Below are 55780 nucleotides of genomic sequence, written 5' to 3'. Positions count from 1 at the left end.
CCGGGATACGGGGAGGGACGGCGGCCGCGCCGGTCCCGGCTCCCGCCGCCGCGCCCCGCAAGCAGCCGATACGGCATTCCGTACGGGGCCAGGTGCTCGCCGCCCTCCGCGAAGCCCTGATATCCGGCGAACTGCGCCCCGGCGAGGTCTATTCGGCCCCCGCGCTCGCCGTCCGCTACGGCGTCTCCGCCACGCCCGTCCGGGAGGCCATGCAGACGCTCGCCGGGGAGGGCGCCGTCGAAGTCGCCCCGAACCGCGGCTTCCGTGTCGCCGAACGCACCCACCGCGACCTCGCCGAACTGGCCGAGGTACGCGCCATGCTGGAGATACCGGCGCTGCTGCGGCTGGCGCGGGCGCTGCCGGCCGAACGGTGGGAGGAACTGCGCCCGCTGGCCGCCGCCGGCGTCGCGGCCGCCGCCCACGGCGACCGCGCCGGTTACGCGGAGGCCGACCACGCCTTCCACCACGCGCTGCTCGCCCTCACCGGCAACCGCCAGCTCCTCCAGGTCGCCGACGACCTGCACCGCCGTACGCAGTGGCCGGCGCCCGGCGGCACCCCGCCCCGCACGGCCGACCTGCTCGCCGCCGCCTCCGAGCACACGGCGCTGCTGGACGCCCTGATGGCCCGGGAGTACGCGATCGTCGAGCGGATCGCCCGCGAACACCTGGCCTCGGCCCGCCGCCCGCACTGAGCGGCGGCGGACCTCAGGGGACCAGCCGCTCCAGCGGCAGCGCCGCCACGTCCGCCGCGGGCCGGGAGAGGTAGAGGTCCGCGTGGTAGAAGCCGTCCGACTCCTTGCCGGTGGTGTCCAGGTCCCGGTCCTGGAGCGCGCCGAAGGCGGCCCGGCGCTCCGCGAGGTCGGCGAACCGGCGCTGGCGGAAGGTGCGAGCGGGCAGCCGCTCGGTGACCAGGCCCGCGTCCGCGAGCAGCGCGGCGACCGGCGCGTACGACACGGTCCGCAGGACGAACGCGGCGACCCAGGGCGCGGTGGGCGTACAGGCGAGCAGCCGCCCGAAGGTGGTGGCGGTGATGTAGCCCACGCCGCCCGTCACGGTGATCAGGTCGGTGCCGGCCATCGCGTCGCGCAGCCGCGCGGAGGGGTCCGCGGCCTCCAGGTTCTCGGCGAACCCGGCGTCCAGCAGGCCCACGCGCTCGGCGTAGCCGACCGCGTGCCGGGCCGCGTCGATGCCGAGGATCCGTACCGCTTCCGGACGGCGCAGCTCGTCGAAGAACGTCCGGTCCTCGGCGGCCAGCCGGCCCGGCGGCAGGCCGCCGGTCTCCTGGGCGTCGGTGTACCGGTCGTACAGGTCGGCGAGGCTCAGCTTGTGGTTCAGCAGCGCGGCGTTGACGCCGTAGGAACAGCACAGGTCGACGACCTGGAGCGGCGGGCGGCCGGGGCGGCGCCGTTGCAGGGACTCGGCCAGGACGCGGAAGACGCCCTGGCCGTGGTGCGGGATCTGATAGTCGAGCGGGCGCAGCGTACGGAAGTACGTACGCGGGTCGGGACGGTCGTAGATGGCCTCGAAATCCGCCTTTCCCCAGTCCGGGCCGGCCGATGGGTGCGGTGCTCCTGCTGCCAAGGTGTGGCCTCCTGAAAGGCGCTGCCGAAGGTTGGGAGTCAACCGGACCAGCATCCAGTGCCAAGTCGCGCCCGGACAGTGCGACTTGAGGCCAAATTCGGGGTCGGTGGGGCGCGCGGAGTGACATATGCCCCGGCCGCGCGGCATGCCGTGCCCTACGATGGCGCGTCCTGGCGCGCGCCCTACGACGGCGCGGGCGCCACCGGTACGTCGGCGAGATGCTCGGCGAGCCAGGTCGGTACGCCGCCCATGAGCCGGAAGAGACGGGCGGCCTCGGCGCGCAGCCCGGCCGCCTCCTCCGGCGGGGCCGCGTCGGCGAGGGCGACCAGCGCCGGCGCCGTACCGACCAGGAAGCCCAGCTCCTCGCGGATGCGCAGCGACTCGGCGAAGCCGTGCCGGGCCTCGGCCAGTTCGCCGTCGCGCAGGGCGAGACCGGCGAGGTGGCGCCAGGTGAAGGACAGCAGCAGGGTGTCGCCGTGCGCGGTGGCGCCCGCGTGGGCGCGACGGTAGGCGGCGCGGGCGGAGTCCGGGCTGTCGGCGACGTGTTCGGCCATCAGACCGCGCCGGAAGTCCAGCATCGGGCGGCCGGGCGCCGCCGGCGCCAGCAGTGCCGCGGCGCGGCCGAGCGCGGAGCGGGCCTCGTCGGCGCGGTCGCGCACGCCGAGGACGGTGGCCGCGTACGCCAGCTGGCCGCGCTCGCAGGCCGCGGCGCCGCGCTCGTCGTTGTCACCCGCCAGTGCCTCGGCGGCGCGCAGCGCGTCCTCGGCCGCGGCCCAGCCGGTGGCGGTGAACATGCACCGTTCCACGAGGAGCGCGGCGCGGCGGATCGCGTACGGAGGGAAGCCCGCCGCGTGGGGTTCCAGCAGTGCCGCCGCGTCGTCCCAGCAGCCACGGGACCGCAGCCGCCACACGGCGCGGTCCAGGGCGTCCGCCCCGGCCGCCGACCTGGCTGCCGGAACCCCTGGCGCCGGTCCCGCGGTTCCCGCCGTTTCCGTGGATCCTGCGGCTCCTGACATGGCGGTGTCCGCCACATTGCCCTCCCCGAGCGCACCGTTGAGCTGGACCTGAGAAGCAGTGGGCGCATCTCAGCACGGATTCCGCCGCCCGGCCAAGGGGGAAGGTGAATGATTTCACAATCTCTTGGACGCGCTACGGGGTTGACGGCGTGCTCGGGGGCGGGCGGGGCGCGGCGCCCCAAGGGCCGGGGCGCTCAAGGCGCGCTGTCCGGCCGGGCTGCCGGGATACGCCCGAACGGGTGACGCCGCTCGCCGCTTCCGCGCCACTGCTGACACGGAGTCAACTGACTCCAGAGGGCGACCAGTTGCTTATCGGCCGCCGGAGTGGCGCATACGAGCCATTCCGTTATGGCCGGATGCGCGCCCTGCCGCCGGCGCCGACGAGCCGACGCAGGGGGCGCCGGAGGGATGACACACAGGCGCAGTTCCGGACGTCCGCGGCCGCGTCCCGTCCCGTCCCGCGTACGTGTACGCGTCAGCTCATCCGCAGCGCCAGGAAGAAGTCCAGCTTGTCCTCCAGGCGCGCCAGATCGCGTCCGGTCAGCTGCTCGATGCGGCCGACCCGGTAGCGGAGGGTGTTGACGTGCAGGTGGAGACGGGTGGCGCAGCGGGTCCAGGAGCCGTCGCAGTCGAGGAACGCCTCCAGGGTGGGGATCAGTTCGGCGCGGTGGCGGCGGTCGTAGTCGCGCAGCGGGTCCAGCAGGCGGGCCGTGAAGGCGCGGCGTACGTCGTCCGGGACGAAGGGCAGCAGCAGGACGTGGGAGGCCAGCTCCTCGTGGCCCGCCGCGCAGACCCGGCCGGGGCGGGCGGCGGCGACCCGGCGGGCGTGCCGGGCCTCCTCCAGGGCGCCGCGCAGGCCCTCCGCCGAGTGGACGGAGGCGCTGACGCCGAGGGTCAGCCGCCCGTCGTCGGCCAGCCCGCGGGTCAGCGGTTCCTGGACGACGGACAGCAGGGCGCCGGCCTGGAGCCCGGCGGCGGACGCGTCCCGGCCGTCCCGCGCGTCGTCGTCCGGTACGGCCGGCAGCGGCACCAGGGCCACCGCCTCGTCGCCGGTGTGCGCGACGGCGATCCGGTCGGACGGGTCGGGCCCGAACGTGCCGGGGTCGACCAGCACCTCTTCCAGGAGCGCCTGGGCGACCGGCCCGCCGGGGACGTCCCCGCCCGCCCACTCGACGCGGGCGACGACGACCTGCCAGTGCGGGGCGGTGCCCAGTCCGGGCAGCAGCACCGGGGCGGCCACCCGCAGCCGCGCGGCGATCTCGGCGGGCGCGGCGCCCGTCTGCACCAGTTCGAGGACCTCCTGGGCGAGGCGTCTGCGCACCGTACGGGCCGCGTCGCGGCGGTCGCGCTCGACGGCGATCAACTGGGTGACGCCGTGCAGCAGGTCCAGCCGCTCCTCGGCCCAGTCGCCCGCGTCCGCCTCGACGGCCAGCAGCCAGTCGGACAGCACGGTCTCGCGCAGGTCCCGGCCGGTGCTCCGGATGGGGAAGAGGGAGTACGTGGTGCCGCCGAGCGGGAGCCGGCAGGGGCCGCGGCGGCCGGTGCGGGACGCGGCCAGGTGCTCACCGGCCAGCCGGGCGCCCACCTCGGCGGGCAGCTCGGGGCCGGATCCGGCCAGCGTGGACCCGGCGATCTGCCGGCCGGTGGGGGACAGTACCCAGGCGCGCAGGTCCAGGTCGGAGCCGAGCAGGTCCAGGACGACCTCGGGGCCGCCGCCGGCCGGCCCGGACGTCATCAGGCGGCGGTGCCGGTCCACCACGGCGGCCAGGTCGCCCGCCCGCTCGCCGGAGACCTGCCGTACGACGTACTCGGTGATCGACGCGAACGAGACGGCCTCGACGACGGAGAACAGCGGCAGGCGGTGCCGGGCGCAGGCCGCGACCAGGTCGTCGGGGACCGAGCCCAGCTCGGCCTCGCCCGCGGCCAGTCCGGCGACCCCGGCCGCGGCCAGGATGCGGACGAACCGCTCGGAGTCGGCCGGCTCGCGGCGCCAGGCCAGTCCGGTGAGCACCAGTTCGCCGCCGGACAGGTAGCGGCTGGGGTCGCGCAGGTCGGTGGTCATCACGCCGCGCACGGTCCGGTCCAGTTCCTCCTCGCCGCCCAGCAGCCGCAGGCCGAGGGTGCCGGTGTCCAGGAGTGCGCGGAGCCGCATGGTCTCTCGCCCGCCGTTCTTTTCTGTCCGGTGTTGCCGGTGGAATGCCGCGAGGTTTCTGGGCCCCGCCTTTCGTTCGAATCTACAAGACATGCGCCGTGGCCAGCCAACCGCTTCATGGTTTCGGTGACTGCACCCGGCGGGTGCCCGGCGCGTTCACTGGGCCCGACCGAGTGAACACGACATGAACAGCCCGGCGGACGCGAGGGCCAAAGGTCCTCGGCCCGGACAGCGGACGACCTGATGTCGCGAGCGGAGCCGGTGCCCGGCCGGCCCGGCGTTCCGCCGCACCGAAGAATTCGTGGAAGAGAGCCTCGTATGGACTTCCTTCGCCCCGCCAGCTGGGAGGAGGCGCTCGCCGCCAAGGCCGAGCACCCCACCGCTGTGCCGATCGCGGGCGGCACCGACGTGATGGTCGAGATCAACTTCGACCACCGCCGTCCGGCGTACCTGCTCGACCTGAACCGCATCGACGACCTGCGGGAGTGGGAGGTGGGCGAGGAGACCGTACGGCTGGGCGCGTCCGTGCCGTACACGCAGATCATGGAGCACCTGCGCACCGAGCTGCCCGGCCTGGCACTCGCCTCGCACACCGTGGCCTCCCCGCAGATCCGCAACCGCGGCGGCGTCGGCGGCAACCTGGGCACCGCCTCCCCGGCCGGCGACGCGCACCCGGCGCTGCTCGCCTCCGGCGGAGAGGTCGAGGCCGAGTCGGTCCGCGGCCGCCGCATGATCCCGATCGACGCGTTCTACCTGGGCGTCAAGCGCAACGCGCTGGAGCCGGACGAGCTGATCCGCGCGGTGCACCTGCCGAAGGCGGACGGCCCGCAGCAGTTCTCCAAGGTCGGCACGCGCAACGCGATGGTCATCGCGGTGTGCGCCTTCGGCCTCGCGCTGCACCCGCGCACCCGGACGGTACGGACCGGTATCGGCTCGGCCGCGCCCACCCCCGTACGCGCCGCGGCCGCCGAGGAGTTCCTGGCGGCGGCGCTGGAGGAGGGCGGCTTCTGGGAGTCGGGGCGGCCCGTGCCGCCGTCCGTGGCGAAGCAGTTCGCCGAGCTGGCGGCGGGCGCCTGCAACCCGATCGACGACGTGCGCGGCAGCGCGAAGTACCGGCGCCACGCGGTGGGGATCATGGCGCGCCGCACCCTCGGCTGGACCTGGGAGTCCTACCGCGGCAACGAGAGGAGCGCCCAGTGCGCGTGAAGTTCACCGTCAACGGCCGCGAGCAGCAGGCCGACGACGTATGGGAGGGCGAGAGCCTGCTGTACGTGCTGCGCGAGCGGATGGGCCTGCCCGGCTCGAAGAACGCCTGTGAGCAGGGCGAATGCGGCTCCTGCACGGTCCGCCTGGACGGCGTGCCGGTGTGTTCCTGCCTGGTCGCGGCCGGTCAGGCCGAGGGCCGCGAGGTCGTCACCGTCGAGGGGCTGGCCGACTTCGCCGAGCAGCGCGCGCAGCGCGGCGGCTGCGCCACCGGCGCCTGCGGCACGGCCGCAGGCACGGCGGCAGCTACGGCGGCGTCCGGCAAGGCGGCCGGTACGAGCCTGGACGCGGCGCGGCGCTGGCAGGCCAAGCCGGCCGGTGCCGACGGCCGAGCGGGGGAGCAGGCCGGACTCGCGCCGATCCAGCAGGCGTTCATCGACGCGGGTGCCGTGCAGTGCGGCTTCTGCACCCCCGGCCTGCTGGTCGCCGCCGACGAGCTGCTGGAGCGCAACGCCCAGCCGTCCGACGCGGACATCCGCGAGGCGCTGTCCGGCAACCTGTGCCGCTGCACGGGCTACGAGAAGATCCTCGACGCGGTCCGGCTCGCCGCCGCCCGCGGCGACGCGCAGACCGCCGGAACGGGGGCCTGACCATGACCGGAGTCACCCGCACACCCACCCACCTCACCCAGGGCGGCACGACTGACGCGGGCATCGGCGCCTCGACGCTCCGCCCGGACGGCACCCTCAAGGTGACCGGCGAGTTCGCGTACTCCTCGGACCTGTGGCACGAGGACATGCTGTGGGGCTTCACCCTGCGCTCCACCGTCGCGCACGCCGAGATCGTCTCCATCGACACCTCCGAGGCGCTCGCCCAGTCCGGCGTGTACGCGGTCCTCACCTACGACGACCTGCCCACGGACGTGAAGAACTACGGGCTGGAGATCCAGGACACGCCCGTCCTGGCGCACGGCAAGGTCCGCCACCACGGCGAGCCGGTCGCGCTGGTCGCCGCCGACCACCCGGAGACCGCCCGCCGCGCCGCCGCCAAGATCAGAATCGAGTACGCCGAGCTGCCGCTGGTCACCGACGAGGCGTCCGCGCTGGCCGAGGACGCGCCGCTGGTCCACGAGCACCGCGACGATCACCACTTCGGCCACGTACCGCACCCGAACATCGTGCACCGCCAGCCCATCGTGCGCGGCGACGCGGAGGCGGCGGCCCGCCGCGCCGACGTGATCGTCACCGGCGAGTACGTCTTCGGCATGCAGGACCAGGCGTTCCTCGGCCCGGAGTCCGGCCTCGCGGTGCCCGGCGAGGACGGCGGTGTCGACCTGTACGTGGCCACCCAGTGGCTGCACTCCGACCTGCGCCAGATAGCCCCGGTCCTCGGCCTGCCCGAGGACAAGGTCCGGATGACGCTCTCCGGCGTCGGCGGCGCCTTCGGCGGCCGCGAGGACCTGTCGATGCAGATCCACGCCTGCCTGCTCGCGCTGCGCACCGGCAAGCCCGTCAAGATCGTCTACAACCGGTTCGAGTCGTTCTTCGGCCACGTCCACCGGCACCCCGCCAAGCTCCGGTACGAGCACGGCGCCACCAAGGACGGCAAGCTCACCCACCTGAAGTGCCGCATCGTGCTGGACGGCGGCGCCTACGCGTCCGCCTCCCCGGCCGTCGTCGGCAACGCCGCGTCCCTGTCCGTCGGCCCGTACGTGGTCGAGGACGTGGACATCGAGGCCATCGCCCTCTACTCGAACAACCCGCCCTGCGGCGCCATGCGCGGCTTCGGCGCCGTCCAGGCGTGCTTCGCCTACGAGGCGCAGATGGACAAGCTGGCGAAGAAGCTGGGTATGGACCCGGTCGAGTTCCGGCAGCTGAACGCCATGGAACAGGGGACCCGGCTGCCGACCGGGCAGGAGGTCGACTCCCCGGCGCCGGTCGCCGAACTGCTCCGCCGCGTCAAGGCGATGCCGCTGCCGCCGGAGCACCAGTGGGTGACCACCGAGGGCGCCGACGTCCGCGCGCTGCCCGGCGGACTGTCCAACACCACGCACGGCGAGGACGTCGTCCGCGGCATCGGTTACGCCGTCGGCATCAAGAACGTCGGCTTCTCCGAGGGCTTCGACGACTACTCCACCGCCCGCGTCCGGATGGAGGTGGTCGGCGGCGAACCGGTCGCGACCGTGCACACCGCGATGGCGGAGGTCGGCCAGGGCGGCGTCACCGTCCACGCGCAGATCGCCCGTACCGAACTGGGTGTCGAGCAGGTCACCATCCACCCGGCGGACACCCAGGTCGGCTCGGCGGGCTCCACCTCCGCCTCCCGGCAGACCTATGTCACCGGCGGTGCGGTGAAGAACACCTGCGAGCACGTCCGCGAGAAGGTGCTGGAGCTGGGCCGCCGCAAGTTCGGCACCCACCACCCGGCGTGGGCCACCGCCGAGCTCGTCCTGGAGGGCGGCAAGGTCGTCACCGACGGCGGGGAGGTGCTCGCCGACCTCGTGGACGTCCTGGAGGGCGCGGCCGTCGACCTGGAGCTGGAGTGGCGGCACCGGCCCACCGAGGCGTTCGACCTGCGCACCGGGCAGGGCAACGGCCACGTCCAGTACTCCTTCGCCGCGCACCGCGCGGTCGTCGAGGTGGACACCGGGCTCGGCCTGGTCAAGGTCATCGAACTGGCCTGCGCCCAGGACGTCGGCAAGGCGCTCAACCCGCTCTCCGTCGTCGGCCAGATCCAGGGCGGTACGACGCAGGGCCTCGGCGTCGCGGTGATGGAGGAGATCATCGTCGACCCGAAGACCGCGAAGGTCCGCAACCCCTCCTTCACGGACTACCTGATCCCCACCATCCTCGACACGCCGACCATCCCGGTCGACGTGCTCGAACTCGCCGACGAGCACGCCCCGTACGGGCTGCGCGGCATCGGCGAGGCCCCTACCCTGTCGTCCACCCCGGCCGTCCTCGCGGCGATCCGGAACGCGACCGGGCTCGAACTGAACAGGACTCCGGTCCGTCCGGAGCATCTCACCGGTACATAGCCGCTCCGGCCGGGCAGCCGTACGCGGTGCCGGTCACCGCCGTACGGCTGCCCGCCGCAGGCGCCTGGGCCGTCCCCCGGGTCGTGCAGCCGATGTTCCATCCCAAATCTCGCGGCGCGGTGCGCGCGTGACGCGAGGGCCCCTATGAACCTTGGGAGTAAGGCACCATGACCCAGCAGTTCCTGGAGCCGAAGACCACGGCGGACGACGCGGGCGCCGGCTCGCGGCAGCCCGCCGGCCGGTCCTGGCTCGACCGGTACTTCCACATATCCGACAGAGGGTCGACGGTCGCGCGCGAGGTGCGCGGTGGCATCACCACCTTCATGGCGATGTGTTACATCCTCCTGCTCAACCCCCTCATCCTGGCCACGCCGGACGTCGAGAAGCACACCCTGGCGAGCGCCGGGGTGGTGACGGCCACCGCGTTCGGCGCGGCGGTCTGCACCCTGCTGATGGGCTTCGTCGGCAAGGTGCCGCTGGCCCTGGCCGCCGGGCTGAACGTGTCCGCGGCGCTGACTTCGCAGGTCGTTCCGTACATGACGTGGCCGCAGGCGATGGGCATGTGTGTGCTGTACGGCGTCGTCATCATGCTCCTGGTGGTCACCGGCCTCCGTGAGATGATCATGAACGCCATTCCGCTGGCCCTCAAGCACGCCATCACCATGGGCATCGGAATGTTCGTCGCCCTGCTAGGCCTGGTGAAGGCCGGCTTCGTCGGCAAGGGCACCGGCGGCCCCGTACAGCTGGGCCTGACCGGCGAACTCTCCGGCTGGCCGGTCCTCTTCTTCGCCGTCACGCTGCTGCTGATCTTCATGCTCCAGGCCCGCGGCGTCCCCGGCGCCATTCTCGTCGGCATCGTCGTCGGCACGGTCCTGTCCGTCCTCGCCACCAGCCTCGGCGGCCTGACCGACAAGGACTGGGGCGGCACCTCGCCCGAGCTGCACGGCAGCGCGGTGGCCGCGCCCGACTTCGGGCTCTTCGGGCACGTCGAGTTCGGCGGCTGGGACCAGATCGGCGCGATCACCGTCGGCATGATCGTCTTCACCCTGGTGCTGGCCGGGTTCTTCGACGCGATGGCCACGATCATCGGCGTCGGTACGGAGGCCGGGCTCGCCGACGACAAGGGCCGGATGCCCGGCCTGTCCAAGGCGCTGTTCGTCGACGGCGCGGGCGGCGCGATCGGCGGTGTCGCGGGTGCGTCCGGACAGACCGTGTTCATCGAGTCGGCCAGCGGCGTCGGCGAAGGCGCCCGCACCGGCCTGTCCTCGGTCGTCACCGGCCTGTTCTTCGCGGCCTGCCTCTTCTTCACCCCGCTCACCCAGCTCGTGCCCGCCCAGGTCGCCGCGGCCGCCCTCGTCGTCATCGGCTCGATGATGATGGGCGCCGCCAAGCACGTGGACTGGAGCGACCGATCGGTGTCGATCCCGGTGTTCCTCACCGTGGCGCTGATGCCCTTCACGTACAACATCACCGCGGGCGTCGGTGCGGGCGTCATCGCCTACACCGCCATCAAGTCCGCCCAGGGAAAGTGGCGGGAGGTCGGCGCCTTCATGTGGGTACTCGCTGTGATCTTCCTCGTCTACTTCTCGCTGCACCCGATCGAGAACTGGCTGGGCGTCAAGTAACACCCGCCCCGCCACCACCCGTAAGGAGACCGACATGCTGGACATCGCCGACGAGCTGCACCGGTGGGCCCGGCAGGGACGACCCTTCGCGGTGGCCACCGTCGTGGCCACCTGCGGCAGCGCGCCCCGCCAGCCCGGCGCCGCCCTGGCCGTCGACCGTGACGGCACGGCGATCGGGTCGGTCTCCGGCGGATGTGTGGAGGGGGCGGTCTACGAACTGTGCCAGGAAGCGCTCCGCACCGGGGAAACCCTTCTCGAACGCTTCGGCTACAGCGACGAGGACGCCTTCGCGGTCGGCCTGACCTGCGGCGGCGTCATCGACATCCTCGTCACTCCGGTACGGCCGCACGACGCGGACGCATCTGACGCATCTGACACATCCGACGCACCGGACGCATCGGATGCACCGGGCGTACCGGACGCTCCTGAGGGCGGCGGCTCGACTCCTACGGAGGACGGCCGCGCGCCCCGTACGGAGCCCGCCACGGGCCGCGCCGCCACCCTCACCGCCGCCCTGTCCGCCGCGGCCTCGGGGGAAGCGGCGGCGGTGGCCAGGGTCGTCGGCGGCCCGGCCCGCCTCCTGGGCGGCGCCCTGCTCGTACGCGCCGACGGCAGCGTGACCGGTACCCTCGGCGGCCCCCCGGGTCTGGACCGCACCGCTGCCCACGAGACCCGCGCCCTGCTGGACGCCGGCCGCACCGCCACCGTCGAGATCGGCGCCGACGGCTCCCGCTGCGGCGAACCCGTCCGCCTCCTCGTCGAGACCTCCGTCCCCGCCCCGCGGATGATCATCTTCGGCGCCGTCGACTTCGCCGCCGCGCTGGTACGGGCCGGGAAGTTCCTCGGCTACCACGTCACCGTCTGCGACGCCCGCCCCGTCTTCGCCACCCGTGCCCGCTTTCCCGACGCGGACGAGATCGTCGTCGACTGGCCGCACCGCTACCTCGACACCCAGGAACCCGACGCCCGCACGGCCCTCTGCGTCCTCACCCACGACGCCAAGTTCGACGTCCCCCTCCTGGAACGCGCGCTGCGCCTCCCCGTCGCCTACGTCGGCGCCATGGGCTCCCGCCGCACCCACCTGGACCGCCTCGCCCGCCTCCGCGACATCGGCCTGACCGAACTCGAACTCAACCGCCTGCGGTCCCCCATCGGCCTCGATCTCGGCGCCCGCACCCCCGAGGAGACCGCCCTGTCCATCGCCGCCGAGATCATCGCCAACCGCCGCGGCGGCACCGGCGTCCCCCTGACCGGCGCCCACACCCCTATTCACCACGACCGTCCCGCGCCGCTGGACCGCATAGGGCCGGCTTCGGTGGCGTGAGGGTACGGAGCGGACGACGACGGCGGCGGCGTTCCCGAGGGCTGAGGAGGACGGCGAGCACGGCGGCCAGGAGGGGGACCAGGAGCGCGGTGCGGTAGGCGGTGAGGAGACCGCCGTCGCCGGGGGCCGTGGCGGCGCCCGCGACGGCCGTGGCGACGGCGGTGGCCGCCGACAGGCCGAGCGCGGCGCCGAACTGCAAAGACGTGTACAGGAGTCCGGCTGCCAGCCCCTGTTCGCGTTCGGCGACGCCGTCCGTGGCGGTCATCGTGAGCGGCCCGTGGACCAGCGCGAAGGCGACACCGATCAGCAGGACGCTCGGGAACATCGCCGCGTACGCGCGGTCCATGCCGAGTGGCAGGAAGGCGGCGTACGCGACGACCGCCAGCAGCAGACCGCCCAGGATCACCCGCGCGGTGCCGAACCGCCGGACGAGCCGGGGCGTCAGCAGCGGCGCGAGGACCACGTCGGCACCCATGGCCAGCATCGCGAAGCTCGTCTGCAATGTGGACCAGCCGCGTAGTTCGCGCAGGTAGAGCACGGCGATGAACTGGAACCCGAAGAAGCCGGCGGTGAACAGCAGCCCGGTGAGGTTGGCGCGCACCAGCGATCGCGTACGGAAGATGCCCGGCCGCACCAGCGGCGCCGGCGACCGGCGCTCGATCAGCACGAACGCGAGCAGGAGGACGAGGGAAGCGGCGAGGGTGGCCAGGGTCTGGACCGGCGGGGCGTGGCCGGCGCGCTCGACGGTCAGGACGAACAGGAGGATGGCGGCGGTGACGGTGACGGCGCCGGGGAGGTCCAGGCGGGGGCGTGCCGCTGCGGTTGTTCCGGCCGTACGCATCTTCTGCGCACCGTGCGTCTCCTCCGTACGCGGAATGAGCGGCAGCCCCGCGGCGAGGATCAGCGCGGCCAGGACGACCGGGGCGAAGAACACCCACCGCCAGTCGGCCGCCGTGAGCAGGCCCCCGACGACCAGGCCGACCGAGAAGCCGCCGCCCCCGGTGCCCGAGTAGACCAGCAGTGCCGTGGTGCGCTGCCGCCCCGCGGGAAAGCCGGTGGTGATGACGGACAGCCCGGCGGGCATCAGGAACGCGGCGCAGGTGCCGGTCACGAACCGGGCGAGGACGAGCGTCCAGCCGTCGCCCGCGAGTCCGCCGAGGCCGGAGAAGACGAGGAAGACCGCGAGCGGCAGCAGGAACATCCGGCGCCGTCCGAACAGGTCGGCCGCCCGCCCGCCGAGCAGCATGAAGCCGCCGTAGCCGAGCACGTACGCGCTCATCACCCACTGCAACTCACCGGTGGACAGGCCGAGTTCGGCCCGGATCGACGGCAGTGCCACGTTCAGCATGGCGACGTCGATGCCTTCCAGGAAGATCGCTCCGCACAGCACCAGCAGCACGCCCCGGCTGCGGCCGCTCATACGGTCGCCGTCCTCGGGCGGCAGGGTGGCGGTGATCGGGTCCATGATGCGGTTCCCCCGTGCCGGTCGGTTACCTCTTGTTACCGACCGCATCTTCCGGCACCGTGAACCACCATGGAAGAAGGCACTTCGAAGTCACCCGGGCACACCGGAGTAACCCGTCCGGCCGAGCCGTGCGGCGACGGCGCGCACGGCACGGTCCCCGGAGCCGAGTGCGACTACGACGCCCGGCAGTGGGACGTACGGGAGGGCTGCGAGGTCCGGCAGATCCTCGACCGGGTCGCCGACAAGTGGTCGTTGCTCGTCATCGCGCTGCTGGACCGCCGTACGCTGCGCTTCACCGAACTGCGCCGCGAGGTCGACGGCATCAGCCAGCGGATGCTGACGGTCACCCTGCGCCAGCTCGAACGTGACGGCCTCGTCCGCCGCACGGTGCACGCGGTCGTCCCGCCCCGGGTCGACTACGAGCTGACGCCGCTGGGCGCGACCCTGCACGACACCATTCAGGCACTGGTCACCTGGACCGAGGAGCACCAGGAGGAGATCGCCGAGGCGCGCGCGGTGTACGACCGCCGCGAACGGGACCAGGGGCAGCGGGAGAGCTGAGGAGGAGCGACACCTCAGCGCGCCGCGTGCAGCTCAAGGTCCACCAGCAGCGCCCGGTGGTCGGTGTCCGGCAGGTCCAGGAAGCGGGCCGCGCGGGGGCACAGGGCGTCGCTGACCAGGACGTGGTCGATCTGGGCGCCCAGTACGGGAGTGGTGCGGGCGGGCCAGGACGGGGTGCGGGGGCTGCCGGCCCGCCGGGCGCTGTCGTGCAGACCGGTGTCCAGGACGGCCCGGAAGGCGGCGTGGTCCTGGGAGGAGTTGAAGTCGCCCGCGACGATGAGGGGTTCGGGGCCGCGGGACGCGGCGAGGTCGCGGAGGCGGCCCAGTTCGGAGCGCCAGGTGTGCAGGGAAGCGGGCAGCGGGGGCATGGGGTGGGCCACCTGGAAGCGCAGGCGGTGGCCGGAGACGGTGACGGCCGCGCGGGGCATGGCGAGTTCGCCCGCCACCGCGCCGTCCGGTCGCAGCGGGAACCGGCTCAGTACGGCGGAGCCCTCGGACGCGCCGTACCCGGCGAGCAGGCGGAAAGGGTAGGCCGCGCGGACGGCGCGGGAGTCCAGGGCCGTGGTGCAGCGCTCCGGATCGCACTCCTGGACCGCTACGAGGTCGGGGCGCTCCCGCCGCAGCGCGGCCAGCAGCCCGTCCGTGGCACGGCCGAATTCGAGGTTCGCGGTGAGGACGCGGAGGCGGGTGAGGGGCGCACCGGGTGACGCGGGGGCGTCGTCGCCGTACGGCCGGACGAACGCGGCCAGGCCGATCAGCACGGCGGCGGCCCAGAACAGGCCCGGCCGCCAGCGCGCCGCGAAGGACAGCGCCAGGGCGAGCCCGGCGGGCACCAGCAGCCAGGGCAGGAAGGCGAGCAGCTGCGGTACGGGCGTCACGCCGTCCGCACCGGCGGCGCGGAAGACGAGGGGAACGGTGGCGAAGACGAGCAGTACGGCCGCCACGGCCAGGACCGCCCGCCGCTGCCGCCGTGGTGCCGTGCCGGTCGCAGCGGCCGTGGCATTTCCCGTCGCCATAGGACGATGATGCCGTACCGGAAGGCGGGTGCGAGGCGCATCACAGCGGCGCTTGGCGAATTCTTGGCCAAAAGGGGGAGGGGGTGGCGGGCCGGGTATGGCATTATTCGGTGGTGCGGGTGCCGGAACGCGCGGTGCCCGGGTTTGTGTCCGCGCGAGCAAGGAGGTGATCGGGATGAGTCCCGAAGGAAGTCCTTGCCGCAGCGTTGCAGTGTGCTGACTGCTGAATTCCCCGTGAGCTGACACCGGCGTCCCGTAAGGGCCCCGGTGTACCGCCGCGCTGTGTGCCACCACCGCTGAGAAGTACCGGGTGCCTGCTGCCGGAAACCGCCGAGCGCGGCGGTGACGGCGGCCGCCGGTGGGTGTCGCCCCCGGCTGCTTCTTCTCCGCGTTCCGTATATCCGTGCCCTTTTCCGTGCGTCGCGCACCACGCGCCGCGCACGGAAATGCGCACGGCTGCACCGTGGTGCTTTTCGGCGTGCGCGCGCTCTTTTCCCTTTCCCGTGATTTCCCATCACCGACAACCGCAATTCCCTGTGCCGGGACCCTGCGCCACCGGGCCGTGCCGTCATGCCTTCATGCCGTCATGCCCCGATGCCGCCGCGCCCCTGTACGGAGGGAGGTTCTGCCATGACCGACCTGCTCACCCCCGAGAAGCTCGCTCCGCCGGGCCGCCGCCCGCGCCGCCGGGAGCGGAAGGCCGCCGAACTGGAGGCCCGCACCCGCGCCGTCGGCGAGCACCTGGCCGCGATCAGCGCGCGCTCCGCGTCCCGGGTCCTCCAGGACCTGCGCACCGGACGCGACGGTCTGCTCCAGGAGAACGCCGAGGCCCGTCTGGAGCACGACGGCCCCAACGTCGTCGCGCACGAGCGTCCGCCGCGCTGGTACGTGCAGCTGGCGAAGGCGTTCTGGAACCCGTTCATCCTCGTGCTCATGGGCCTGGCCGCCGTCATGTCGGTGCAGTGGCTCCAGGCCGCCGACGAGGAGTCCTTCGACCCGAAGATCCCGATCCTCGGCGCGATGGTGCTGATCAGCGCCTTGCTGCGGTTCTGGCAGGAGTACCGCTCGGGCAGCTCGGCCGCCGCGCTGCGCGCCCTGGTCACCACGACCACCGCCGTACAGCGCCGGGCCGCCCGTACGGAGGCGCCGGCCACCGTGGAGATTCCGGTGGCGGACGTCGTACGCGGCGATCTCGTCGTGCTGGCCGCCGGTGACCTCGTACCGGCCGACCTGCGGCTGCTGACCGCCAAGGACCTCATGATCGCCCAGGCCGCGCTCACCGGCGAGTCGCTGCCCGTCGCCAAGGCCGACACCCGGACCGAGGACCACGGTCAGCACGCGACCGCCGATCCGGTGGAGGCGGACAACCTGGCGCTGGCGGGCACCTCCGTCACCTCCGGCACCGCGACCGGCGTGGCCGTCGCCACCGGGCGGGACACCTACTTCGGGTCGATGGCCGGTTCGCTGACCGGCGAGCGCCCGGAGACCAGCTTCGACGCCGGGGTGAAGAAGGTCAGCTTCCTGCTGATCCGTTTCATGCTGGTGATGGTGCCGCTGGTGTTCGCCGTCAACGGCCTCACCAAGGGCGACTGGGCCGAGGCGGTGACCTTCGCGGTGGCCGTCGCGGTGGGCCTGACGCCCGAGATGCTGCCGATGGTGGTCACCACCAACCTGGCGCGCGGCGCGGTCGCCATGGCGAAGCGCAAGGTCGTCGTCAAGCGCCTGAACGCCATCCAGAACCTCGGCGCGATGGACGTGCTGTGCACGGACAAGACCGGCACCCTGACCGAGGACCGCGTCGTCCTGGACCGCTGCCTCGACGTACGCGGCCACGAGGACGGCGAGGTACTGGAGTACGCCTACCTCAACAGCCACTTCCAGACGGGGCTGCGCAACCTCATGGACCAGGCCGTCGTCGAGCGGATGCACGAGGCCGAGGAGGTGGTCGTCGACGCGCGGTTCACGCTGGTCGACGAGGTCCCCTTCGACTTCGCGCGGCGCCGGATGTCGGTGGTGCTGCGGCGCGACGACCTCGAAGGACCGGCCGCCGAACACCTCCTCGTCACCAAGGGCGCGGTGGAGGAGGTCCTCGCGCTGTGCACCCACCTCACCGACGGCGGGCAGCGGGCGGAGCTGACCGACGCACTGCGCAAGCAGGTCGCCCTGACCGCCGAGAACCACAACCGGCAGGGCCTGCGGGTCCTGGCGGTGGCGACCCGTACGCTGCCCGCCACCCGCGAGACGTACGGCGTCGCCGACGAGGAGGGGCTGACCCTGCGCGGCTTCCTGGCCTTCCTCGACCCGCCGAAGCGGGATGCCGCCGAGGCCCTGCGGACGCTGGCCGGCAGCGGTGTCGCCGTCAAGGTCGTCACCGGCGACAACGAGCTGGTCGCGGCGCGGGTGTGCGCCGATGTCGGTATCGACGTGGGCACCGTCGTCACGGGCCCGTACCTCGACCTCCTCGACGAGTCGGAGCTGGCCGCCCTGGCCCGTACGACGACCGTGTTCGCCAAGGTCAACCCCGTACAGAAGGCCCGGATCGTCCGCGCCCTCCAGGGCGCCGGGCACACCGTCGGCTTCCTCGGCGACGGCATCAACGACGCCGCGGCGCTGCGCGAGGCGGACGTCGGTGTCTCGGTCGACACGGCCGTCGACATCGCCAAGGAGTCCGCCGACATCATCCTGCTGGAGAAGGACCTGACCGTCCTCGGACAGGGCGTCCTCCAGGGGCGCCGGACCTTCGGCAACACCGTCAAGTACATCAAGATGACGGCCTCCTCGAACTTCGGGAACGTCTTCTCGGTGCTGGCCGCCTCCGCCTTCCTGCCGTTCCAGCCGATGCTGGCCACCCAGCTGCTCGTGCAGAACCTCTGCTACGACATCTCGCAGCTCGCCACGCCCTGGGACCGGATGGACGAGGAGTACGTGCGCAAGCCGCGGACCTGGGACGCCCGGGGCATCGGACGCTTCATGCTCGTCCTGGGCCCGACCAGCTCGGTCTTCGACATCACCACCTTCCTGCTGATGTGGCACGTCTTCGGGGCGGACAGCGCGGCGCACCAGGCGCTGTTCCAGTCCGGCTGGTTCGTCGAGGGGCTGCTGACGCAGACGCTCGTGGTGCACATGCTGCGCACCCGCAAGATCCCGTTCGTCCGGTCCCGGGCCACCCGGCCGGTGCTGCTGATGACCGCCCTGGTCATGGCGTTCGGCATCGCCCTGCCGTTCTCGCCGCTGGCCCCGGCCCTCGGCCTGACGGCACTGCCGCCGAGCTACTTCCCGTGGCTGGCCGGGACGCTGCTGGCGTACTGCCTGCTGACCCAGGGGGTGAAGACCTGGTACATCCGCCGGTTCAACACCTGGCTGTGAACCGCCGATGCAGAAGGCCGACAGAGAAAGCCGGCAGCGCAAGGGGCCGCCTCCGGGCGGCCCCGCACCGGCGCACGGAGGAGGAGCGCGATCATGGTGAACGAGTGGCAGCTGGCCGGCAACATCGCCGCCGGCCTGGGATTCGGCGCGGTCATCGGCCTGGAACGGCAGTGGCGCGCCCGGATGGCGGGACTGCGCACCAACGCGCTGGTCGCCGCCGGTGCAGCGCTGTTCGTCCTGCTGTCCCAGTACGGCTTCGCGGCCGCGACCAGCACCACCGGCTACGACGGATCACGGGTCGCCGCGCAGATCGTCTCCGGCATCGGCTTCCTCGGCGCCGGCGTCATCATGCGCGACGGACTGAACGTCCGCGGCCTGAACACCGCCGCCACGCTGTGGTGCTCGGCCGCGGTCGGCGCCCTGGCGGGCACCGGGCTGTACGTGGTCGCGGCGCTCGGCACGGCCGGGGTGGTCGGCGCGAACCTGGTGCTGCGGCCGCTCGGCCGGCGGATGGACCGGGAGCCGGGCGGCGGCGCGGAGGTCTCCACGGACTACTACTTCGAGGCGGTGTGCCTCGAAACCGAGGAGGCGCACATCAGGACGCTGGTCGTGCAGGCCGTCACCCGGCCCGGCTTCCGGCTGCGGGCGGTGCACAGTCGTGACGAAGGCACCGCCCGGCCGGACGAGGGGACCCCGCCGAAGGTCACCGTCGCCGCCGAGCTGACCACCGAGCGGCGCGACGACAGCCTCCTCGAAGAGGCGGTCAGCCGGCTGTCGCTGGAGCCCGCGGTGTCCGCCGTGAGCTGGACCGTCCTGAACAACCCGGACGGCGGCGAGGGGGACTACGACGAGCCGTACGGCGCGGACTACGGCGACCGCGGGCGGAACGGGCGCCGCCACCGGGTGCGGGACTTCTTCTCGGGGCCGGGCGGGCCCGGCGGCCCGTCGCGCAAAAACGGGTGACGGCGTGCGGGGCCCGGCGTTACCGTCCCTCAGGTGACCACGGACATCCGGGACGTCCCCGAAGCCCACGTCGACCGGGCACTCGACCTCGCACACCTCGCGTTCCACGTGACGGCCGGCGACGCCACCCGCAAGCGCCGGCGCGAACTGCTGCTGAACGCCGAGCGGGTGGGCGCGTACGACGACGAGGAGATCGTCGGCTTCGCCGCGGCGCACCGCCTGGGCCTCTCCGTGCCGGGCGGCGAACTCCCCGCCGTAGAACTGGACTTCGTCTCGGTCGCGCCCACCCACCGGCGGCGCGGCGTGCTGACCGGCATGATGGGCGAACTCTGGCGCCGCTGCGCCGCCGACAACCGGCCGCTGGCCTGCCTGTGGGCGTCGGAGGAAGCGATTTACGGCCGCTTCGGCTTCGGTCCCGCCACCGAGGCGTACCACGTCGAGATCAACACCACCCGGCCCCTGGACCTGCGCATCACGCCCGACCGGCGTCCGCTGCGGCTGCTCGCCCCGGCGGACGCCGTCGCCGTACTCGCGCCGCTGTACGAGGCGGGCCGGGCGCGGCGCGGCGGGCGGCTCTCCCGCGACGAGGCGTGGTGGCGGCGCGCGCTGCGCCCCGGCGACGAGGACGGGGACGACGCGAAGGACGGACCGGCGCGCGTCGTCGTCCTCGGCGACAAGGACGCACCCGCCGCCGGATACGCCGTCTACCGGGTGGGGGAGAAGGGCACCGTCACCGTCGAGGAACTGGAGGCCGACGACGCGCCGGCCGCCGCCGCCCTCTGGTCCTACCTCGCCTCCATCGACCTGACGCGCAAGGTACAGGCCTGGGCGGTTGCCCCCGACGACCCGCTGCTGCTCTTCGCCGCCGACCGGGACCAGGTGCGCGTCACCGGCCAGTGGCCCGCGATGTGGCTCCGGCTGGTGGACGTGGCACGGGCCCTGACCGCCCGCTCCTGGGCCGCACCCGTCGACCTCGTACTGGAAGTGCGCGACGCCGCCCTGCCCGCCAACGCCGGCCGCTTCCGGCTGACCGCCGATCCGTCCGGCGCCGCCTACGCACCCACCGGCGACCGGGCCGACCTGGCCCTGGACGTACGGGACCTGTCGGCCTGCTATCTCGGCGGTGTCCGGCTGCGCCGGTCGGTCCACGCCGGCCTGGTCGAGGAACGCACGCCCGGCGCGGCCCGGCTGCTGGACGCCGCGCTGGAGACGGAGTACCTGCCGTTCGCCGGTGAAGGCTCCTGAGGATCGGGAACGGCCGGGGACCGCTGGGTGCGGTCCCGGTGGCCGGAAGCGGCGCGCCGTACCGCCCCCGCCGTTTGGGTGCGGTGCGGCCGGGCACCCGGCGCCGTGTTCCGAGTCCCGATCGTGCGAAGGAGCGTTCCATGACCGACATCTGGGGCTACCCGGCCGGCGCCGGCCACACCGCCGGCACGGACCTCGCGGGTTACAAGGTCGAGGCCACGGACGGCAGCATCGGCAAGGTCGACAAGCACTCCGACGAAGTGGGCTCCGCCTGGATCGTGGTCGACACCGGAGTCTGGATCTTCGGCAAGCACGTCCTGCTGCCGGCCGGCGTCATCGCGTCCGTGGACACCACCGAGCGCAAGATCCATGTCTCCCGCACCAAGGAAGAGATCAAGAACTCCCCGGAGTTCGACAAGGAGAAGCACCTCGGCAACCCGGACTACCACCAGCAACTCGGCTCGTACTACGAGCCGCACCACAAGTGACCGGCCCGGCCTGACCTGCCGTCGGCCGAGGACGGGGCCTCCGGGCCCGGTCCTCGGCCGTGCTGTGCCGTAACCCCGCCCTTGCCGTACCGAGGCGCGCTCAAGCGGCGGGCAGATGGGCCTCGGCGAAGGCGACGGCGTCCGCGACGGCCTGGTCGGCGGCGGGCAGGTGACCGGCGAGCAGATGCCACACGTGTCCCATCCGCGGTGCGACGTCCAGCCGGACGGGCACCGCGTCCTCGGCCAGCTTGGCGGCCAGCCGGACGGCGTCGCTGAGCATGACCTCGTGCCCGCCGACCTGGATCAGGACCGGCGGCAGCCCGCGGGTGTCGGCGAAGACGGGGGAGGCCAGCGGACTGTTTCGCGGGGCGCCGCCCAGGAAGGCGTCCGCGGCACGGCGCAGCCCCGCACGGCTGACGGACGGATCGACGCCGTCGAGGGTGCGCAGCGTCGCCCCCGTATGTTCGAGGTTCGCCCAGGGCGAGACGGCGATCGAGGCGGCCGGGCGGGGAAGCCCCTGGTCGCGGGCCGCGACCAGGACACTGACCGCCATGGCGCCGCCGGCCGAGTCGCCGGCGAACACCACGTTCTCGGGCGCGGCACCCTGCGTCAGCAGCCAGCGGTAGGCCGTTACGGCGTCGTCGACGGCGGCGGGGAAGACCGCCTCGGGAGCGAGCCGGTAGTCCGGCACCAGGACGCGGGCGCGCAGCCGCCGGGCGAGACCGCCGGTCAGGCCACGGTAGCCCTGCGGATCGCCGACGAGATAGGCACCGCCGTGCAGGTAGACCAGATGCCTGCCGGGGACGGCGTCCGCGGGGACCGCCGACTCGGCGGCCACCCCGTCGGCGTCCACCGGGATGAACGTCACTCCGTCCGGCGCCGGAAAGCAGTCCTGGAAGAACTGCCGGTAGGCGAGCCGGGCGTCTTCCAGGCCGTCGGGCCCCTGCCCGGCGGCGGCGTCGATGACGCCGCCACTGCGAGCCGCCCATTCCCGGTAGAAGGCGGGGACATCGATCGTGACCATGTCTGGTGCTCCTCTTGCGCGGACGTACCGCGGCCGCGTTCCGGCCGCCCCGCGAGTCTCTGACCTTCACACTGATGTGAAGGTCAAGCGGAGGGGCCGGAAGCGGAGCCGTACGCTCAAGCGCATGAGGATCGGAGAGTTGGCAGAGCGCACCGGTATTTCCCGGCGTCTGCTGCGCTACTACGAGGAACAGCGGCTGCTCACGCCCGGACGGTCCGGCAACGGCTACCGTGCGTACGAGGAAGCGCATGTGGGCCGCGTGCTGCAGATCAAGGGACTGCTCGACGCCGGACTGCCGACCCGGATCATCCGGCAGATCCTGCCCTGCCTGGGCGGCCTCCGGAGCATCCACTTCGACGATCTGACACCGGAGATGACGGACGTTCTGGAACATGAACACGAGCAGCTGAGCCGGCGCATCGACTGTCTGACCCGCAACCGGGAAGCGATCGCCGGCTATCTGGAGACGGTACGGGGCATGCGGGCCCGCCGGGCGGTGGCCGCGCAGGGCCGGGACTGAACGGCCCACCCCGCCCGGCCTGCGGCGACAGTCCCGCCCGGCTCACGGCGGCCCCGCCGGACTCACGGCAGCAGCCCCGCCCGGCTCACGGCAGCAGCCCCGCCCGCCGCGCCGCCACCACCGCCTGGAGCCGCGAGTGCACCCCCAGCTTGCGCATGGCGGACCGCAGGTAGCTCTTGACCGTCTCCGGGCGCAGGCCCAGCCGTTCCGCTGTCGCCGCGTTGGTCGCGCCGGAGGCCACGCACGCCAGGACGTCCACCTCGCGCGGCGCCAGCACCGGGCCGTCCGGCCGGCCGGGCCCGCCCTCCGTTCGGCGGTGGCCGTCCTCCGTACGGCCGCGCCCGGGAGCGGACGCCGCCGCCAGCCGTCCGCACGCCGCCAGCAGCTCGTGCCGCAGTACCGGGTCGGCGACGCGCTGCGCCAGGGCCCGCAGGTCGCCGTGCGCCTCCCGGACCTCCTCCCAGGCCGCCGGGTCGGCGGCCGCGGGCTGCCGGGCGACCGACAGCAGCCGCTGCGCCTCGTCCTGGAGCAGCAGGGCCTGCTCCAGTTCGCGGGCCGCCTCCATCGCGGCGGACAGCGGGCGGTCACCGAGCTGTACGGGATGGCGCAGCGCCCCGTACAGCACCCCGCGCACCCGCCGCCGTACGACGACCGGCACCGCGAGCACGGAACACAGGCCCTCGGCCGCCACGGCGGCGTCGTACTCGTGGCTGATGACGGCGGACGCGTGGTAGTCGGTCACCGCGAAGGGGCGGGTGAGCTCGGCCGCCTTGCCGCCCAGGCCGTTGCCGTGCCGGACGGCCAGGCCGTGCAGCGCGGCGGTTCTGGCGCCGGTCAGCTCGCTGATGCGGTAGCGGCCGGTGCCGTACCGCAGTCCGCCGAACGCCACCGGCAGCCCGCTCGTCCGCCGCAGCCGCGACAGCGCCGCCCGTACGTCGGCGGACCCGCCGCACTCCGATTCGACCCGCACGCCGAAACCTCCGCTTCCCCCCGTTCGGGGGTGGTGAGACCTGCGTCACTGATTACACGATGGCGGTAGGCGGTGCGGCAATGAGGAGGACACATGGCGGACACGGATACGACAGGTGCGACGGGTGGTACGGACGGTATGGGTGGTGTTAAGGGGGTTACGGAAGTGACGGGAGCGGCGACGGCTTCGGACCCGACCGCCGAGTTCCGCGCGGCGCGCGACTTCCTCCTCCGCCACCGCGAGGACTACGCCGCCGCCCGCGCGGGCTTCACCTGGCCCCGCCCCGCGTACTTCAACTGGGCGCTGGACTGGTTCGACCGCATCGCCGACGGCAACGGCCGCACCGCCCTGCACATCGTCGAGGAGGACGGCACCCACACCCGCCGCACCTTCGACGAACTGCGCCGCGTCTCGGACCGGGCCGCCAACTGGCTGGCCGCACAGGGCGTGCGGGCCGGCGACCGGATCGTGGTCATGCTCGGCAACCAGGCCGAGCTGTGGGAGACCGCCCTCGCGGCGATGAAGCTGCGGGCCGTCGTCATCCCCGCCACCCCGCTGCTCGGCCCGCTCGACCTGGCCGACCGCGTCGAGCGGGGCCGGGCCCGGCACGTGCTCGTACGGGCCGCGGACACCGGCAAGTTCGCCGGCGTGCCCGGCGAGTACACCCGGATCGCGGTCGGCGGGGACGCCGCGACGGCCGCCGCGGGCTGGCTCGCCTACGAGGACGCGTACACCGCCCCCGAGACGTACGAGCCCGCCGGCCCCACCCGGGCCGACGACCCCCTGATGCTCTACTTCACCTCCGGCACCACGGCCCGCCCCAAGCTCGTCGAGCACACCCACACCTCCTACCCCGTCGGCCACTTGGCGACGATGTACTGGATCGGCCTGAAACCCGGCGACGTCCACCTGAACATCTCCTCACCCGGTTGGGCCAAGCACGCCTGGTCCAATCTCTTCGCCCCCTGGAACGCCGAGGCCACCGTCTTCATCCACAACTACACCCGCTTCGACGCGGCCCGGCTGACGGCCGAGATGGACCGGGCCGGCGTCACCAGCTTCTGCGCCCCGCCCACCGTCTGGCGGATGCTCATCCAGGCCGACCTGACGGCCCTGAAGAACCCGCCGCGCGAGATCGTCGCGGCCGGCGAACCGCTCAACCCGGAGATCATCGAACGGGTACGGGAGGCGTGGGGCGTCACCATCCGCGACGGCTTCGGGCAGACCGAGACCGCCGTCCAGGTGGCCAACACCCCGGGCCAGCCCCTCAAACCGGGCTCCATGGGCCGCCCCACCCCCGGCTTCGAGGTCGTCCTGCTGGACCCGGTCACCGGCGAGCCCGCCGACGAGGGCGAGATCGCCCTCGACCTGTCGGCCCGGCCGGTGGGCCTGACCACCGGCTACCACGGCGACCCGGAGCGCACCGCAGAGGCGATGGCCGACGGCTACTACCGCACCGGTGACATCGGCTCGCGGGACGCCGACGGCTATGTCACGTACATCGGGCGCCGGGACGACGTCTTCAAAGCATCCGACTACAAGATCTCACCCTTCGAGCTGGAGAGCGCACTGCTGGAGCACGAAGCGGTCGCCGAGGCCGCCGTGGTGCCCGCGCCGGACCCCGTACGGCTGGCCGTACCCAAGGCGTACGTGGTGCTGGCGGCCGGCTGGGAGCCTGGCCCGGAGACCGCGGCGGAGCTCTTCGCGCACTCCCGCGCGGTGCTCGCCCCGTACAAGCGGGTGCGGCGGCTGGAGTTCGCCGACCTGCCCAAGACGGTCTCCGGCAAGATCCGCCGTGTGGAGCTGCGCGAGCGCACCGCCGAAGAGGGCGGCGGCGCCGCCGAGTACCGAGAGGAAGACCACCGATGACCGACATGAGCAGGCCGCCGAGCCACCCGCCGGGACCGCGGGAGAGCGGCGCGGAGCAGCGCCGGGAGGCGTACACACGGGGGGAGACCGGCCGGCCGCTGCTCGACCGGACCATCGGCGCCGACCTGGACCGCGCGATCGGCCGGTTCGGCGACCGCGAGGCGCTGGTGGACGTGGCGGGCGGGCGCCGCTGGACCTACACGGAGCTGGGACGCGCGGTGGACGAGGTCGCGCTCGGCCTGCTCGCCAAGGGCGTCCGCAAGGGCGACCGGGTCGGCATCTGGGCGCCCAACTGCCCCGAGTGGGTGCTGGTGCAGTACGCCACCGCCCGCATCGGCGCCATCATGGTCAACATCAATCCCGCCTACCGTGTGCACGAATTGGCGTATGTGCTCAAGCAGGCCGGGATGAGCGTGCTGGTCTCCGCCGTCGCGCACAGGAGCAGCGACTACCGGCGGATGATCGAGCAGGTACGGGCCGAGAGCCAGGCCCTGCGCGACGTGGTCTACATCGACGACCCGACCTGGGACGGCCTGCTGGCGGCCGGCGCCGGGGTGCCGCGGGAGAAGCTCGCCGCCTGCGCGACGGAGCTGTCGCCGCACGACCCGGTCAACATCCAGTACACCTCCGGCACCACCGGCTTCCCCAAGGGCGCCACCCTCTCCCACCACAACATCCTCAACAACGGCTTCTGGGTGGGCGAGACGGTCGGCTACACCGAGCACGACCGGGTCTGTCTGCCGGTGCCCTTCTACCACTGCTTCGGCATGGTCATGGGCAACCTCGGCGCCACCTCGCACGGCGCCTGCATCGTCATCCCGGCCCCCGCCTTCGACGCGGCGGACACCCTGCGGGCCGTCCAGGAGGAGCGCTGCACCTCCCTGTACGGCGTACCGACGATGTTCATCGCCGAACTGGACCATCCGGACTTCGCCTCGTACGACCTGTCGTCGCTGCGCACCGGCATCATGGCGGGCTCGCCCTGCCCCGAGGAGGTGATGCGGCGGGTCGTCTCCGAGATGCACATGGGCGAGGTCTCCATCTGCTACGGCATGACCGAGACCTCACCGGTCTCCACCCAGACCCGGCGCGACGACGACCTGGCGCACCGCACCGGCACGGTCGGCCGCGTCCTGCCGCACATCGAGGTCAAGGTGGTGGACCCGGTGACCGGCGCGACGGTACGGCGCGGCGAGCCGGGCGAGCTGTGCACCCGCGGCTACAGCGTGATGCTGGGCTACTGGGAGGAGCCGGAGCGCACCGACGAGGCGATCGACGCGGAGCGCTGGATGCACACCGGCGACCTCGCGGTGATGAACGACGACGGCTACCTGCGGATCGTCGGCCGCATCAAGGACATGATCATCCGGGGTGGTGAGAACGTCTACCCGCGCGAGATCGAGGAGTTCCTCTACACCCACCCCAAGATCGCGGACGTCCAGGTGGTCGGTGTCCCGGACGCCAAGTACGGCGAGGAGATCGCCGCCTGCGTCATCCTGCGCGACACCGCGGACGGACTCACCCGCGACGAGCTGGCCCGCTTCTGCCGCTCGCGCCTGGCGCACTACAAGGTGCCACGGTACGTCCACGTCCTCGACGCCTTCCCGATGACGGTCAGCGGCAAGGTCAGGAAGATCGAGCTGCGGCAGCGGCTGGCGGCGCGGCTGACGCAGGAGACGGAGGCCGCGGCCGGTCCGGCCGCCGCTCCGGAACCGTCCGGTCCCGTCGAAGCGGCGCAGACGTGACGGTCCGGCAGCACGGCCAGACGTAACGGCCAGACGTAACGGTCAGACGTAAGGACCAGACGTAACGGCAGGCACGGCCGGGCCGCGCGCCCTGGGATCAGGCGTGGCCCGGCCAGTCCAGCACGAGCTGCTGCGCACGCGGCAGCCGCGCGACGATCAGGTCGTACGAATCCTCGATCATGTCCAGCACCAGCCGGTCGTCCAGCGCCCCCGTCAGCGAGACGGTGTTCCAGTGCCGCTTGTTGAGGTGGTAGCCCGGCACGATCTCGGGGTGCGCGGCCCGCAGCCGCTCCGCCAGATCAGGGTCGCACTTCAGACTCACACTCAGCGGCCCGGCGTCCAGGCTGCTCAACGCGAAGATCTTCCCGCCGACCTTGAACGTGCACACCTCCTGGTGCCCGGGGAACGGAAACTCCTCGACCGCCCCGTTGAAGCCCAGGCAGACGGCCCGCAGCCGCTTCGCATCGAACATCCGGCCATTATCGCGCGCGAGGGCCGCGGCGGTGCCGGCGTACCGCTGACACGGGCCTCACGGCGCGGGCGGCAGCGGTACGGCGGTCAGAACGGCGGAAACCAGCACCACCGCGGCCAGCGCCGCCACCTCCGCACGGGCCGGTCCGGCCGCCGCCCCCGGCAGCGCCGCCTCCCGCCGCAACCGCCTGCGGGCGGCCAGCGCCAGCCCGCTCACGACCAGCACCAGCACCAGCTTGACCAGCAGGACACGCCCGTACGCCGTGCTGAACGTCTCCGCGAGCGGCAGCCGGCGCAGTGTGCTGCACACGCCGGTGACCGCGATCGCGGCGAACAGCAGCGCCGCCGGCCGGGCGTACCGCAGCAGCAACTCCCGCCCCGCTGCCGTCTCCTGCCGCCAGCACCACCGAGTCCGCAGTACGTACAGCAGGCCACCCGCCCAGAGCGCGGTCGACGTCAGATGGACGAGGGTGAGCGCGACGCCGACCTCCGGCGTGTCCGTCTCGGGGTGGGCCCGCAGTGCCTCGCCGAAGACGACGGCGGCGAGCGGAACACCGGCCCACCCCGGGCGGCGGGAAGCCGCGCACAGGGCGGCGAGCAGCAACGCGTTGGCCTCCAGGAGGGCCAGCAGACCGGTCCGGGTGGCGTACGCGTCGACCAGCGCCGGCCCCGACAGCCCCGCCAGCGGCGACCCGCTCCCCGCGACCAGCAGCAACTGCCCCACGGCCGCCGCCACTCCCACCCACGCGGCCCGCTTCGACCAGCCCCGCGGCAACCCGGCCGACGCGCCCCGCACGCCCCGCGCGAGCCGCACCCCGGCCAGCTCGCCGACCTGCACGCACAGCGCCGCCAGCAGCAGCGCCCGCAGCAGCGCGGTGGCCCCGTCCCCGGGTAATCGGATCTCGTACGACTCGTCGACCACGAGCCCCGTACCGAGCAGCGGCACGAGGACGGCGACGCAACCCGCCGCGGCGACGGCACAGACCCGTCGGGCGGGGGAGAGGCGCGCGGTCGTTTTGTCCGCCCTGCCCGTGCTGGAGGCATCGCCGCCGTCGTCGCCGCTCGTCGCGAGGGGCTTGGGGGTGGGCGGTGAGACCGGTTGACGTGGATTCATCCCGCGATGGTCCCCGTGGGGCGAAGTGCCGGGCAACCGGGGCGCACCCGCGGGTCACACAACCAGGCCACCGGCCCCCGGCCGCCCGCGTCAGCCATCCCCTGCTCGCGTCGGTCGACCCCGCCCGCGTCAGCCGTCCCGCCGCATGCAGACCCGCTCCCACCGGTCCAGCCCCAGCTCCGCCTCCCGGCGACGGATCGCGCGCAGGCCCTGCGTGAGGCCGGCCTCGTCCAGGACACGGAAGCCGAGCCGGGCGTAGTACGGGGCGTTCCACGGCACGTCCGCGAAGGTGGTCAGGGTGACCGACGGCAGTCTGCTGTCCCGCCAAGCGCGCTCGATGAGCGCCTGGCCGAGCCCGCGGCGCGCGCTGTCCGGATGGACGGACACCTGCTCGATGTGCGCGCAGCCGTCGACCGGCTCCCACAGCAGGTACGCGAGCGGCGCGCCGCCCGGTGCGGTGCAGACGACCAACGCCCGCCCCGCCTCCTGGTAGCGCGCCAACTCCGGCAGCGACGGCGGCTCGTCGTCAGCGATTGGCTCCATACCCACAGCACGGAACGCCTCCCCGGCCGCCCGCTCGATGTCACGCAGCAGGGGAAGGTCGTCGGGCACGGCCGGGCGGACGACGGGACAGGTCTCCATGACGTTCATGGACGTACCGTCGCAGGTGCCCCGGCGCACGGCAGCCGATTTTCGCTCAGCCGGTGGCCCGTGGAGCGCCCACGGACCGGGCGAAGTCGGCGAGCGTGCGGAAGTCGTCCTCCCGCAGACCGACCCGGGGGTTGACGTGGTGCAGCAGTCCTGGACCTCGGTGGTGCGCGGTCACATATGTCTGGTCCAGCTCGCTCTGTTCGTCGTCCACCCAGGCGAAAGGGCGGCTGTCGGCGTAGTTCACCAGCGGGCCGGTCTTCCAGTGGACGCCGTCCGGACGCTCCTGGAGCAAGACGTCGCCGAAGTCGACGAAGGGCAGTTCCGGAAGGCCGAGCACCGGTGCTATCCACCGATTGGCCTGGTCCATCCATGTGGTGGCCCAGCACAGCTGAAAACCGAGCCGGAGCAGGAATCGCCCGTGCTCCGGGTTGAGCCAGACCCGCAGGGGGCGCCGCCGGGACGCGAGGCCCGGGTCCCCCTCGTGGACGTCGTCGCGGGGCACCCTGAGCGTGGTGTAGCCGTCGGGACGCCGCTGCGGCTTGGCCGCATACGGGTTGAGCGGCCCGTCCACGTCGAGGAACAGCAGTGGTCGGTTCATGTGTCCCCCGGTTCTGCGCACTGTCGACTGCCCCGGTCAGCGTAGCGGCGAAGACCGTCCGGGCATGGGGCCGGAGGCGGTGCCGACCGAGGGCCCGGCGCCGCTGCGGAATTCCCTCAGGCAAGCCAGAGGGAATTCCGCCGATGACGCGCCGGCGGCACATCCACTGTCTCCGCGAGGTCGAGCATGCTGTCCTCGTCGGCGGAATGCACCCGCCGCAGCAGAATTCCGATCCGGGCCCGCAGGCGCTGGCGCGCCCGGCGTTCCTCCACGGCGGACCAGCGGGCCACGGAACGGTCCCGCTGGTGCCGGGGGAAGGAGCGGAAAGCCACCTGGCGGCGGACGGTACGCGGCCGTGGCCTCCTGGATTCGCGCGCCGCTTCGGCCGAGCTGCGGGCGCAGTACCTGAGATCGCGGACGACCACGGAACGCCAAGGGCCACTCGGCGGGCCGGCATCCGCATTCCGGCTGCGAGAAGGGGGAACATGATGCGCGGTGCGTGCCACGGGACTCCGTCGGTAGCGACCGCCAGGTATTTCCTGGCGGGCTACTTGAATCCCGTGGGCCCGGTCGCGCGGTGGTTGCTCACGTACGCGACTTTACCGCCCCCGTCAGCTTTGTCAGCGGCAAATCAGTGTTTGACGAGGCGGTCCGCCGAGCGCGTCACGAAGAACAGCAGGCCGGCCGTGAGCAGTGCCGCCACGACGGCCACGGAGGACACGGACCGGGCGTCGAGGCCGTGGCCGAGGGCCGTGTTCAGTGCGAGGACGAGGCCGGTGACCGACACCAGCGGGCCGGCGGCGTACCACGCGGCGAACACGAACGGTCCCGGGCCGCCCATCGGCGTGGCGCCACCGACGAACAGCAGGTCGGTACGGGCCGGTCCGCGGCACGCGCCGAAGACCGCCGCCGCCGCGAACGGCAGCGCGCACAGCGGCATGAGCAGGAGCGTCCACGCCGCGCCGGCCAGCGCGTACGGCACCGCCGCGAGCAGCCCCAGCAGCGCGCCGAGCACCGCGGGCACGAGCGTGTGATGCAGCATCAGCGTCCGCAGCCGGAACGGCGACCAGGCCGCCCGCCGTACGTTGTCGGTCTCCAGGCGGGCCGGTTCGGCGAGGGCACCGACCGCCGCGTATCCGCACAGCAGCCCCACGGCCAGGCCGAGGACCCGCTTCTCGCCCGCCGTCGCCGCGCCGAGTCCCGCCGCCGCGGCGGCAGCGGCCGTCCAGGCGACGGCGCGGCCCAGCCTTCCGGGCGCGCGCAGCAGGGCCAGCAGATCGCGCCAGACGACGACCAGGTGCCGGTTCCGCGGTGCCCGCAGGCGGAACCGGCGCTTCGGTTCGTCGCCGCCGGCCTCCAGGACAGCCAGTTTCGCGGCCCGCAGTTCCAGGGCGAACACCCCGGACGTGACGGCCGTGGCCGTCGCCGCGCGGCTGCGCAGCTGGGCGTTGGGTATGTGCGCGGCGTCCCGGTGCGCGTACAGGACGACCGCGGCGGTGACGGCCACGAGGAGGACGGTCGCGGCCGGCCACCCGGGCGCCGGTCCGCCCGTCACGGACACGACCGGCTGCGCCGCCCAGCCCCACGGGCCGGACCACAGCTCGGCCAGTTCCAGGGGCGCCCAGCGGTGGCCGGCGCCGGCCAGGGCGGCCTGGCCCGCGCCGAGAGCCAGCAGCAGGGCGGCCGGCGCGGTCGCACGCCGTACATACGGCGCAAGGTGCGGCCTGCGCTCCACCGCCATGCCGAGTGAGACGGCCAGCAGTGGCAGACAGACCGCTGCCGGGAGCAGGGCCAGGAGCCCGCCGCCGAAGGACGTCTGACCGGTGACCTGGAGGACCACGGCGGCGGCCACCGCCACCAGCAGCCCCGCGCCCACGGCCAGTCCGGCGGAGAGCCGGAAGCTGGGGCGCAGCACCGCTCCGCGCCGTACGGGCTGGGCGAGGAGCCAGCCGACGGAAGGCCCGGACACCACGACCGGCCCGCGCCACAGCGCGTCGCGCGCGGCGAGGACGGCCAGCCCGAGGGTGACGGCGACGAAGGCGGCGGGCAGAGCGCGCTGGAGGTCGGCGCCGAGGCTGCCGTGGTCCGCGCCGAGTTTCAGTTCGCGCAGGAAGCGGACGGCATAGCCGCTGCCGTACCCCAGGGCCGCGAGGACGACGCAGTAGACGAGGACGGCCCGGTCGCGGCGGCGCTGCCGGTGGTGGGCGCGGCGCTTGGCACGCAGCCAGTGCAGGGTCTCGGCGGTGCGGTCGTCGTCGGCCTCGTTCCAGACGGCCGGTTCCTCGGGCTGCCTCTCGACCTGTTCCTCGGCCTGCTCCGCCACCGCCCGCGCGTCCGTTTCCGTGGCGTGTCCCGTGTCACGTGCGGTCATGAGCGGACGCCCAGCTTCTCCAGCACCTCGGCCGGGCGGCCTTCTTCGACGACCTCGCCGTCCTCCAGCGCGACCATGCGGTCGGCGACCTCCAGGGCCAGCTCCGCCTGGTGCGTGGCGAGCAGGACGGCCACGCCGTCCGCCTTCTCGGCGACCAGCAGGGCGGCCAGGCGCGCGCGGGCGTCGGGGTCCAGCCGCTGCTCGGGCTCGTCGAGGACGAGCAGGTCGCGCGGCCGTACCAGCGCGGCGGCCAGCAGCAGTGACTGCAACTGGCCGGAGGAGAGCGAACCCGGCAGCGCATGGGCGTGACCGGCCAGCCGGCGGTCGGCGAGCACCTGGTCGATCCATCCCTGGGCGTCGTCCACGGCGTGCGCCACGGTGACGAGTTCCAAGTGCTCGCGGACGGTCAGATCCGGGTAGCAGGCGACGCTGTCGCCGACCACCGCGACCCGCGCCCGTACCTCCGGGTCGTCCTCGCTGACCTTGCGGCCCGCGAAACGGGCCGTGCCGGTGGTCGGCGCGTCCCGGCCGCACGCGATGCGCAGCAGGGTCGACTTGCCGGACCCGTTGTGGCCGAACAGGGCCGTGCAGCTGCCGGCGGCCAGGTCGAGGTCGATCGGGCGCAGTGCCTGCCGGTCGCCGTAGCGACGGCTGACGCCGCGCAGTTGCAGCAGCGCGTTCGCGCTGGTCCTGGCCTTCATGGGGGTGCTTTCCGTCGGCAGGATGGGGCGTACCCGACCTTAGAGCCCGGGTCCGGGCCGCCGCCGGGCGCCCGCCCGGGTGCGCGGCAGGCCCGGCAGCGTCCGGCCGGTGGAGCGGTGGCGTCAGTTGGTGGCGCCATGGCGCCATAACGGCGTTCCGGTGGTGCAGTGACGGTGATGCGACGGGGTGGACCTCCTCCGCCGAAGTGGTGTCGCACTGGCGTCATTGCGGCACTGTCGCGAGCCGTTCTGCGGTCAGTGCGACGCCATGGCGCGCGGATTCAGCGGTAAAGCTGCTGGTCAGTGCCGTGCCGAAAGGGAAAACGCCAATCTGGCTCGCGATGGCGCCATCGATGTGCCATGATGACGCCATGGACCTGACGCCCTACGTCGACACCCTCCGACAGGAGCTGGCAGTCGCCGCGGAAACCGGCGGCGAGGACGCCCGCGCCCTCGCCGAGCGGCTCGCCGCGCCCTTGGAATCCGCCGCCCGCCTGACCCTGCTCGACGCGCTGTCCGCCGCCATGGGCGAGGTCACGCGAGAACTGGCGCCGGGCTCGGTCGACGTACGGCTGCGCGGGGTCGACCCGGAGTTCGTGGTGACGGCGCCGCCCGCCCCCGAACCGTTCCGGGAGGCGCGGGAGCCGGTCACGGCATCCGGCGCGGCGATACCGCCACCGCCGCCCGCGGACACCGACGACGGCACCGTGGCGCGGATCAACTTCCGTCTCCCCGCCCAGCTCAAGGCCCGCGCCGAGGGCGCCGCGACCGTGGAGGGCCTGTCGGTCAACGCCTGGCTGGTACGGGCCGTGTCCACCGCCCTCGACGGCGGGGAGCGCGCCGGCCCGCCGGACCGCGCCCCGGACCCGGGCAGTCAGGGGCTCACCGGCTGGGCCCGCTAGAGCCGCCCACCGAGGCCCCACCCCACATCCACCGGCGGACCACCGACCCGCCGACCCCGCTCAGCACCCGCCTCACCGGCGGGAACAACCACCCACGCCAAGAGGACGGGACCACCATGCCTGAGTTCGAGACCCCCGGACCGATCATCGCCACCCTGGAGCTGTACTGCGGCTCCGCCCGCATCACCGCGGGCAAGCGCACCGACACGGTCGTCGAGGTGCTGCCGCGCAACGGAGCCGATGACGACGACGTACGCGCCGTGCAGCAGACCCAGGTCACCTGCTCGGGCGGCCGCCTCTCGGTCAAGACACCCAAGAAGCGGTCCCTGTTCGGCAAGCCGGGCACGGTCGAGGTGAGCGTCGAACTGCCCGCGGGATCGGAGATCCGCGGCTCCACGGGCCTGGGCCACTTCCACTGCGAAGGCCGCTTCGGGGACGTCACGCTCAAGACCTCGCTCGGCGACCTCCAGATCGGCGAGGTGACCGGCGGCGACCTCAAGACCGACCTCGGCGACATCCGCCTGGACCACTCGGCCGGGGACATCGAGATCACCGGCGCGGGCCGGATCGAGGTCGGCTCCGTCACCGGCACGGCGACCGTCAAGAACGGCAACGGCGCGACCAGGATCGCCGAGGCCGCCGGGGACCTGAAGGCCAATGCGGCCAACGGCGACATCTCCGTCGGCACCGCGCGCGGCAGCGTCGGCGCCAAGTGCGCCAACGGCCGCATCGACATCGACGTCGCCCTGGCCGGGGTCGACGCCTCCTCCGCCAACGGCGGCATCCGCGTCGGCGACGTCGTCCGCGGCCGTATCGACCTGCGCACCTCCGTCGGCGACCTCGTCGTGGGCATCCACGAGGGCACCGCGGCCTGGCTCGACCTGAACACCAAGTACGGCGTGGTACGCAACGAACTCGGCTCCGCCGCCGGCCCCGCGGAATCCGACGAGACCGTCGAGGTGCACGCCCGCACCGCGACCGGCGATGTCGTCGTCCGCCGCGCCTGACCGGGCGCATCCCCGACTCACCGCACCCGAGAGGACAGCGGCATGACCGTCACCCAGATCTCCGCGCCGACCGCCGTGGGCACCACGGCGCCGGCGATCACCGCCACCGGACTGCGCAAGTCCTACGGCGACAAGCTCGTGCTCGACGGCATCGACCTGGACATCGCCGAAGGCACCGTCTTCGCCCTGCTGGGGCCCAACGGCGCCGGCAAGACCACCACCGTGGAGATTCTCTCCACGCTCATCGACGCGGACGCGGGCGACGCCTGGGTCGCGGGCCGCCATCTGACCCGGGCCGCCGACGCGGTGCGCTCCGCGATCGGCGTCACCGGCCAGTTCTCGGCCGTCGACAACCTGCTGACCGCCGAGGAGAACCTCCTCCTCATGGCGGACCTGCACCACCTCGACCGGCGCGAGGGCAAGCGGCGGGCCAGGGACCTGCTGCGCCGCTTCGACCTGTCCGACGTGGCGGGCAAAACCGCCGCCACCTTCTCCGGCGGCATGCGGCGCAAGCTGGACCTGGCGATGACCCTGGTCGGCGAGCCGCGGATCATCTTCCTCGACGAGCCCACCACCGGGCTCGACCCACGCAGCCGCCGCACCATGTGGGAGATCATCCGCGACCTGGTCGCCGACGACGGCGTGACCATCTTCCTCACCACCCAGTACCTCGAAGAGGCCGACCAGCTCGCGGACCGCATCGCCGTGCTGGACCACGGCAAGCTGATCGCCGAGGGCACCGCCGACGAGCTGAAGCGGCGCATCCCCGGCGGCCACATCCGGGTGCGGTTCGCCGACGCCCTGGCCCTGGACACCGCCGCGGGCCTCTTCGGCCTCGCCACGCGCGACGAGGAAGCCCTCACCCTGCAGATCCCCGGCGACAGCTCCGTCACCACCCTGCGAGCCGTCCTGGACACCCTGGAGACCACCGCCGTACGGGCCGAGTCGCTCACCGTGCACACCCCCGACCTGGACGACGTCTTCCTGACCCTCACCGGTCAGCCCCGCCCCGCCGGCACCGCCGCCCCGACCGAGGAGAACGTCTGATGGCCACCCTGTCCTACGCGGTCCGGGACTCCAGGACGATGCTGCGCCGCAACCTCAAGAAGGCGCTGCGCTACCCGTCCCTGACGCTCACCGTCGTCATCATGCCCGTCATGATGCTGCTGCTGTTCAACTACGCCTTCGGCACCGCCCTGGGCAGCGGCATCGGGGCGTCGGCCGCCGGGGGCGGCGAGTACATCGACTACCTCGCGCCCGGCATCATCCTGATGGCCGCCACGTCCGGCGCCCTGACCACCGCGATCAGCGTCTGCATGGACAAGACCGAAGGCATCGTCAACCGCTTCCGTACGATGCCGGTCTCCCGCGCCTCCTTCCTGACCGGCCATGTCGTCGGCAGCCTGATCCAGACGATGATCAGCATCGGCCTCGTGACCGCCGTCGCGCTCCTGGTGGGCTTCCGCCCCGACGCCACGCCCGTCGAATGGCTCGCCGCCCTCGGCCTGCTCGCCCTGCTCACCCTGGGGCTGACCTGGCTCGCCGCCGGTATCGGCCTGGTCGCCAAGAACCCCGAGACGGCCAGCAACATCCCGATGCCGCTGACGTTCCTGCCGTTCCTCGGCAGCGCCATCGTGCCGACCGACTCGATGCCCACCGCCTTGCGCTGGTTCGCCGAGTACCAGCCCTTCACGCCAGTCATCGACACCCTGCGCGGTCTGTGGCTCGGCACGGAGATCGGCGGCAGCGCGGTCGCGGGCCTCGCCTGGTGCGCCGGCCTCACCCTGGTCGGCTACGTCTGGGCCCGCCGCACCTTCAAGACCGGGGCCAAGCGCTGACGCGGCCCCCGCACCACCGGCTCCGAGCGGTGACCCGCCCCAGCCGCCAGCACGTTCACCAGCACCGACGATTACTGGAGAACCCCATGCCGCACGACCCGACAGCCGCCGGAGCCCTCGCCGACGGCACCACCGAAGGCGCCACCGCCGCCGAAGAGCTGCCCGTCCTGCCCACCGACCGCCGCACCGGCTGCCCCTTCGACCCGCCCGCCGGACTCACCGCGCTGAGCGACGAGCCGATGCGCCGCCTGCGCTACGTCGACGGGCACACCGGCTGGCTGGCCACCGGGCACGCCGCGGCCCGCGCGGTCCTGTCCGACCCGCGGTTCAGCGCACGCTACGAACTCCTGCACCTGCCGATACCGATGCCGGGCATGGAAGAGGTGACGGAGATGCCGCCGGCCCCGGTCGGCGACTTCCTCGGCCTCGACGCCCCCGAGCACACCCGCTTCCGGCGGCTGCTCACCGGCAAGTTCACGGTCCGCCGGATGCGGCAGCTCGCCGACCGCGTCGCGCAGTTCACGGACGAGTGCCTGGACGCCATGGAGCAGGCCGGACCCACCGTCGACCTGGTGGAGGCGTTCGCACGGCCGATACCCGCGCTCATGATCTGCGAACTGCTCGGCGTGCCGTACGCCGACCGGGACCGCTTCCAGGAGCACGTGGCGACCCTCTTCGACCAGGCCGCCGACGTGACGGCGAAGGCCGCGGCGTTCGAGGCCGTCGGCCGGTTCATGGGGGAACTCGTGGCCGCCAAGCGCGCCGAGCCCACCGACGACCTGCTCAGTGATCTGACCACCTCCGACCTCACGGAGGAGGAGCTGATCGGAGTCGGCGGGGTGCTCCTGGCCGCCGGGCTCGACACCACCGCCAACATGCTCGGCCTCGGCACCTTCGCCCTGCTGAGCAACCCCGACCAGCTGACCGCCCTGAGCGCCGACCCGGGCCTCGTGGAGCAGACCGTCGAGGAACTGCTGCGCTACCTCAGCGTGGCCGACCCCATCCTGCGCTCCGCCCTCGAAGACGTCGAGGTCGAGGGCTGGCTGGTCAAGGCCGGCGAGACGGTGACCGTGTCCGTCCAGGCCGCCAACCGCGACCCGCGCAAGTTCCCCGGCCCCGACCGGCTCGACATCCACCGCAAGGCCACCGGGCACCTGGCCTTCGGCCACGGCGCCCACCAGTGCCTCGGCCAGCAGCTCGCCCGCGTCGAGATGGCCGTCGCGTTCCCGGCGCTCCTCGCCCGCTTCCCCACCCTGCGCCTCGCGGTGCCGCCGCACGAGGTGCCGCTGCGCGACCGCGCCAACATCTACGGCGTGCTCAGCCTGCCCGTCACCTGGGACAAGGAGTAGACCGTGAGCGACCCAAGCGCACCGCTGCGCCTGAGCGCCGACCGTGACCGCTGCGTAGGCGCCGGCATGTGCGCCCTGACGGCGCCCGGAGTCTTCGACCAGGACGACGAGGAGGGCCTGGTGGTCCTCCTGGACGCCGCGCCGGCCCCCGAAAACCGGGCCGCCGCCCGGATGGCCGCCGGCCTCTGTCCCGCCGGAGCCATCGCCCTCGTCTCCGTGGAGGCCACCGGATCGTAGCGACCGGGGCACGTCCGGACCGGGAACCCCGCACCGCGCGCCGGTGGGGGGCTCTCGGATGTCCGGCGGCCGTCACCACGGGCACCGGACCGGGCGGCCGCCCTACCGCCCCGTACCGTCCCTGATCAGCTCGTCCGCCGGGTCGTTGACCGGCTGCGGGGTCCCCGTGAGGTCCATGACGAACAGCGGCAGGTGCAGTGCGTCGGCGCGGGCGCGGGCGTCGCGGGAGTAGCCCGCCAGGGAGAAGCAGACGGCGACCGCGGAGTCGTTGAGCGCGTTGAGCCACAGGCACTCGACCTCCCGCAGCTTGGTCGCGCGGGTCGTCGGGTCGACCTGGGCCACCACCCCGGAGCCGCGCAGGTCCACGCCCGACGCCGTGCGCTCCGGCACCCGCGCGATGTCGGTGAAGCCCAGCCATTTCAGGTACTGGGCGGCGGCGGTGACGCAGTCGCCGGCCGTACGGATGGTGACCGGCCGGAAGGCGGGCCGCAGCACCGGCGGCCGGCGGGGCGGTCCGCCGGGTGGTGCCGGCGCGGGGCTGCCGGGGGCGGGCGGGCCGGGCGGCGGCGGGGCCGGTACCGGTACGACGGGGACGCGTACCACCGTCCCGCACGCGCAGCCGGACTCCGGCGCGGGCCACTCGTCGAGCCGGCCGCAGGTCTCGCAGCGCACCTCCACCCAGGAGCTCTGCCACGTGCGGTGCAGGATCTCCACGGGTATGCCGCCGCGCAGCACCGGCAGGGTCAGCGGCGCGCCGCAGGCGCACGGGAAGGTGGGCGGGGTGAACGCGTTCTCGCGGCGGCACGTGGGGCAGCGCACCGGCACGCTGTCGGCCATGGCGGCTCCTGGCGGGTAGATCGGCAGACAGGCTCAGCTGCTGCCGTCCATGGTCCTCCACCGGCTCGCGTCGGGGGAGTTACACGGTGAGAAGCCGACATTACCGCAGACATATGCGAACGGACCCTGGCTTTCCGCGATCGTGCGGAAAGCCGGGCCCACGGGCGATGATGCCGCCCGGCGGCACGGGAGATGGGCGCGACAGGACAACCGCACCGCCGGGCGGGACTTTTGGGGGAGGGACAGCGGGACGCGGGCTCCGAGGCGCTTTCGGGGAGACGGGCCGTCCTTCCTTCGGACGGGCTCGACCACCGCACCGGTGTCTCCCGGGAGACCGGGCCGTGCGGGCCGTCGCTCCCTGACCGTGCGCCGCGGAGCCCCGCGCCGCCTTCCCGCGCCGGCCGGCCACCCCTCAGCGGACCGGCCGGCACGGACGCGCGTGGGGCAGACCTCCCGTCGGCCCCCGCGCTGACCTGGGGTCAGTCCTCGCGCAGCTCGTGCACTGCGGCCTCGACGCGCTTGCCGTACTCCGGGTCGGCCGCGTGGAAGTGGGCGAGGTTCTTCTCGACCACGTCGTCCCGGGAGACCTGGGCCAGACCCCCGGCGATGTTCGCCACCAGGCGGTTCTTCTCGTCCTCGGACATCAGCCGGTACAGCTCGCCGGCCTGGAAGAAGTCGTCGTCCTTGGCGTGCGCCGGGGCCGCGTGGGTGCCGGTGTGGCCGGTGAGCGCGAGCGGCGCGGACAGCGGCTGGTCCGACTGCGCGGGACCGGAGTAGGAGTTGGGCTCGTAGTTCTTGGCGTGCCGGTCGTAGGCGTTGGACGCCATCAGGCCGTCCCGGCCGTAGTTGTCCGCCACGGTCGCCTTCGGCGCGTTGACCGGCAGCTGGGTGTGGTTGACGCCCAGCCGGTAGCGGTGCGCGTCGGCGTAGGCGAAGAGCCGGCCCTGGAGCATCTTGTCCGGGGACGGTCCGATGCCGGGCACGAAGTTGTTGGGCGAGAACGCGGACTGCTCGACCTCGGCGAAGACGTTGTCGGGGTTGCGGTCCAGGACGAGGCGGCCGACCCGCTGGAGCGGGTGGTCGGCGTGCGGCCACACCTTGGTCAGGTCGAACGGGTTGAAGCGGTAGTCCGCCGCCTCGGCCGCCGGCATGATCTGCACGTACAGCGTCCAGGACGGGTACACGCCGCGCTCGATGGACTGGAGCAGGTCGGTCTGGTGGCTGTTGGGGTCCTTGCCGGACAGCTCGGCGCCCTGGGCGGCGTCCAGGCAGCGGATGCCCTGGTTGGTCTTGAAGTGGTACTTGACGAAGAAGGCCTCGCCGGCGGCGTTCGTCCACTGGTAGGTGTGCGAGCCGTAACCGTTCATGTGCCGGTACGAGGCCGGGATGCCGCGGTCGCCCATCAGCCAGGTGATCTGGTGGGTGGCCTCGGGGGAGTGGGCCCAGAAGTCCCAGACGTTGTCCGGCTCCTGCTTGCCGGTGAACGGGTCGCGCTTCTGCGAGTGGATGAAGTCCGGGAATTTCAGCGGGTCCTTGATGAAGAAGACCGGGGTGTTGTTGCCGACGAGGTCGTAATTGCCCTCCTCGGTGTAGAACTTGACCGCGAAGCCGCGCGGGTCGCGGGCGGCGTCCGGGCCGCCGAGGTTGTCGGCCACGGTCGAGAAGCGGATGAACAGGTCGGTGCGCCGGCCGACCGCGCTCAGGAAGTCGGCGCGGGTGAACCCGGTGACGTCGTCGGTCACTTCGAAGTACCCGTACGCGCCGGAGCCACGGGCGTGCACGACGCGCTCCGGGATGCGCTCGCGGTTGAAGCGGGCGAGCTTCTCCAGGAGGTGCTGGTCCTGGAGGAGCAGCGGGCCACCGACGCCGGCGGTGGCGGAGTTCTGGTTGTCGGCGATCGGAGCGCCGGCCTCCGTGGTGAGACGGCGCGTCGTCGTGGGCTTCGGCATGGTGACCTTCCGTACGAGAGCGCGGAAGTCGGCTTCCGCATGTGGGAGCGTATGGAGCACCCCCACCTCCGTCAACACTTTGTTGAAAAGTTGCCGGGCGGTGCGCGGAGGGGGTGCGGGAGCGGCTCGGGGGCGCGCTCGTGGTGTTCCCGGCGGCGGCGCCTGGGCGCGACAGGACAGGTGTCGGCACCGCCGCCGGGAAGTCTTGGGGAGGCTTACGCTTCAGGTGGGACGCGTGGATGCGGGACGCGCGTGACGAGTGTCTGCGTGCCTGCTGCGGCGCGCACTTCGGCCGGGGTGCGCGCGGCGATCAGCAGCAGGACCGGGCGTGCGGTCGTCACGCACTCCTTGCGGGCCCAGGCGACCGCGGAGCGCAGGCTGCCGCGGCCGTCCACCCGGTGCCCCGAGCAGCCGTAGACCCGCATCAGCTCTCGTGCCCGTCCGCAGCCGTCCCGGCCGCCGGGGTCGAACACGGCCAGCACGAACGGCACTTCGTACCTCGCTGCCGCCCCCAAAGCGCCTACCGCGTACGGCAGTTGGCCCGCTCCGGCAAGCGCGACAACCGTGGTGTCCCGGTGGCCCGAAGCATCCAACGCCACCCGCACACCGACGGCGGTCGGTACCTGCCCGCCGGGCGGCCCGCCCCGCCCGCACACCACGAACCGGCGGGTGCGGTGCGGAGCCCGGTGCGGCCGTCCGTCGTCGCTCCGCGTGCAGTCCTGCTCGTCCAGTGCGCCGAGCAGGGCGTCGTGGTCGGCCGTTCCGTACGGCAGGTCGACCAGTACGGGCCCTGGGCGGTCCGCCCGCGCCGTCCGGAAGGCCGCGTGGAGGGCCTGCGGCACCCGGGCCGGGTCCTCGACCCGTACGGCGGCCTTGGTCACCGGACGGGCCGACCGGAGGAGGGCGGCGGCCGGTACCGCCGTGCCGTCCCGGCCGGGCGGTGCGGTCCGGCCGGTCACGCAGACCAGCGGAACCGCGTCCGCGTAAGCCGTGCGCAGCCCGGCGAGCAAGCCGTCGAGACCCGCGCCGGACCTGGCGCCGGTCCGCGCCGGCAACTCCGGGGCCGCGACGGCGAAACCGGTCCTTCCGCCCGTACGGGCCCAGCCGACCGCCATGTGCACCGCGTCCGACTCGTGATCGGCCGTCAGCTGTCTTTTCCCGTCGGCCCGTTCCAGCGATTCGTACCACGGGAGGGCTGCGGCGCCAGGGGAGCCGAAGACCTGGACGGGCACGGTGTCAGCCGCTGGTGTGGCCGGAGAGGCGCTCGACGCCGCGCAGGAGAGCGGAGTGGTCGAGGCCGCCGTCACCCTGGGCGCGCAGCGCGGCGACGAGGGAGGCGACGAGAGTGCCGGTGGGCAGCGCGGCGCCGACGGCGCGGGCGGCGTCGGTGACGATGCCCATGTCCTTGTGGTGCAGGTCGATGCGGAAACCGGGCGCGAAGTCGCGGTTCAGGAAGTTGTCCTTCTTACGGGTCAGCACGGTCGAGCCGGCCAGTCCGCCGTTGAGGACGTCGAGGGCGGCGGACAGGTCGACGCCGGACTTCTCCAGGAAGACGACGGCTTCGGCGCACGCCTGGATGTTGACCGCGACGATGAGCTGGTTGGCGGCCTTGACGGTCTGCCCGGAGCCGTGCGGACCGCAGCGCACGACGGTCTTGCCGAGCGCCTCGAACAGCGGGTACGCGGCGTCGAAGTCCTCCTGGGCCCCGCCGACCATGATGGACAGGACGGCCTCGACGGCGCCGGCCTCGCCGCCGGAGACCGGGGCGTCCAGCACCCTGATCCCCTTGCCGGCCGCGGCGGCGGCCAGGTCGACGGAGGTCTGCGGGGTGATCGAGGACATGTCGATCAGCAGCGCCCCGCGCCGGGCGTTGTCCAGGATGCCGTCGGGGCCGTAGGCGACGGCCTCGACCTGCGGGGAGGCGGGCACCATGGTGACGATGACGTCCGCCTCGCGGACCGCCTCGGCTATCGAGGCGGCGGGGGTGCCGCCGGCGGCGGCCAGCCGGTCGAGCTTGTCCTGTTCGAGGGTGTGGCCGGTGACCGGGTAGCCGGCCTTGATCAGGTTCTCGGCCATGGGCGCGCCCATGATGCCCAGCCCGATCCACGCGATCTTCGGAAGAGTGCTCATGTACGGGGTGCCTTTCGCGAAACGGGATTTCAGTGGGCGGCGGCGCGCAGCGGGCGGGGCAGCCAGGCGAACGCACCGGCGCTGGGGGTGTCGCCGGGCTTGTACTCCAGGCCGGTCCAGCCGGCGTAGCCGTTCTTGCGCAGCCGGTCCAGCAGCTCTTCGAAGGGGAGGGTGCCGGTGCCGGGGGCGCCGCGGCCGGGGTTGTCGGCGATCTGGACGTGGCCGGTCTTGCCGGTGTACCGGTCGATGACCTCCTCCACGTCCTCGCCGTTCATCGACAGGTGGTACAGATCCATCAGGAACCGGGCGTTGTCCAGGCCGGTGGCCGCGTTGACCGCGTCCACCACCTCGATGGCCTTGGGTGCCGAGACGATCGGGCAGTCGGGCGACTCCGGCGCGTTCAGCGCCTCGATCAGCAGCGTGGCGCCCACCCGGTGCGCGGCGCGGGCGGCCAGCGTCAGGTTCTCCAGCGCCAGGGCGTCCTGGACGGCCGGATCCACGCCCTGGACGCGGTTGCCGTACAGGGCGTTGAGCGCGGTGCAGCCCAGCGACTGCGCGAAGTCCGCGGCCACGTCCACATTGGCCCGGAAGCGCTCGGACTCCTCGCCGGGGACGGACAGGGCGCCGCGGTCGGGTCCTGGCAACCGCCCGGCGTAGAAGTTCAGCCCGACGAGCTGGGTGCCCGCGTCGCGCAGGGCGTCGCGCAGCGCGTCCAGCTCCCGCTGCTCGGGCACCGGGGCGTCCACCCACGGCCACCACAGCTCCACCGCGCCGAACCCGGCGGCCGCGGCGGCCGCCGGGCGTTCCAGCAGCGGCAGCTCGGTGAACAGGATCGACAGATTGACGTTGAAACGCGCGTCCGAGAAGCCCATGAGGGAGAAGCGCCCTTCCGTATTGCGGAACTTTGTTTCTGCTGATTGGAACATTGCCTGCGGATCTCGTGACCTGTCAAGAGGGTCCGCGCGAGCGGCGGGGCGCGGCGGCGGTTCGCCGCCCGCACGCGTGCGGGGGAGTTGCGGGGGCCCGGACAGGACGCCGTCCGGCGGCGCTAGTTTGGGGGCATGGTGCGATTGCGAGTGGAATTCACGACGGAACCGTTCGATCTGGACGAAGCGCCCGCCCACGCGGTCGTGGGGCGCGACATCGTCACGGGCGCCGGGCTGGACGCCGTCGACGTCGGCCCGTTCGGCAACACCGCCGAGGGGGAGGGCGAGAAGGTGCTCTCCGCGGTGGACGCGCTGCTGCGCAAGTCCCTGGAGGCCGGCGCCACCCGCGTCTCCCTCCAGGTCAACGTGATCGCGCCGGCCGGGGAGGACGCCACGTGACCGAGCCCGCCGACCACCCGTTCGTCCAGGCGGTGAAGCCGCTGGTGGACGCCATGGGCGCGGAGCTGGTCGCGCCGGAGCAGGCGCGGGGTGACGATGTCGTCCTGGCCTGGGAGGGGCAGGACCGGGTCGCGGTACGGCTGCCGCACCTGTCCGAGTCGCTGGATCACCTCCTCGCCGAGCTGGAGCGCCGGCACGGGGTACCGCTCAGTGATCTGGATCGCCGCACCAAGCAGTCGGTGGTACGCGTCCTGGAGGCGCGGGGCGCGTTCTCCGTACGCCACGGGGTCGAGACGGTCGCCGGCGCGCTCGGCGTCAGCCGCTTCACCGTCTACAACTACCTGAACAGGGACAACGCGGCGAAGGGTGCCGACTGACCCGGAAATGGTGCCCGTTGGGCACTTGTGTACGTGCCGCCGTCCGGATGAACCGGACGGCGGCTTTCTTGTTGCCGAGTTTTCAACAAAGTGTTGACGTGATGTTGCCGGAGGTCTTAGCTGTTTCCAGCCAAGCAGAGCCCGTACCGCACCAGGCCACGGAGGCTTCCCGTGTCTTCGAATCCGACGCCGGGTCTCGCCCGGTTCAACGCCGCCGCCGACCGTACGGCCCGTGCCGCACTGCGCGAGGCGTGCGCCAGCGAGGCGTGGGGGAGCCGGCTGCTCGACCGTCGCCCGTACCCCAGCACCGACGCCCTGTTCGCCGCCAGCGACGCCGCCATGGCCGAGCTGACCGCGGCGGACCTGGCCGAGGCGATGGCCGGGCACCCGCCCATCGGCCGGCCCACGCCGGGCGACGCGACCTCCTCCCGCGAACAGCGGGGGATGTCGGCGGCCGGGGACGACCTCAAGGCGGAGATGCTCGAACTGAACCTCGCCTATCAGGAGAAGTTCGGGCACGTCTTCCTGATCTGCGCCACCGGCCGGACCGGTGAGCAGCTGCGGGACGCCGCCCGTAACCGGCTCGACAACACGCCGGAACAAGAACGCGAGATCGTCCGTACCGAACTGGGCAAGATCAATCGCATCCGGCTGGGCCGCCTCGTCGAGGACGCGGCGGACCCGGCAGACGCCGCAGAAGGAGCACGACCATGAGCAGCGGAACGGCCCGGCACGAGACCTCGGTGTCCACGCACATCCTGGACACCAGCGCGGGCCGCCCCGCGGAGGGCATCGCCCTCACGCTCTCGGTGCGCTCCGGACCCGGCGGGGACTGGAACACGCACGGTGCCTCCAAGACCGACGCGGACGGGCGCTGCAAGGACCTGCCGGCGCTGCCGGAGGGCACCACCCACGTACGCCTCGGCTTCGACACCGAGACGTACCTCGCCAGCAAGGCCGCAACGGCCGACCAGCAAGCCGAGGAACAGCAGGACGCCCCCCGCGTAAGGGACAGCGGAGCTTTCTTCCCGGAAGTGGCGATCACCTTCGCCGTCCAGCCGGGTGAGCACTACCACGTACCGCTGCTGCTCAACCCGTTCGGCTACTCCGTATACCGAGGGAGCTAGCACCGATGGTCCACTCTTCCCGTCCCGCCCGCCCGGCGATGCTCGGCCAGAACCAGTACGGCAAGGCGGAGAACCGCGTCGTCCGCATCACCCGGGACGGCGACACCCACCACATCAAGGACCTCAACGTCTCGGTCGCGCTCTCCGGCGACCTCGAAGAGGTGCACCTCTCCGGCTCCAACGCCCACTGCCTGCCCACCGACACGACCAAGAACACCGTGTACGCCTTCGCCAAGGAACACGGCATCGAGTCGGCCGAGCAGTTCGGCATCCACCTGGCCCGGCACTTCGTCACCAGCCAGGAACCGATCCACCGGGCCCGCATCCGCATCGAGGAGTACGGCTGGGAGCGCATCGAGACCTCCGAGGCCAACGCCAAGTTCATCGGCGCCGACGAGGTCCGGCACTCCTTCGTCCGCAAGGGCCAGGAGACCCGGCTGACCCAGATCACCTACGACGGTGAGCGCTGGCAGGTGATCTCCGGCCTGAAGGACCTGGTCGTGATGAACTCCACCAACTCCGAGTTCTGGGGCTACATCAAGGACAAGTACACGACGCTCAAGGAGGCGTACGACCGCATCCTGGCCACCGAGGTCTCCGGCCGCTGGCGCTTCAACTGGACCGACGACGACCAGCGGATGCCCAACTGGGAACGCTCCTACGCCCAGGTCAAGAAGCACCTGCTGGACGCCTTCGCGGAGACCTACAGCCTCTCGCTCCAGCAGACCCTGTACCAGATGGGCTCGCGGATCATCAACAACCGCGCGGAGATCGACGAGGTGCGGTTCTCGCTGCCGAACAAGCACCACTTCCTGGTGGACCTGGAGCCCTTCGGCCTGAAGAACGACACCCCCGACAGCGCCGTCTACTACGCGGCGGACCGCCCGTACGGCCTGATAGAAGCCACTGTCCTGCGCGACGGTGTCGAAGCCGAGATCCCGATGGATCTGACCAACCTCTGACGGCTCCCGACGCAGCGCCGTGCCTCGCCGTCCCTCCCCGTCCCGCAGCGGGGAGGGGCCCGCGCCTCCTGAGGGGAACGCGAAACATGGCCGCACCACCACCGCACGTTGAGCACCACCCCGTCCCACCGGTCCACCCGGTGGACGAGAAGCCGGCTCCCAAGCGGCTCGTCCCCGCCGCTCTGCAGCACATCGCCGCCATGTACGCCGGCGTCGTCACCCCTCCGCTCATCATCGGCCAGGCCACCGGCCTGGACACCGCCGGCCGCACCCGGCTGATCGCCGCCAGCCTGCTGATCGCCGGGCTCGCGACGCTCCTGCAGACCCTCGGCGCCGGCCGGTTCGCCGGCAACCGGCTGCCGTTCGTCAACGCCGCCTCCTCGGCCGGCATCACCCCGATGCTGGCCATCGCCGAGACCACCGCCAAAGGACACCAACTGCCCGCCATCTACGGGGCGGTGATGGTCGCAGGCGCCTTCTGCCTCGCCGTCGGCCCGTTCTTCGGCAGACTGCTGCGCTACTTCCCGCCCCTGGTCACCGGCGTCGTCATCACCCTCATCGGCGTCACCCTGATGCCCGTACCGGTCGGCTGGGCGCAGGGCGGCGACAAGGAGGCCGCCGACTTCGGCTCCATGAAGTACCTGGCGCTGGCCGCCTTCACCCTCGTGGTCATCCTGCTGCTCCAGCGCTTCACCCGCGGCTTCGTCAAACAGATCGCCCTGCTGCTGGGCCTGGTCGCCGGCACCCTCGCCGCCGTCCCGTTCGGCATGGCGAGCTTCGACGCGCTGCGCGAGGCGCCCGTCGTCGCGCTGCCCACCCCCTTCGCCTTCGGCGCACCGGAGTTCCAGCCCGCCGCCGTACTGTCCCTGTGCATCGTGATGCTGGTCCTGATGACCGAGTCCGCGGCCGGGATGCTCGCCCTCGGCGAGATCTGCGAACGGCGTACGACGGGGCGGACCATCACCCGCGGCCTGCGCACCGACGGCCTCGCCACCCTCGTCGGACCGGTCTTCGGCGGCTTCCCCACCAGCGCCTTCGCGCAGAACGTCGGTGTGGTCTCGCTGACCCGGGTGCGCAGCCGCTACGTCGTCGCCGTCGCCGGAGCCGCCCTGCTGGTCCTCGGCGCCTTTCCCGTCCTCGGCGCGGTCGTCAACCTCGTGCCGATGCCCGTCCTCGGCGGCGCCGGGATCGTCCTGTTCGGCTCGATCGCGGTCAGCGGCATCCGTACGCTCGCCGAAGCCGGCCTCGACGACAGCTCCAACATCATCCTGGTGGCCGTCTCGCTGGGCGCGGGCATCATCCCGCTCGCCGCCCCGACGTTCTACGAGGACTTCCCCGCCTGGGCGCAGACCGTGCTCGGCTCCGGCATCAGCGCCGGCGCGCTCGTCGCGGTCCTGCTCAACCTGTTCTTCCACCATCTCGGCACCCGGAGCACCAAGGGGGCAGCGGTCCTGTCAGCCGCTTCGCCCGGCTCCGGCACTCAAATCCCGTAGGGCCATGCCGTGCCCTCCCTCGGGCTCCCGACGAGCAAGGGGGAAACCCATGCCGCATCTTCTAGGAGAACCACCATGGCAGCACCGGCATCCCCTGACAGCGCGGTGACGCGGCGCATCGTCATCGAGAACTGTGCCGTCGCGACCGTCGACGCCGACGGCACCGAGTACGCCTCGGGCCATGTCGTCGTCGCCGGCAACCTCATCGAGTCGGTGGGCGCGGGCCCGGCCCCCGAGGGCCTGGCGAACGTCGTCCGCCGTGTCGACGGCACCGGCCACCTCGTCACCCCCGGCCTGGTCAACACCCACCACCACTTCTACCAGTGGATGACCCGCGGCCTGGCCACCGACCACAACCTCTTCAACTGGCTGGTGGCCCTCTACCCGACCTGGGCCCGCATCGACGCGGCGATGCTCGCGGCCGCCACCCAGGGCTCGCTGGGCATGATGGTCAAGGGCGGTGTCACCACCGCCTCCGACCACCACTACGTCTTCCCGCGCGGCGCCGGCGACCTGGTAGGCGCCGAACTGGCCGCCGCCCGCGAGATCGGCGCGCGCATCACCCTGGCCCGCGGCTCGATGGACCGCGGCGCGAAGGACGGGGGACTGCCGCCGGACTTCGCGGTCGAGACCACCGAGGGCGCGCTGCTGGCCACCGAGGAGGCCGTCGACACCTACCACGACGCCTCGTTCGGCTCGATGGTGCACATCGCCGTCGCGCCCTGCTCCCCGTTCTCCATATCCACCGAACTCCTCCGGGAGGGCGCGGCGTTGGCCCGGCGCAAGGGCGTGCGGCTGCACACCCACGGCTCGGAGACGGTCGAGGAGGAGAAGTTCTGCCACGAGCTGTTCGGCATGGGCCCGACCGACTACTTCGAGTCCACCGGCTGGCTCGGCGAGGACGTGTGGATGGCGCACTGCGTCCACATGAACGACTCCGACATCGCCGCCTTCGCCCGGACGAGGACCGGCGTGGCGCACTGCCCGTCCTCCAACGCGCGGCTCGGCGCGGGCATCGCCCGTGTCCCCGACATGCTCGCGGCGGGCGTTCCGGTCGGCCTCGGCGTGGACGGCACCGCCTCCAACGAGAGCGGCGAACTCCACACCGAACTGCGCACCGCGCTGCTGATCAACCGGCTCGGCGCGCACAAGGAGGCGGCCCTCGACGCCCGCAAGGCGCTGCGCCTGGGCACCTACGGCGGCGCCCAGGTCCTGGGCCGGACGGCCGAGATCGGCTCCCTGGAGGCCGGCAAGCTGGCCGACCTGGTGCTGTGGAAGCTGGACGGCCTGGCCCACTCCACCATCGCCGACCCGGTGACCGCGCTGGTCTTCGGCGCCGCCGCGCCCGTCACGCTGTCGCTGGTCGACGGTGCGCCGGTGGTCGAGGACGGCCGGCTGACCAACGTCGACGAGGAGAGCGTCGCCCGGACCGCGCGGGCCGAGGCCCGGCGTCTGGCCCGTATCGCCGCCGAGGGCTGATCCCCGCCCGGCGGCCCGAGAACTCGGCCGGGGGGACGGCCCCGGCCGGGAGCTTGTGGATCCGAGCGGGGTCCACAAGCGCCGGAACCCGGGGGCACGGAGTCCTCTCTCCGTGTCCCCGGGCCGGTACCGCTGCACATCGTCGCCCCCCAACTGCTTTTCTATACAAGTTATGTGACTACTCGTCACCTCTTGTGGCGCGCCACGAGCGCCGACCGCTGCACCACCGCACCGACGCACGCCCTCCGTGACAGGCTCGCGCCGCCGCCCCCCTCGCGGCGCAGAAATCGAAGGAGGCCCGCAGTGGCCGCAACCTCAGGGCGGACGGCGCAGGGCGACCGGAAGCACCCGGTCGACGAGACCCTCCCGCCCTTCAAGATGTTCACCAGCGGCCTGCAGCACGTGGCCGCCATGTACGCGGGCGTGGTGGCCCCGCCGATGATCGTCGGCCCGGCCTGCGGGCTGAGCCCGGCCGAGACCGCGTTCCTGATGGGCGCCAGCCTCTTCACCGCCGGCATCGCCACCCTGCTGCAGACCCTCGGCTTCTGGAAGATCGGCGCCAGGCTGCCGTTCGTCAACGGCGTCTCGTTCGCCGGGGTGACCCCGATGGTCGCCATCGGCAAGGCACAGGGCCCCGGCGACGCGCTGCCCGTCATCTTCGGCGCGGTGATCGTCGCCGGTGTCCTCGGCTTCCTCCTCGCGCCCTACTTCTCCAAGCTGGTGCGGTTCTTCCCGCCGGTCGTCACCGGCACCGTCATCACCCTGATCGGTGTCTCCCTGCTGCCCGTCGCCTTCAACTGGTCGCAGGGCGGCAATGTCCAGGCGCACGACTACGGTTCGCTGACCAACATCGGCATGGCGGCGCTCACCTTCGTCGTCGTGCTGGTGCTGCGCCGGGTGCTGCGCGGCTTCCTCCAGCAGATCTCCATCCTGCTCGGCCTGATCGCCGGCACGCTGATCGCCGTACCCGTCGGCATCACCGACTTCGGGACGATCGCCGAGGCCGGCGTCGTCGGCTTCCCGACGCCGTTCCACTTCGGTGCGCCCCAGTTCGAGGTGGCCGCTGTGGTGAGCATGTGCATCGTCATGCTGGTCTGCATGACCGAGTCCACCGCCGACATGCTCGCCCTCGGCAAGATCGTGGACCGGCCCGCCGACGAGCGCACCATCGAGGGCGGCCTGCGCGCCGACACCCTCGGCACCGCCCTGAGCCCGCTCTTCAACGGCTTCGCCAACAGCGCCTTCGCGCAGAACATCGGCCTGGTCGCGATGACCAAGGTGCGCAGCCGGTTCGTCGTCGCCACCGGTGGCCTGATCCTGATCGTGCTGGGCCTGTGTCCGGTCGCCGCCTCGGTGATCTCACTCGTGCCGCTGCCGGTGCTGGGCGGCGCGGGCATCGTGCTGTTCGGCTCGGTCGCCGCCAGCGGCATCCAGACGCTGGCCACGGCCGCGATGGACAAGGGGGAGAACGCGCTGATCGTGGCGGCCTCGGTCGGCATCGGTCTGATCCCGATCGCGGCGCCGCACTTCTACCACGACTTCCCCAAGGACATGCTGGTCGTCCTGGACTCCGGCATCAGCACCGGCTGCCTCGTCGCCATCGTGCTCAACCTCGCCTTCAACCACCTCGGCAAGCGGCGCGGCCAACCGCCGCTGGAGGTGATCCCGCAGCAGCCGGAGCGGGGCGCGGCGGGTCAGGAAGCGGCTCCGGCCCACTGATCCGCACAGCCCGGCGGCCCGTACCGCACCGGATTTCCCGGAACGGTACGGGCCGCAGAGCTGCTCGGCCGACGTCTCGCTCAGCCGATGTGGTACGAGTCCCCGTACACCTTCCAGTCCAGCGGCGGGTTCAGGTTCAGGTTGCCCTTCTTCAGGAACACGCGCTGCGCGGTGTCCACGCGGCTGGTGTCGCTGTGCGCCTCCTCCTGCTGCATCGCCCAGACCCGGGCGTCCAGGAAGGCGTCGAGGTACGCCTTCTCGTCGCCGCCCTGGGCCGGGGTCTTGGCCTTGGCCAGGGCGCGCTTGCGGATGTTGGAGAAGCTGGTCTTGTCGCTGCCGTCACCGTGCATGACCAGCGCGTCGTAGTACGCGAACTGGCCCAGCACGCCGATCTTGTCGGCCTTGCCCTGCTTGACGGCCGGGTTGAAGTACACCCGGTCCCGCTCGTCGTTCTGCGCCTTCTGGAAGTCCTTGTCCTGGGCGGCCTTCTTCCAGTCCTTCTCGAAGGCGGAGCCCAGGCCCGCGTGCGAGTCGCTGCCGTTGACCTTGCGCAGCGCGGGCAGGTACTTCGCCAGGACGTTGCCGGGCTTGCGCTGGGTGTACAGCTCGACCAGGTCCAGCATGTCGCCGGTGCCGGAACAGAAGCCGATGATGCCGGCGGTGTAGCCGCGGCCGTCCTTGATGTCCTCGATGTAGGCGTACTGCTTCTTCCAGTCCAGCGAGGAGTTCTCGGCGCTGGAGACCAGCTGCATCGCGATCTCCTTCTTCGCCGGGTCGTCCAGTCCGGCCGCGGCCTTGGCGGCGACGTGGGCCGTGGCGGGCGCTTGGCCGGTGGCGGCGACCGCGGTACCCGCGACAGCGGTCGCCGGTACGGCGAGCAGGACCAGGCCGAGGGTCAGGCCGGTGGCGGGCTTGCGGAGCGACTTGGCTATGGATCGGGCACGCATGGTTGTCCTCCAGTGGGGAGCGGGCCGGTGAGGCCGTGGTGCGGTGAGGGATCCCAATCGTTAGGAAGCTTTCCTATCAGAACTTGGTCAGGGCCGTCACCGGTCAGATCACGCCAACCACCGGCGTGTCAGACACCCTTCGGCGCGTCGTCGGCCGGCGGCCGCCAGACGTACGGAACGGTCGTGGCGGCGCTGACCAGGCCCAGCCGGTTGAGGATGGGACGGCTGGTCTCCAGCGCGTCCACCTGCACGTACCGGAAGCCGCGCGCCACCGCGAGCGCCGCCCGGTGCGCCACCAGGGCGCGGTAGACGCCCTTGCCGCGCCAGTTGGGCAGCGTCGAGCCGCCCCACAGCGAGGTGAAGTCGGTGCCTTGGTGGAAGCGCATCCACGCCGCCGAGACCACCTCGCCGGCCAGCGACTCCGCCACGGTCACCGTGCAGGGGTCGCCGTCCCGCCCCGCCACCCACTCCTCCATGGCCGGCGCCAGCCAGCTCCGGTCGTCGGCCCAGACGGTGGCGGCCAGTTCCCCGATGCGGTCGAAGTCGGCCCGGCCGGTGACCTCGCGCAGCCGTACGCCTTCGGGGAGCGGTGCCCCGCCGGGCGGCCCGGCGATCTCCGCCGCCTCGCCGATGACGACCGTCTCCTGCTCCTCCGGCACGAATCCGGCCGCGGCCAGCCGGTCCGGCAGGTCGGCGGGCAGGTCGTGGCCGTGGTACTTCCACTCGGCCGGCAGTCCGCGGGCCGCGAAGTGGTCGCGCTGGGCGGCGATGAAGGCGTCCAGCTCCGCCCCGTCGAGTCCGCCCAGGTCGCGGTAGAGGATCAGCCCGCCGTGCGCGGGGAGGGTGCTGCGCAGTACGGGGCCGACCCGCTCGGTGCCCGGTGTGTCCGGCGCGAACCCGCGGTCCCGCATCTGCTCGTCGTACGCCGCGCGGTAGGCGGCGGCTCGCGCTGACTCGGTGTCTTGTGTGGTCACCGGCGTCACTCCACCACAGGCCGCGTCCGGCGGCCATCGAATTCGGCCGCGGCGTGGCGCACCGGCCTCAGGCCGTCGCGGCGGACTCCGGGGGCGTGCCGAGCAGCCTGGCCAGCAGTTCCCCGATGCCCGGCGCCGGATCGAAGTCGTCTGCCGGGAAGGAGAGTTGGCGGAAGGCGACACCGTCGAGGTAGTCCAGAAGGATCTCGCAGTGCCGCTGCGGCGTCGGCGACCCGAAGCGCCGCATCCACTCCGTGCCCCAGCCGACGACGGCCGCGCGCCCCCGCGTGAGCGCGGGCCGCAGCTCGGGGCGGGCCGAGGCCTCCAGGAAGAGGGCGTAGCGGGCGGCGGTCCTGGCGCGCTCGGGGCCGGTCGCGTACAGGAGGAACCGCGTCACGGCGTCGGCGAGTTCGGGCACGTCGGCCGGGACGGCCTGCCGGGCGAACTCCTCCCAGTCGTGGCGCTCCAGCGCCTCCAGATGGCCGACGATGCCGTCGACCAAGGCGCCGCGGTTGCGGAAGTAGTTGGAGGTGGTGCCCGGCGGTACCCCGGCTGCGGCGTCCACTGCCTGATAGGTGAGCCGGCGGGGCCCCTCGGCTCCCAGTACTCCGATCGCCGCGTCCAGTACCTGGTCCCGCCGTCGTGCCACCCTGCGCACCTCTCGTTACTATGCTTGTAGTGCCGATGCACTATAAACATAGTACCGTGAGCGGGCATGGAGCTGACACCACGCACGGCAGCCGTCGTCGGCGGCGGCATCGGCGGTCTCGCCGCCGCCCTCCACCTGCGCGCAGGCGGCTGGTCGGTCGACGTCTTCGAACGTGCCCGCCGTCTCCCCGCGGCCGGCACCGCCCTCGGGTTGTGGCCCGGCGCGCTGGCCGCCCTGGACACCCTCGGCCTCGGCGAACAGGTACGGGATCTGAGCCGGCCGCAGACCGCCGGCGCCTTCCTGCGCCCCGACGGCGGACGCATCGCCACCCTCGACGTCGCCGCCCTCCAGCGGCGCACCGGCGACGTCGTCCGCCTGATCTCCCGCCCCGAACTGCTCGCCCTCCTGTGCGAGGCGGCCGGCGGCGAAGGGTCGGTCACCTTCGGCCGCCCGGTCGACGACATCCGGGCACTGGACGGCGCGTACGACGTGGTGATCGCGGCCGACGGCCTCAACAGTGCCGCGCGCACGGCCCTGTTCGGTTCGCGGTACCGCGCCCGCTATGTCGGCGCGTCGTCCTGGCGTGGCACGGTCGACGGTGACACCGGCGCCGTCGTCGAGACCTGGGGCGAGGGGCTGCGGTTCGGCGTCACGCCCACCACGGGCGGGCGCACCAACTGGTTCGCCTGCGCGGTGGCGCCGGAAGGGCAGCGCGATCCGGGCCGCGAGGCCGACGCGCTGCGCTCCCGCTTCGGGCACTGGCACGCCGGCGTGCGGCACGTGCTGGAACGGCTGGACGAGCCCGGAGTGCTGCGTCTGGACCTGTACCACCTGGACCCGCCGCTGCCCTCCTACGTCCGCGGCCGCACCGCGCTCATCGGTGACGCCGCCCACGCCATGACGCCCGACCTGGGGCGCGGGGCCTGTGAAGCGCTGGTCGACGCCGTGGAGTTGACCCGGGCCCTGCGGGTGTCGCCCCACGTGCCGACGGCCCTGCGTACGTATGATCATGAACGGCGTTCCGTGACCCGGCGGCTGGCGCGCACGGCGCGGCTGATGAACCGGATGGCGCACGCGCGGCGGCTGACGGGCCTGCGGAACGCGGCGATGCGGGCCGCGCTGGCGCTCGGCGGACCGCCGGCCTGAGGGGTGGCGGGTGTCGAGGGTGCTGGCGTTTTGCCCGATACGCTGCATTCGTTCTGATCGTCAGTCAAGTGCGCGCCCGACGCCACGGAGAGGGGTTCCGCGGTGGACCCGAACGCCCAGCATCCGCACGACCGGCAGCCGGACACCGAGCCCTCGCGCAGAGCCGGCCCCGCCCCCGGGCCCGCATCCCCCGGCGCCGGCTCCGTGCCCCCGGCCGCGCGTTCCGTCCCCCCGGCCGCCGACGACCTGGAAGCCGC

General features: G+C 72.7%; 52 protein-coding genes (2 of these 52 running past the window's edge). 30 read left to right on the top strand and 22 right to left on the bottom strand.

Going from position 1 to position 55780, the window contains the following annotated elements:
* On the top strand, nt 1-692 hold the 3' portion of the coding sequence (locus OEIGOIKO_RS08445) for a GntR family transcriptional regulator (protein WP_246177271.1). Its footprint begins 244 nt before the window's first position; 692 of the gene's 936 nt are visible here — the last part of the coding sequence; its start codon lies beyond the left edge, outside the window; its stop codon occupies nt 690-692.
* 13 nt (nt 693-705) lie between these two features.
* Here the strand turns inward: OEIGOIKO_RS08445 and OEIGOIKO_RS08440 are convergent, their stop codons facing one another.
* The 3 genes from OEIGOIKO_RS08440 to OEIGOIKO_RS08430 all read right to left on the bottom strand — a co-directional run bounded on the left by OEIGOIKO_RS08440 (nt 706) and on the right by OEIGOIKO_RS08430 (nt 4749).
* Nucleotides 706-1581 (bottom strand): hypothetical protein, encoded by an 876-nt coding sequence (locus tag OEIGOIKO_RS08440; RefSeq protein WP_125053360.1) that lies wholly within the window; start codon nt 1579-1581, stop codon nt 706-708.
* A gap of 182 nt (nt 1582-1763) precedes the next feature.
* Nucleotides 1764-2597 (bottom strand): hypothetical protein, encoded by an 834-nt coding sequence (locus tag OEIGOIKO_RS08435; RefSeq protein ID WP_125053358.1) that lies wholly within the window; start codon nt 2595-2597, stop codon nt 1764-1766.
* A 475-nt stretch (nt 2598-3072) separates the two neighbouring features.
* Complete coding sequence (locus OEIGOIKO_RS08430; protein ID WP_125053356.1) at nt 3073-4749, bottom strand: PucR family transcriptional regulator; 1677 nt, start codon at nt 4747-4749, stop codon at nt 3073-3075.
* 318 nt (nt 4750-5067) lie between these two features.
* On the opposite strand from OEIGOIKO_RS08430, the gene OEIGOIKO_RS08425 reads away from it, so the two are divergent.
* The 5 genes from OEIGOIKO_RS08425 to OEIGOIKO_RS08405 all read left to right on the top strand — a co-directional run bounded on the left by OEIGOIKO_RS08425 (nt 5068) and on the right by OEIGOIKO_RS08405 (nt 11938).
* The gene (locus OEIGOIKO_RS08425; protein WP_125053354.1) at nt 5068-5955 is read left to right on the top strand and encodes an FAD binding domain-containing protein; all 888 of its coding nucleotides are present in this window, start codon (nt 5068-5070) and stop codon (nt 5953-5955) included.
* Nucleotides 5946-6602 (top strand): (2Fe-2S)-binding protein, encoded by a 657-nt coding sequence (locus tag OEIGOIKO_RS08420; RefSeq protein ID WP_125053352.1) that lies wholly within the window; start codon nt 5946-5948, stop codon nt 6600-6602. The genes OEIGOIKO_RS08425 and OEIGOIKO_RS08420 overlap by 10 nt, the downstream gene beginning before the upstream one ends.
* A 2-nt stretch (nt 6603-6604) precedes the next feature.
* The gene (locus OEIGOIKO_RS08415) at nt 6605-8989 is read left to right on the top strand and encodes a xanthine dehydrogenase family protein molybdopterin-binding subunit (protein ID WP_125053350.1); all 2385 of its coding nucleotides are present in this window, start codon (nt 6605-6607) and stop codon (nt 8987-8989) included.
* A gap of 167 nt (nt 8990-9156) precedes the next feature.
* Complete coding sequence (locus tag OEIGOIKO_RS08410; RefSeq protein ID WP_125053348.1) at nt 9157-10614, top strand: NCS2 family permease; 1458 nt, start codon at nt 9157-9159, stop codon at nt 10612-10614.
* Between the two features lie 34 nt (nt 10615-10648).
* Nucleotides 10649-11938 carry an XdhC family protein gene (locus OEIGOIKO_RS08405; RefSeq protein ID WP_125053346.1) on the top strand — a complete coding sequence of 430 codons (1290 nt, stop codon included), beginning with the start codon at nt 10649-10651 and terminating at the stop codon, nt 11936-11938.
* Here OEIGOIKO_RS08405 and OEIGOIKO_RS08400 read toward each other — a convergent pair.
* Nucleotides 11880-13358: an MFS transporter gene (locus OEIGOIKO_RS08400; RefSeq protein WP_125058579.1), complete on the bottom strand. Its 1479-nt coding sequence runs from the start codon at nt 13356-13358 to the stop codon at nt 11880-11882. The genes OEIGOIKO_RS08405 and OEIGOIKO_RS08400 overlap by 59 nt on opposite strands.
* A 114-nt stretch (nt 13359-13472) precedes the next feature.
* Here OEIGOIKO_RS08400 and OEIGOIKO_RS08395 point away from each other — a divergent pair, with 114 nt between their 5' ends.
* The gene (locus OEIGOIKO_RS08395) at nt 13473-13964 is read left to right on the top strand and encodes a winged helix-turn-helix transcriptional regulator (RefSeq protein ID WP_125053344.1); all 492 of its coding nucleotides are present in this window, start codon (nt 13473-13475) and stop codon (nt 13962-13964) included.
* Nucleotides 13965-13978: 14 nt separating this feature from the next.
* On the opposite strand, the gene OEIGOIKO_RS08390 is transcribed toward OEIGOIKO_RS08395, so the two are convergent.
* Complete coding sequence (locus OEIGOIKO_RS08390; protein WP_125053342.1) at nt 13979-14980, bottom strand: endonuclease/exonuclease/phosphatase family protein; 1002 nt, start codon at nt 14978-14980, stop codon at nt 13979-13981.
* A gap of 630 nt (nt 14981-15610) precedes the next feature.
* Between OEIGOIKO_RS08390 and mgtA the strand changes: the two genes are divergently transcribed.
* The 4 genes from mgtA to OEIGOIKO_RS08370 all read left to right on the top strand — a co-directional run bounded on the left by mgtA (nt 15611) and on the right by OEIGOIKO_RS08370 (nt 21042).
* Nucleotides 15611-18346, top strand: coding sequence for a magnesium-translocating P-type ATPase (gene mgtA, locus OEIGOIKO_RS08385; RefSeq protein WP_125053340.1), 2736 nt, complete (start codon nt 15611-15613; stop codon nt 18344-18346).
* Between the two features lie 93 nt (nt 18347-18439).
* Nucleotides 18440-19309, top strand: a complete 870-nt coding sequence (locus tag OEIGOIKO_RS08380; RefSeq protein ID WP_125053338.1) for an MgtC/SapB family protein — start codon at nt 18440-18442, stop codon at nt 19307-19309.
* 33 nt (nt 19310-19342) lie between these two features.
* Nucleotides 19343-20554: a GNAT family N-acetyltransferase gene (locus tag OEIGOIKO_RS08375; RefSeq protein WP_125053336.1), complete on the top strand. Its 1212-nt coding sequence runs from the start codon at nt 19343-19345 to the stop codon at nt 20552-20554.
* A 140-nt stretch (nt 20555-20694) separates the two neighbouring features.
* The gene (locus OEIGOIKO_RS08370) at nt 20695-21042 is read left to right on the top strand and encodes a PRC-barrel domain-containing protein (protein ID WP_125053334.1); all 348 of its coding nucleotides are present in this window, start codon (nt 20695-20697) and stop codon (nt 21040-21042) included.
* A 100-nt stretch (nt 21043-21142) separates the two neighbouring features.
* Here the strand turns inward: OEIGOIKO_RS08370 and OEIGOIKO_RS08365 are convergent, their stop codons facing one another.
* Nucleotides 21143-22066 carry an alpha/beta hydrolase gene (locus OEIGOIKO_RS08365; protein WP_125053332.1) on the bottom strand — a complete coding sequence of 308 codons (924 nt, stop codon included), beginning with the start codon at nt 22064-22066 and terminating at the stop codon, nt 21143-21145.
* 124 nt (nt 22067-22190) lie between these two features.
* Between OEIGOIKO_RS08365 and OEIGOIKO_RS08360 the strand changes: the two genes are divergently transcribed.
* Nucleotides 22191-22586: a MerR family transcriptional regulator gene (locus tag OEIGOIKO_RS08360; RefSeq protein WP_125053330.1), complete on the top strand. Its 396-nt coding sequence runs from the start codon at nt 22191-22193 to the stop codon at nt 22584-22586.
* Nucleotides 22587-22671: 85 nt separating this feature from the next.
* Here OEIGOIKO_RS08360 and OEIGOIKO_RS08355 read toward each other — a convergent pair whose 3' ends face one another.
* Nucleotides 22672-23556 (bottom strand): response regulator transcription factor, encoded by an 885-nt coding sequence (locus OEIGOIKO_RS08355; protein ID WP_125053328.1) that lies wholly within the window; start codon nt 23554-23556, stop codon nt 22672-22674.
* Nucleotides 23557-23721: 165 nt separating this feature from the next.
* On the opposite strand from OEIGOIKO_RS08355, the gene OEIGOIKO_RS08350 reads away from it, so the two are divergent.
* Nucleotides 23722-25425, top strand: coding sequence for an AMP-binding protein (locus OEIGOIKO_RS08350; protein WP_218039984.1), 1704 nt, complete (start codon nt 23722-23724; stop codon nt 25423-25425).
* Nucleotides 25422-27170: an AMP-binding protein gene (locus OEIGOIKO_RS08345; RefSeq protein WP_125053326.1), complete on the top strand. Its 1749-nt coding sequence runs from the start codon at nt 25422-25424 to the stop codon at nt 27168-27170. The genes OEIGOIKO_RS08350 and OEIGOIKO_RS08345 overlap by 4 nt, the downstream gene beginning before the upstream one ends.
* Nucleotides 27171-27267: 97 nt before the next feature.
* Here the strand turns inward: OEIGOIKO_RS08345 and OEIGOIKO_RS08340 are convergent, their stop codons facing one another.
* The 7 genes from OEIGOIKO_RS08340 to OEIGOIKO_RS08310 all read right to left on the bottom strand — a co-directional run bounded on the left by OEIGOIKO_RS08340 (nt 27268) and on the right by OEIGOIKO_RS08310 (nt 33076).
* Nucleotides 27268-27642 (bottom strand): MmcQ/YjbR family DNA-binding protein, encoded by a 375-nt coding sequence (locus OEIGOIKO_RS08340; protein ID WP_125053324.1) that lies wholly within the window; start codon nt 27640-27642, stop codon nt 27268-27270.
* A gap of 57 nt (nt 27643-27699) precedes the next feature.
* Nucleotides 27700-28755, bottom strand: a complete 1056-nt coding sequence (locus OEIGOIKO_RS08335; RefSeq protein ID WP_125053322.1) for a CopD family protein — start codon at nt 28753-28755, stop codon at nt 27700-27702.
* 129 nt (nt 28756-28884) lie between these two features.
* Nucleotides 28885-29406, bottom strand: a complete 522-nt coding sequence (locus OEIGOIKO_RS08330) for a GNAT family N-acetyltransferase (protein WP_246177270.1) — start codon at nt 29404-29406, stop codon at nt 28885-28887.
* Nucleotides 29407-29452: 46 nt separating this feature from the next.
* On the bottom strand, nt 29453-30004 hold the full coding sequence (locus OEIGOIKO_RS08325) for a hypothetical protein (RefSeq protein WP_125053320.1): 552 nt from the start codon (nt 30002-30004) through the stop codon (nt 29453-29455).
* Between the two features lie 116 nt (nt 30005-30120).
* Nucleotides 30121-30336, bottom strand: a complete 216-nt coding sequence (locus OEIGOIKO_RS08320) for a hypothetical protein (RefSeq protein ID WP_246177269.1) — start codon at nt 30334-30336, stop codon at nt 30121-30123.
* 299 nt (nt 30337-30635) lie between these two features.
* Nucleotides 30636-32375, bottom strand: coding sequence for a DUF6297 family protein (locus OEIGOIKO_RS08315; RefSeq protein ID WP_125053318.1), 1740 nt, complete (start codon nt 32373-32375; stop codon nt 30636-30638).
* Nucleotides 32372-33076 carry an ABC transporter ATP-binding protein gene (locus OEIGOIKO_RS08310; RefSeq protein WP_125053316.1) on the bottom strand — a complete coding sequence of 235 codons (705 nt, stop codon included), beginning with the start codon at nt 33074-33076 and terminating at the stop codon, nt 32372-32374. Before OEIGOIKO_RS08310 ends, OEIGOIKO_RS08315 begins: the two co-directional genes overlap by 4 nt.
* Before the next feature lie 371 nt (nt 33077-33447).
* On the opposite strand from OEIGOIKO_RS08310, the gene OEIGOIKO_RS08305 reads away from it, so the two are divergent.
* From OEIGOIKO_RS08305 to OEIGOIKO_RS08280, 6 genes are all read left to right on the top strand, one after another.
* Nucleotides 33448-33978: a type II toxin-antitoxin system HicB family antitoxin gene (locus tag OEIGOIKO_RS08305; protein ID WP_125053314.1), complete on the top strand. Its 531-nt coding sequence runs from the start codon at nt 33448-33450 to the stop codon at nt 33976-33978.
* Nucleotides 33979-34094: 116 nt separating this feature from the next.
* Nucleotides 34095-34985 (top strand): DUF4097 family beta strand repeat-containing protein, encoded by an 891-nt coding sequence (locus OEIGOIKO_RS08300; protein WP_125053312.1) that lies wholly within the window; start codon nt 34095-34097, stop codon nt 34983-34985.
* 42 nt (nt 34986-35027) lie between these two features.
* Nucleotides 35028-36032, top strand: coding sequence for an ABC transporter ATP-binding protein (locus OEIGOIKO_RS08295; RefSeq protein WP_125053310.1), 1005 nt, complete (start codon nt 35028-35030; stop codon nt 36030-36032).
* Nucleotides 36032-36823 carry an ABC transporter permease gene (locus OEIGOIKO_RS08290; protein WP_125053308.1) on the top strand — a complete coding sequence of 264 codons (792 nt, stop codon included), beginning with the start codon at nt 36032-36034 and terminating at the stop codon, nt 36821-36823. Before OEIGOIKO_RS08295 ends, OEIGOIKO_RS08290 begins: the two co-directional genes overlap by 1 nt.
* Nucleotides 36824-36909: 86 nt before the next feature.
* The gene (locus OEIGOIKO_RS08285) at nt 36910-38172 is read left to right on the top strand and encodes a cytochrome P450 (protein WP_125053306.1); all 1263 of its coding nucleotides are present in this window, start codon (nt 36910-36912) and stop codon (nt 38170-38172) included.
* Nucleotides 38173-38238: 66 nt separating this feature from the next.
* Nucleotides 38239-38409, top strand: coding sequence for a ferredoxin (locus OEIGOIKO_RS08280; protein WP_371859014.1), 171 nt, complete (start codon nt 38239-38241; stop codon nt 38407-38409).
* A 102-nt stretch (nt 38410-38511) separates the two neighbouring features.
* Here the strand turns inward: OEIGOIKO_RS08280 and OEIGOIKO_RS08275 are convergent, their stop codons facing one another.
* From OEIGOIKO_RS08275 to OEIGOIKO_RS08255, 5 genes are all read right to left on the bottom strand, one after another.
* On the bottom strand, nt 38512-39246 hold the full coding sequence (locus OEIGOIKO_RS08275; protein ID WP_125053304.1) for a hypothetical protein: 735 nt from the start codon (nt 39244-39246) through the stop codon (nt 38512-38514).
* A 479-nt stretch (nt 39247-39725) separates the two neighbouring features.
* Nucleotides 39726-41195 carry a catalase gene (locus tag OEIGOIKO_RS08270; protein ID WP_125053302.1) on the bottom strand — a complete coding sequence of 490 codons (1470 nt, stop codon included), beginning with the start codon at nt 41193-41195 and terminating at the stop codon, nt 39726-39728.
* A gap of 215 nt (nt 41196-41410) precedes the next feature.
* Entirely contained in the window at nt 41411-42427 is a 1017-nt protein-coding gene (locus tag OEIGOIKO_RS08265; protein WP_170251654.1) for a thiamine pyrophosphate-binding protein, read from the bottom strand.
* Between the two features lie 4 nt (nt 42428-42431).
* Nucleotides 42432-43325 carry a 2-hydroxy-3-oxopropionate reductase gene (locus OEIGOIKO_RS08260; RefSeq protein ID WP_125053298.1) on the bottom strand — a complete coding sequence of 298 codons (894 nt, stop codon included), beginning with the start codon at nt 43323-43325 and terminating at the stop codon, nt 42432-42434.
* Nucleotides 43326-43354: 29 nt separating this feature from the next.
* Entirely contained in the window at nt 43355-44197 is an 843-nt protein-coding gene (locus OEIGOIKO_RS08255; RefSeq protein ID WP_125053296.1) for a TIM barrel protein, read from the bottom strand.
* A 189-nt stretch (nt 44198-44386) separates the two neighbouring features.
* On the opposite strand from OEIGOIKO_RS08255, the gene OEIGOIKO_RS08250 reads away from it, so the two are divergent.
* The 8 genes from OEIGOIKO_RS08250 to OEIGOIKO_RS08215 all read left to right on the top strand — a co-directional run bounded on the left by OEIGOIKO_RS08250 (nt 44387) and on the right by OEIGOIKO_RS08215 (nt 51807).
* Nucleotides 44387-44650, top strand: a complete 264-nt coding sequence (locus OEIGOIKO_RS08250; RefSeq protein WP_125053294.1) for a YkoF family thiamine-binding protein — start codon at nt 44387-44389, stop codon at nt 44648-44650.
* Entirely contained in the window at nt 44647-45027 is a 381-nt protein-coding gene (locus OEIGOIKO_RS08245; RefSeq protein WP_125053292.1) for a helix-turn-helix domain-containing protein, read from the top strand. Before OEIGOIKO_RS08250 ends, OEIGOIKO_RS08245 begins: the two co-directional genes overlap by 4 nt.
* Nucleotides 45028-45198: 171 nt before the next feature.
* Nucleotides 45199-45741, top strand: coding sequence for a 2-oxo-4-hydroxy-4-carboxy-5-ureidoimidazoline decarboxylase (gene uraD / locus OEIGOIKO_RS08240; protein ID WP_125053290.1), 543 nt, complete (start codon nt 45199-45201; stop codon nt 45739-45741).
* Complete coding sequence (gene uraH / locus OEIGOIKO_RS08235) at nt 45738-46154, top strand: hydroxyisourate hydrolase (RefSeq protein ID WP_125053288.1); 417 nt, start codon at nt 45738-45740, stop codon at nt 46152-46154. The genes uraD and uraH overlap by 4 nt, the downstream gene beginning before the upstream one ends.
* A 5-nt stretch (nt 46155-46159) precedes the next feature.
* Complete coding sequence (pucL, locus tag OEIGOIKO_RS08230; RefSeq protein WP_125053286.1) at nt 46160-47116, top strand: factor-independent urate hydroxylase; 957 nt, start codon at nt 46160-46162, stop codon at nt 47114-47116.
* A gap of 86 nt (nt 47117-47202) precedes the next feature.
* Nucleotides 47203-48609, top strand: coding sequence for a nucleobase:cation symporter-2 family protein (locus tag OEIGOIKO_RS08225; RefSeq protein ID WP_174857137.1), 1407 nt, complete (start codon nt 47203-47205; stop codon nt 48607-48609).
* Nucleotides 48610-48684: 75 nt separating this feature from the next.
* Nucleotides 48685-50088, top strand: a complete 1404-nt coding sequence (locus OEIGOIKO_RS08220) for an 8-oxoguanine deaminase (protein WP_125053284.1) — start codon at nt 48685-48687, stop codon at nt 50086-50088.
* Nucleotides 50089-50391: 303 nt separating this feature from the next.
* Nucleotides 50392-51807 carry a nucleobase:cation symporter-2 family protein gene (locus OEIGOIKO_RS08215; protein WP_125053282.1) on the top strand — a complete coding sequence of 472 codons (1416 nt, stop codon included), beginning with the start codon at nt 50392-50394 and terminating at the stop codon, nt 51805-51807.
* Nucleotides 51808-51887: 80 nt separating this feature from the next.
* On the opposite strand, the gene OEIGOIKO_RS08210 is transcribed toward OEIGOIKO_RS08215, so the two are convergent.
* From OEIGOIKO_RS08210 to OEIGOIKO_RS08200, 3 genes are all read right to left on the bottom strand, one after another.
* A complete protein-coding gene (locus OEIGOIKO_RS08210; protein ID WP_125053280.1) occupies nt 51888-52754 on the bottom strand; it encodes a chitosanase in 867 nt (288 codons plus the stop codon).
* 128 nt (nt 52755-52882) lie between these two features.
* Nucleotides 52883-53728, bottom strand: a complete 846-nt coding sequence (locus tag OEIGOIKO_RS08205; RefSeq protein WP_125053278.1) for a GNAT family N-acetyltransferase — start codon at nt 53726-53728, stop codon at nt 52883-52885.
* Between the two features lie 67 nt (nt 53729-53795).
* On the bottom strand, nt 53796-54377 hold the full coding sequence (locus OEIGOIKO_RS08200) for a TetR/AcrR family transcriptional regulator (protein ID WP_125053276.1): 582 nt from the start codon (nt 54375-54377) through the stop codon (nt 53796-53798).
* Nucleotides 54378-54443: 66 nt separating this feature from the next.
* On the opposite strand from OEIGOIKO_RS08200, the gene OEIGOIKO_RS08195 reads away from it, so the two are divergent.
* Complete coding sequence (locus tag OEIGOIKO_RS08195) at nt 54444-55523, top strand: FAD-dependent monooxygenase (RefSeq protein WP_125053274.1); 1080 nt, start codon at nt 54444-54446, stop codon at nt 55521-55523.
* A 204-nt stretch (nt 55524-55727) separates the two neighbouring features.
* On the top strand, nt 55728-55780 hold the 5' portion of the coding sequence (locus OEIGOIKO_RS08190) for a M20/M25/M40 family metallo-hydrolase (protein ID WP_281288429.1). It continues 1351 nt past the right edge of the window; only the first 53 of its 1404 coding nucleotides appear in the window; its start codon is at nt 55728-55730; its stop codon lies beyond the right edge, outside the window.

Origin of the sequence: Streptomyces paromomycinus (assembly GCF_003865155.1) — a bacterium.
Classification (GTDB): Bacteria; Actinomycetota; Actinomycetes; order Streptomycetales; family Streptomycetaceae; genus Streptomyces; species Streptomyces chrestomyceticus.
The sequence above is the reverse complement of the archived record's forward strand: the minus strand, read 5'-3'. Positions and strand labels throughout refer to the sequence as shown.

Coding starts and splice junctions, on each gene's coding strand:
- OEIGOIKO_RS08195 (WP_125053274.1), top strand. CDS start 54,444: ATGGAGCTGACACCACGCACGGCAGCCGTCGTCGGCGGCGGCATCGGC.
- OEIGOIKO_RS08260 (WP_125053298.1), bottom strand. CDS start 43,325: ATGAGCACTCTTCCGAAGATCGCGTGGATCGGGCTGGGCATCATGGGC.
- OEIGOIKO_RS08300 (WP_125053312.1), top strand. CDS start 34,095: ATGCCTGAGTTCGAGACCCCCGGACCGATCATCGCCACCCTGGAGCTG.
- OEIGOIKO_RS08285 (WP_125053306.1), top strand. CDS start 36,910: ATGCCGCACGACCCGACAGCCGCCGGAGCCCTCGCCGACGGCACCACC.
- OEIGOIKO_RS08280 (WP_371859014.1), top strand. CDS start 38,239: ATGTGCGCCCTGACGGCGCCCGGAGTCTTCGACCAGGACGACGAGGAG.
- OEIGOIKO_RS08325 (WP_125053320.1), bottom strand. CDS start 30,004: ATGAACCGACCACTGCTGTTCCTCGACGTGGACGGGCCGCTCAACCCG.
- OEIGOIKO_RS08225 (WP_174857137.1), top strand. CDS start 47,203: ATGGCCGCACCACCACCGCACGTTGAGCACCACCCCGTCCCACCGGTC.
- OEIGOIKO_RS08360 (WP_125053330.1), top strand. CDS start 22,191: ATGAGGATCGGAGAGTTGGCAGAGCGCACCGGTATTTCCCGGCGTCTG.
- OEIGOIKO_RS08430 (WP_125053356.1), bottom strand. CDS start 4,749: ATGCGGCTCCGCGCACTCCTGGACACCGGCACCCTCGGCCTGCGGCTG.
- OEIGOIKO_RS08380 (WP_125053338.1), top strand. CDS start 18,440: ATGGTGAACGAGTGGCAGCTGGCCGGCAACATCGCCGCCGGCCTGGGA.
- OEIGOIKO_RS08330 (WP_246177270.1), bottom strand. CDS start 29,406: ATGAACGTCATGGAGACCTGTCCCGTCGTCCGCCCGGCCGTGCCCGAC.
- OEIGOIKO_RS08410 (WP_125053348.1), top strand. CDS start 9,157: ATGACCCAGCAGTTCCTGGAGCCGAAGACCACGGCGGACGACGCGGGC.
- OEIGOIKO_RS08270 (WP_125053302.1), bottom strand. CDS start 41,195: ATGCCGAAGCCCACGACGACGCGCCGTCTCACCACGGAGGCCGGCGCT.
- OEIGOIKO_RS08405 (WP_125053346.1), top strand. CDS start 10,649: ATGCTGGACATCGCCGACGAGCTGCACCGGTGGGCCCGGCAGGGACGA.
- OEIGOIKO_RS08250 (WP_125053294.1), top strand. CDS start 44,387: ATGGTGCGATTGCGAGTGGAATTCACGACGGAACCGTTCGATCTGGAC.
- OEIGOIKO_RS08295 (WP_125053310.1), top strand. CDS start 35,028: ATGACCGTCACCCAGATCTCCGCGCCGACCGCCGTGGGCACCACGGCG.
- OEIGOIKO_RS08365 (WP_125053332.1), bottom strand. CDS start 22,066: ATGGTCACGATCGATGTCCCCGCCTTCTACCGGGAATGGGCGGCTCGC.
- OEIGOIKO_RS08290 (WP_125053308.1), top strand. CDS start 36,032: ATGGCCACCCTGTCCTACGCGGTCCGGGACTCCAGGACGATGCTGCGC.
- OEIGOIKO_RS08335 (WP_125053322.1), bottom strand. CDS start 28,755: ATGAATCCACGTCAACCGGTCTCACCGCCCACCCCCAAGCCCCTCGCG.
- OEIGOIKO_RS08255 (WP_125053296.1), bottom strand. CDS start 44,197: ATGGGCTTCTCGGACGCGCGTTTCAACGTCAATCTGTCGATCCTGTTC.
- OEIGOIKO_RS08220 (WP_125053284.1), top strand. CDS start 48,685: ATGGCAGCACCGGCATCCCCTGACAGCGCGGTGACGCGGCGCATCGTC.
- OEIGOIKO_RS08425 (WP_125053354.1), top strand. CDS start 5,068: ATGGACTTCCTTCGCCCCGCCAGCTGGGAGGAGGCGCTCGCCGCCAAG.
- OEIGOIKO_RS08275 (WP_125053304.1), bottom strand. CDS start 39,246: ATGGCCGACAGCGTGCCGGTGCGCTGCCCCACGTGCCGCCGCGAGAAC.
- OEIGOIKO_RS08415 (WP_125053350.1), top strand. CDS start 6,605: ATGACCGGAGTCACCCGCACACCCACCCACCTCACCCAGGGCGGCACG.
- OEIGOIKO_RS08340 (WP_125053324.1), bottom strand. CDS start 27,642: ATGTTCGATGCGAAGCGGCTGCGGGCCGTCTGCCTGGGCTTCAACGGG.
- OEIGOIKO_RS08305 (WP_125053314.1), top strand. CDS start 33,448: ATGGACCTGACGCCCTACGTCGACACCCTCCGACAGGAGCTGGCAGTC.
- OEIGOIKO_RS08400 (WP_125058579.1), bottom strand. CDS start 13,358: ATGAGCGGCCGCAGCCGGGGCGTGCTGCTGGTGCTGTGCGGAGCGATC.
- OEIGOIKO_RS08310 (WP_125053316.1), bottom strand. CDS start 33,076: ATGAAGGCCAGGACCAGCGCGAACGCGCTGCTGCAACTGCGCGGCGTC.
- OEIGOIKO_RS08210 (WP_125053280.1), bottom strand. CDS start 52,754: ATGCGTGCCCGATCCATAGCCAAGTCGCTCCGCAAGCCCGCCACCGGC.
- uraH (WP_125053288.1), top strand. CDS start 45,738: ATGAGCAGCGGAACGGCCCGGCACGAGACCTCGGTGTCCACGCACATC.
- OEIGOIKO_RS08315 (WP_125053318.1), bottom strand. CDS start 32,375: ATGACCGCACGTGACACGGGACACGCCACGGAAACGGACGCGCGGGCG.
- OEIGOIKO_RS08435 (WP_125053358.1), bottom strand. CDS start 2,597: ATGTCAGGAGCCGCAGGATCCACGGAAACGGCGGGAACCGCGGGACCG.
- mgtA (WP_125053340.1), top strand. CDS start 15,611: ATGACCGACCTGCTCACCCCCGAGAAGCTCGCTCCGCCGGGCCGCCGC.
- pucL (WP_125053286.1), top strand. CDS start 46,160: ATGGTCCACTCTTCCCGTCCCGCCCGCCCGGCGATGCTCGGCCAGAAC.
- OEIGOIKO_RS08345 (WP_125053326.1), top strand. CDS start 25,422: ATGACCGACATGAGCAGGCCGCCGAGCCACCCGCCGGGACCGCGGGAG.
- OEIGOIKO_RS08395 (WP_125053344.1), top strand. CDS start 13,473: ATGGAAGAAGGCACTTCGAAGTCACCCGGGCACACCGGAGTAACCCGT.
- OEIGOIKO_RS08370 (WP_125053334.1), top strand. CDS start 20,695: ATGACCGACATCTGGGGCTACCCGGCCGGCGCCGGCCACACCGCCGGC.
- OEIGOIKO_RS08390 (WP_125053342.1), bottom strand. CDS start 14,980: ATGGCGACGGGAAATGCCACGGCCGCTGCGACCGGCACGGCACCACGG.